This is a genomic window from Candidatus Methylomicrobium oryzae (assembly GCF_016745425.1).
In the GTDB taxonomy this organism is placed as follows: domain Bacteria; phylum Pseudomonadota; class Gammaproteobacteria; order Methylococcales; family Methylomonadaceae; genus Methylomicrobium; species Methylomicrobium oryzae.
The window spans coordinates 173,015-229,853 of sequence record NZ_JAERVK010000008.1 but is presented as its reverse complement, the minus strand read 5'-3'; the positions used below and the strand labels follow the sequence as shown (position 1 = coordinate 229,853).

At 55.5% G+C, this 56,839-nt stretch carries 53 protein-coding genes, 2 tRNA genes and 1 pseudogene (2 of these 56 cut by a window edge); 24 read left to right on the top strand and 32 right to left on the bottom strand.

Annotated features, from left to right (window positions below):
* Positions 1-522: the 5' end (the start) of a M48 family metallopeptidase gene (locus tag JJL52_RS11115; protein WP_202052477.1), read on the bottom strand. 729 nt of this gene lie to the left of the window's left edge; 522 of the gene's 1,251 nt are visible here — the first part of the coding sequence; the start codon lies at positions 520-522; its stop codon lies off the left edge, out of view.
* A gap of 99 nt (positions 523-621) precedes the next feature.
* Between JJL52_RS11115 and orn the strand changes: the two genes are divergently transcribed.
* Genes orn through serS form a run of 4 tightly spaced genes read left to right on the top strand, consistent with a single transcriptional unit; the run spans position 622 to position 3,519 of the window.
* Positions 622-1,188, top strand: a complete 567-nt coding sequence (gene orn, locus JJL52_RS11110; protein WP_202052476.1) for an oligoribonuclease — start codon at positions 622-624, stop codon at positions 1,186-1,188.
* 11 nt (positions 1,189-1,199) lie between these two features.
* Complete coding sequence (gene crcB / locus JJL52_RS11105) at positions 1,200-1,907, top strand: fluoride efflux transporter CrcB (protein ID WP_202052475.1); 708 nt, start codon at positions 1,200-1,202, stop codon at positions 1,905-1,907.
* Positions 1,904-2,212, top strand: a complete 309-nt coding sequence (locus JJL52_RS11100) for a DUF190 domain-containing protein (RefSeq protein ID WP_202052474.1) — start codon at positions 1,904-1,906, stop codon at positions 2,210-2,212. The genes crcB and JJL52_RS11100 overlap by 4 nt, the downstream gene beginning before the upstream one ends.
* Before the next feature lie 32 nt (positions 2,213-2,244).
* On the top strand, positions 2,245-3,519 hold the full coding sequence (gene serS / locus JJL52_RS11095; RefSeq protein ID WP_202052473.1) for a serine--tRNA ligase: 1,275 nt from the start codon (positions 2,245-2,247) through the stop codon (positions 3,517-3,519).
* 7 nt (positions 3,520-3,526) lie between these two features.
* On the opposite strand, the gene JJL52_RS11090 is transcribed toward serS, so the two are convergent.
* From JJL52_RS11090 to JJL52_RS11075, 4 genes are all read right to left on the bottom strand, one after another.
* Positions 3,527-4,807 (bottom strand): hypothetical protein, encoded by a 1,281-nt coding sequence (locus JJL52_RS11090; RefSeq protein WP_202052472.1) that lies wholly within the window; start codon positions 4,805-4,807, stop codon positions 3,527-3,529.
* A gap of 5 nt (positions 4,808-4,812) precedes the next feature.
* A complete protein-coding gene (locus JJL52_RS11085; protein WP_202052471.1) occupies positions 4,813-6,366 on the bottom strand; it encodes an MBOAT family O-acyltransferase in 1,554 nt (517 codons plus the stop codon).
* A 65-nt stretch (positions 6,367-6,431) separates the two neighbouring features.
* Positions 6,432-6,785, bottom strand: coding sequence for a hypothetical protein (locus JJL52_RS11080; protein ID WP_202052470.1), 354 nt, complete (start codon positions 6,783-6,785; stop codon positions 6,432-6,434).
* Positions 6,786-6,800: 15 nt separating this feature from the next.
* Complete coding sequence (locus tag JJL52_RS11075) at positions 6,801-9,560, bottom strand: Hsp70 family protein (protein WP_202052469.1); 2,760 nt, start codon at positions 9,558-9,560, stop codon at positions 6,801-6,803.
* 368 nt (positions 9,561-9,928) lie between these two features.
* On the opposite strand from JJL52_RS11075, the gene JJL52_RS11070 reads away from it, so the two are divergent.
* The 8 genes from JJL52_RS11070 to JJL52_RS11035 all read left to right on the top strand — a co-directional run bounded on the left by JJL52_RS11070 (position 9,929) and on the right by JJL52_RS11035 (position 14,154).
* Positions 9,929-10,004 (top strand) — tRNA-Phe (locus JJL52_RS11070).
* 52 nt (positions 10,005-10,056) lie between these two features.
* Positions 10,057-10,132, top strand: a tRNA-Phe gene (locus tag JJL52_RS11065).
* A gap of 230 nt (positions 10,133-10,362) precedes the next feature.
* Complete coding sequence (locus JJL52_RS11060; protein ID WP_236994200.1) at positions 10,363-10,539, top strand: DUF1674 domain-containing protein; 177 nt, start codon at positions 10,363-10,365, stop codon at positions 10,537-10,539.
* A gap of 27 nt (positions 10,540-10,566) precedes the next feature.
* Positions 10,567-10,959 carry a succinate dehydrogenase, cytochrome b556 subunit gene (gene sdhC, locus JJL52_RS11055; RefSeq protein WP_202052467.1) on the top strand — a complete coding sequence of 131 codons (393 nt, stop codon included), beginning with the start codon at positions 10,567-10,569 and terminating at the stop codon, positions 10,957-10,959.
* Positions 10,956-11,336 carry a succinate dehydrogenase, hydrophobic membrane anchor protein gene (gene sdhD / locus JJL52_RS11050; RefSeq protein ID WP_202052466.1) on the top strand — a complete coding sequence of 127 codons (381 nt, stop codon included), beginning with the start codon at positions 10,956-10,958 and terminating at the stop codon, positions 11,334-11,336. Before sdhC ends, sdhD begins: the two co-directional genes overlap by 4 nt.
* 3 nt (positions 11,337-11,339) lie before the next feature.
* A complete protein-coding gene (sdhA, locus tag JJL52_RS11045; RefSeq protein ID WP_202052465.1) occupies positions 11,340-13,124 on the top strand; it encodes a succinate dehydrogenase flavoprotein subunit in 1,785 nt (594 codons plus the stop codon).
* Positions 13,124-13,909 (top strand): succinate dehydrogenase iron-sulfur subunit, encoded by a 786-nt coding sequence (locus tag JJL52_RS11040; RefSeq protein ID WP_236994199.1) that lies wholly within the window; start codon positions 13,124-13,126, stop codon positions 13,907-13,909. Before sdhA ends, JJL52_RS11040 begins: the two co-directional genes overlap by 1 nt.
* Entirely contained in the window at positions 13,909-14,154 is a 246-nt protein-coding gene (locus JJL52_RS11035; protein ID WP_202052464.1) for an FAD assembly factor SdhE, read from the top strand. The genes JJL52_RS11040 and JJL52_RS11035 overlap by 1 nt, the downstream gene beginning before the upstream one ends.
* 143 nt (positions 14,155-14,297) lie before the next feature.
* On the opposite strand, the gene JJL52_RS11030 is transcribed toward JJL52_RS11035, so the two are convergent.
* Positions 14,298-15,098: a cyclase family protein gene (locus JJL52_RS11030; RefSeq protein WP_202052463.1), complete on the bottom strand. Its 801-nt coding sequence runs from the start codon at positions 15,096-15,098 to the stop codon at positions 14,298-14,300.
* Between the two features lie 769 nt (positions 15,099-15,867).
* Here JJL52_RS11030 and JJL52_RS11025 point away from each other — a divergent pair.
* Positions 15,868-16,254: a DUF4398 domain-containing protein gene (locus JJL52_RS11025; protein WP_236994198.1), complete on the top strand. Its 387-nt coding sequence runs from the start codon at positions 15,868-15,870 to the stop codon at positions 16,252-16,254.
* A gap of 118 nt (positions 16,255-16,372) precedes the next feature.
* Positions 16,373-17,059 (top strand): OmpA family protein, encoded by a 687-nt coding sequence (locus JJL52_RS11020; protein WP_236994197.1) that lies wholly within the window; start codon positions 16,373-16,375, stop codon positions 17,057-17,059.
* A gap of 68 nt (positions 17,060-17,127) precedes the next feature.
* Here the strand turns inward: JJL52_RS11020 and JJL52_RS11015 are convergent, their stop codons facing one another.
* Positions 17,128-17,703 (bottom strand): CDP-alcohol phosphatidyltransferase family protein, encoded by a 576-nt coding sequence (locus JJL52_RS11015; protein WP_202052461.1) that lies wholly within the window; start codon positions 17,701-17,703, stop codon positions 17,128-17,130.
* A gap of 482 nt (positions 17,704-18,185) precedes the next feature.
* On the opposite strand from JJL52_RS11015, the gene JJL52_RS11010 reads away from it, so the two are divergent.
* A complete protein-coding gene (locus tag JJL52_RS11010; RefSeq protein ID WP_236994196.1) occupies positions 18,186-18,719 on the top strand; it encodes a hypothetical protein in 534 nt (177 codons plus the stop codon).
* Positions 18,720-18,770: 51 nt separating this feature from the next.
* Here the strand turns inward: JJL52_RS11010 and moeA are convergent, their stop codons facing one another.
* From moeA to JJL52_RS10945, 13 genes are all read right to left on the bottom strand, one after another.
* The gene (gene moeA / locus JJL52_RS11005; protein ID WP_202052459.1) at positions 18,771-20,030 is read right to left on the bottom strand and encodes a molybdopterin molybdotransferase MoeA; all 1,260 of its coding nucleotides are present in this window, start codon (positions 20,028-20,030) and stop codon (positions 18,771-18,773) included.
* Positions 20,027-20,842: a sulfur oxidation c-type cytochrome SoxA gene (soxA, locus tag JJL52_RS11000; RefSeq protein ID WP_236994195.1), complete on the bottom strand. Its 816-nt coding sequence runs from the start codon at positions 20,840-20,842 to the stop codon at positions 20,027-20,029. The genes moeA and soxA overlap by 4 nt, the downstream gene beginning before the upstream one ends.
* 91 nt (positions 20,843-20,933) lie before the next feature.
* Positions 20,934-21,245 carry a thiosulfate oxidation carrier complex protein SoxZ gene (gene soxZ, locus JJL52_RS10995; protein WP_202052457.1) on the bottom strand — a complete coding sequence of 104 codons (312 nt, stop codon included), beginning with the start codon at positions 21,243-21,245 and terminating at the stop codon, positions 20,934-20,936.
* Position 21,246: 1 nt separating this feature from the next.
* Positions 21,247-21,714 carry a thiosulfate oxidation carrier protein SoxY gene (gene soxY, locus JJL52_RS10990; protein WP_202052456.1) on the bottom strand — a complete coding sequence of 156 codons (468 nt, stop codon included), beginning with the start codon at positions 21,712-21,714 and terminating at the stop codon, positions 21,247-21,249.
* Positions 21,711-22,055, bottom strand: a complete 345-nt coding sequence (gene soxX / locus JJL52_RS10985) for a sulfur oxidation c-type cytochrome SoxX (RefSeq protein ID WP_202052455.1) — start codon at positions 22,053-22,055, stop codon at positions 21,711-21,713. Before soxX ends, soxY begins: the two co-directional genes overlap by 4 nt.
* Positions 22,055-22,672 carry a thiamine phosphate synthase gene (gene thiE, locus JJL52_RS10980; protein ID WP_202052454.1) on the bottom strand — a complete coding sequence of 206 codons (618 nt, stop codon included), beginning with the start codon at positions 22,670-22,672 and terminating at the stop codon, positions 22,055-22,057. Before thiE ends, soxX begins: the two co-directional genes overlap by 1 nt.
* Complete coding sequence (gene thiD, locus JJL52_RS10975) at positions 22,669-23,460, bottom strand: bifunctional hydroxymethylpyrimidine kinase/phosphomethylpyrimidine kinase (RefSeq protein WP_202052453.1); 792 nt, start codon at positions 23,458-23,460, stop codon at positions 22,669-22,671. Before thiD ends, thiE begins: the two co-directional genes overlap by 4 nt.
* A 272-nt stretch (positions 23,461-23,732) precedes the next feature.
* Positions 23,733-24,140, bottom strand: coding sequence for an ankyrin repeat domain-containing protein (locus JJL52_RS10970; protein WP_236994194.1), 408 nt, complete (start codon positions 24,138-24,140; stop codon positions 23,733-23,735).
* A gap of 318 nt (positions 24,141-24,458) precedes the next feature.
* Complete coding sequence (locus JJL52_RS10965) at positions 24,459-26,891, bottom strand: acyl-CoA dehydrogenase (protein ID WP_202052452.1); 2,433 nt, start codon at positions 26,889-26,891, stop codon at positions 24,459-24,461.
* Between the two features lie 112 nt (positions 26,892-27,003).
* Positions 27,004-29,322: a 3-hydroxyacyl-CoA dehydrogenase/enoyl-CoA hydratase family protein gene (locus tag JJL52_RS10960; RefSeq protein WP_202052451.1), complete on the bottom strand. Its 2,319-nt coding sequence runs from the start codon at positions 29,320-29,322 to the stop codon at positions 27,004-27,006.
* A complete protein-coding gene (locus JJL52_RS10955; RefSeq protein ID WP_202052450.1) occupies positions 29,319-30,458 on the bottom strand; it encodes a thiolase family protein in 1,140 nt (379 codons plus the stop codon). Before JJL52_RS10955 ends, JJL52_RS10960 begins: the two co-directional genes overlap by 4 nt.
* Before the next feature lie 150 nt (positions 30,459-30,608).
* On the bottom strand, positions 30,609-32,924 hold the full coding sequence (locus JJL52_RS10950; protein ID WP_202052449.1) for an alpha/beta fold hydrolase: 2,316 nt from the start codon (positions 32,922-32,924) through the stop codon (positions 30,609-30,611).
* A gap of 19 nt (positions 32,925-32,943) precedes the next feature.
* Positions 32,944-33,876 (bottom strand): MlaA family lipoprotein, encoded by a 933-nt coding sequence (locus tag JJL52_RS10945; protein WP_202052448.1) that lies wholly within the window; start codon positions 33,874-33,876, stop codon positions 32,944-32,946.
* 136 nt (positions 33,877-34,012) lie between these two features.
* Between JJL52_RS10945 and JJL52_RS10940 the strand changes: the two genes are divergently transcribed.
* A complete protein-coding gene (locus JJL52_RS10940; RefSeq protein WP_202052447.1) occupies positions 34,013-36,694 on the top strand; it encodes a bifunctional acetate--CoA ligase family protein/GNAT family N-acetyltransferase in 2,682 nt (893 codons plus the stop codon).
* 129 nt (positions 36,695-36,823) lie between these two features.
* On the opposite strand, the gene JJL52_RS10935 is transcribed toward JJL52_RS10940, so the two are convergent.
* The 6 genes from JJL52_RS10935 to hrcA form a co-directional block, all read right to left on the bottom strand.
* Positions 36,824-37,219 carry a bacteriohemerythrin gene (locus tag JJL52_RS10935; RefSeq protein WP_202052446.1) on the bottom strand — a complete coding sequence of 132 codons (396 nt, stop codon included), beginning with the start codon at positions 37,217-37,219 and terminating at the stop codon, positions 36,824-36,826.
* A 345-nt stretch (positions 37,220-37,564) separates the two neighbouring features.
* Positions 37,565-38,377 carry a 4-hydroxy-tetrahydrodipicolinate reductase gene (gene dapB / locus JJL52_RS10930; RefSeq protein WP_202052445.1) on the bottom strand — a complete coding sequence of 271 codons (813 nt, stop codon included), beginning with the start codon at positions 38,375-38,377 and terminating at the stop codon, positions 37,565-37,567.
* A 5-nt stretch (positions 38,378-38,382) separates the two neighbouring features.
* Positions 38,383-39,519 carry a molecular chaperone DnaJ gene (dnaJ, locus tag JJL52_RS10925; protein ID WP_202052444.1) on the bottom strand — a complete coding sequence of 379 codons (1,137 nt, stop codon included), beginning with the start codon at positions 39,517-39,519 and terminating at the stop codon, positions 38,383-38,385.
* Between the two features lie 156 nt (positions 39,520-39,675).
* Positions 39,676-41,607, bottom strand: a complete 1,932-nt coding sequence (dnaK, locus tag JJL52_RS10920) for a molecular chaperone DnaK (RefSeq protein ID WP_202052443.1) — start codon at positions 41,605-41,607, stop codon at positions 39,676-39,678.
* A 72-nt stretch (positions 41,608-41,679) separates the two neighbouring features.
* Positions 41,680-42,315, bottom strand: coding sequence for a nucleotide exchange factor GrpE (grpE, locus tag JJL52_RS10915; protein WP_202052442.1), 636 nt, complete (start codon positions 42,313-42,315; stop codon positions 41,680-41,682).
* Between the two features lie 65 nt (positions 42,316-42,380).
* The gene (gene hrcA / locus JJL52_RS10910; RefSeq protein WP_202052441.1) at positions 42,381-43,433 is read right to left on the bottom strand and encodes a heat-inducible transcriptional repressor HrcA; all 1,053 of its coding nucleotides are present in this window, start codon (positions 43,431-43,433) and stop codon (positions 42,381-42,383) included.
* 531 nt (positions 43,434-43,964) lie between these two features.
* On the opposite strand from hrcA, the gene JJL52_RS10905 reads away from it, so the two are divergent.
* The 5 genes from JJL52_RS10905 to JJL52_RS10885 all read left to right on the top strand — a co-directional run bounded on the left by JJL52_RS10905 (position 43,965) and on the right by JJL52_RS10885 (position 48,742).
* On the top strand, positions 43,965-44,849 hold the full coding sequence (locus tag JJL52_RS10905; protein ID WP_202052440.1) for an NAD(+) kinase: 885 nt from the start codon (positions 43,965-43,967) through the stop codon (positions 44,847-44,849).
* Between the two features lie 7 nt (positions 44,850-44,856).
* Positions 44,857-46,536 carry a DNA repair protein RecN gene (recN, locus tag JJL52_RS10900; protein WP_202052439.1) on the top strand — a complete coding sequence of 560 codons (1,680 nt, stop codon included), beginning with the start codon at positions 44,857-44,859 and terminating at the stop codon, positions 46,534-46,536.
* Positions 46,533-47,549 (top strand): agmatine deiminase family protein, encoded by a 1,017-nt coding sequence (locus JJL52_RS10895; RefSeq protein WP_202052438.1) that lies wholly within the window; start codon positions 46,533-46,535, stop codon positions 47,547-47,549. Before recN ends, JJL52_RS10895 begins: the two co-directional genes overlap by 4 nt.
* Positions 47,550-47,762: 213 nt before the next feature.
* On the top strand, positions 47,763-48,098 hold the full coding sequence (locus JJL52_RS10890) for a DUF4359 domain-containing protein (protein ID WP_202052437.1): 336 nt from the start codon (positions 47,763-47,765) through the stop codon (positions 48,096-48,098).
* Between the two features lie 122 nt (positions 48,099-48,220).
* Entirely contained in the window at positions 48,221-48,742 is a 522-nt protein-coding gene (locus tag JJL52_RS10885) for a nucleoside triphosphate pyrophosphohydrolase family protein (protein WP_202052436.1), read from the top strand.
* A gap of 9 nt (positions 48,743-48,751) precedes the next feature.
* On the opposite strand, the gene JJL52_RS10880 is transcribed toward JJL52_RS10885, so the two are convergent.
* Positions 48,752-49,132 carry a rhodanese-like domain-containing protein gene (locus JJL52_RS10880; RefSeq protein ID WP_202052435.1) on the bottom strand — a complete coding sequence of 127 codons (381 nt, stop codon included), beginning with the start codon at positions 49,130-49,132 and terminating at the stop codon, positions 48,752-48,754.
* Between the two features lie 804 nt (positions 49,133-49,936).
* Between JJL52_RS10880 and JJL52_RS10875 the strand changes: the two genes are divergently transcribed.
* Positions 49,937-50,812, top strand: coding sequence for a M28 family peptidase (locus JJL52_RS10875; RefSeq protein ID WP_202052434.1), 876 nt, complete (start codon positions 49,937-49,939; stop codon positions 50,810-50,812).
* Positions 50,813-50,869: 57 nt separating this feature from the next.
* Here JJL52_RS10875 and JJL52_RS10870 read toward each other — a convergent pair whose 3' ends face one another.
* Positions 50,870-51,319, bottom strand: a complete 450-nt coding sequence (locus JJL52_RS10870; RefSeq protein WP_202052433.1) for a hypothetical protein — start codon at positions 51,317-51,319, stop codon at positions 50,870-50,872.
* A gap of 569 nt (positions 51,320-51,888) precedes the next feature.
* Between JJL52_RS10870 and JJL52_RS10865 the strand changes: the two genes are divergently transcribed.
* Together JJL52_RS10865 and JJL52_RS10860 are read left to right on the top strand one after the other, a co-directional pair.
* Positions 51,889-53,148, top strand: a complete 1,260-nt coding sequence (locus JJL52_RS10865) for a PhoPQ-activated pathogenicity-related family protein (RefSeq protein ID WP_236994193.1) — start codon at positions 51,889-51,891, stop codon at positions 53,146-53,148.
* Positions 53,149-53,223: 75 nt separating this feature from the next.
* On the top strand, positions 53,224-53,523 hold the full coding sequence (locus JJL52_RS10860) for a YkgJ family cysteine cluster protein (protein WP_202052431.1): 300 nt from the start codon (positions 53,224-53,226) through the stop codon (positions 53,521-53,523).
* Positions 53,524-53,574: 51 nt separating this feature from the next.
* On the opposite strand, the gene JJL52_RS10855 is transcribed toward JJL52_RS10860, so the two are convergent.
* From JJL52_RS10855 to JJL52_RS10835, 4 genes and pseudogenes are all read right to left on the bottom strand, one after another.
* Complete coding sequence (locus tag JJL52_RS10855) at positions 53,575-53,973, bottom strand: TraR/DksA family transcriptional regulator (protein WP_202052430.1); 399 nt, start codon at positions 53,971-53,973, stop codon at positions 53,575-53,577.
* Positions 53,974-54,449: 476 nt separating this feature from the next.
* Complete coding sequence (locus JJL52_RS10850) at positions 54,450-55,421, bottom strand: MlaA family lipoprotein (protein ID WP_202052429.1); 972 nt, start codon at positions 55,419-55,421, stop codon at positions 54,450-54,452.
* 394 nt (positions 55,422-55,815) lie between these two features.
* Positions 55,816-56,184, bottom strand: a pseudogene (locus tag JJL52_RS21400) (IS5 family transposase); the annotation flags it as partial.
* A 390-nt stretch (positions 56,185-56,574) separates the two neighbouring features.
* Positions 56,575-56,839 carry the 3' portion of a hypothetical protein gene (locus JJL52_RS10835; protein WP_202052426.1) on the bottom strand. It continues 635 nt past the right edge of the window, so only the last 265 of its 900 coding nucleotides appear in the window; the start codon falls outside the window, past its right edge; the stop codon is at positions 56,575-56,577.

Here is a 56,839-nt window from a genome sequence, read left to right as displayed (position 1 = left end):
GTAAGTGCCGACATTTTCCATGACCCACAAAATCAGCGCCAAAAGCGGCAGGCCGATGACAGCGCCCAGCGCCAGTTGCAGCGCATGATCCTTGAAGAACTGTTTGAGCGTGCTTTTGTTGAAACCGAATTGTTCTTCGATGACGAACGTCTGATAGAGGCTGGTAGGCAATTCCAGCAATGACATGGCCAGGAAAATCGTGGCACTGGCCACGACACCGGCAAGAATCGGCGATTCGATAACCGATGACCAAAACATAAACGCGAGATTGATGCCGCCGCCCAGGGTCAGCAGCAATAACACGACCAGGCCCAGAATACTGTCGATCTTGCCGAGCTTGCCTTTTGCAAGGGTATAGTCCGCCGCTTTTTGATGCGCAGCCAGGGGGACCGACCTGGCGAATGCGGCGGGGACTTCGGCGCGATGGGCCAACACATACGCGGATTGACGCCGGGACAGCCAAAATTGCACGCAATAAGAAATCGTCAGCGCAACAATAAAAATAACGGTAAAGGTATTCATGGTTATCTGGTTATAATCGAATTATTTTAAGAAATAGCCATACAGATTCGCCAATGCTACACTAATCGGAACTTTATGAACATAATGGAGAGGTATTAAATGGCACTGGACTCGGAGCGTCTTGTCTGGATAGACTTGGAGATGACGGGATTAAATCCCGATCAGGACGTGATCATCGAGATTGCGACGATCGTAACCGACAAGGATCTGGCGATCTTGGCACACGGCCCTGTCATCGCGGTGCACCAGCCCGACTCGATACTGGCCGAGATGGACGAATGGAATCAGCAGCACCACGGCCAGTCGGGCCTGATCGACCGGGTCAAGGCTTCCGAGATCGATACCGTCGAAGCCGAGCGGCAGACGCTTGAGTTTTTAAGACAATGGGTTCCGGACAGAACCTCTCCTATGTGCGGCAATACGATAGGGCAGGACCGGCGCTTTCTGTTCCGTTACATGCCGCAATTGGAAGCCTTTTTCCATTACCGTAGTATCGATGTATCGACCCTGAAGGAATTGGCGGCCCGCTGGGCGCCGGAAATCAAGGACGGCTTCACTAAGGTTTCGGCGCATCGTGCCCTGGACGATATCAAGGAATCCATCGATGAGCTTCAATATTACCGCGAGCATTTCATCGCTACCCAATTCGCAGGCAAGCGCGGCTAACAACGGATAAGATGAATCAATTGATCGTGATCGCGTTCGGCGGTGCGTTCGGTTCGGTGGCGCGATTTCTGGTGTCGAGCGGCGTGTACCAATGGCTCGGGCGGGGCTTTCCCTACGGGACCCTCGCGGTGAACGTGATCGGATCGTTTTTGATCGGGCTTCTAGCCGAAGCCTTGATTCTGCAGCGGGTGACATTTGCGCTCGAGTACCGGGCGGCGATTCTGGTCGGTTTCCTCGGTGGTTTTACCACGTTTTCGAGTTTTTCGCTCGAAACGCTCTATCTGATCGAGCAGGGGGCGATTTCCAAGGCTGCGGCCAATATTGCGCTGAGCGTCGCCGCCTGCCTGCTGGCGGTATGGATCGGCCTGTTGGCCGGCCGGTCGCTGTATTATTATTCGGCCGGCATGATTCATTGGCAAAACCATGCTTTTCCTTATGCCATCATGACTGTGAATGCGCTGATCGCGTTTTTGATCGGCATCGTTTCCGCGCTGCTGCTGCAGCATGTCGAAATTACCGCAGAATACCGCGCCGCGATCATGGTGGTGATGGCCGGCGCTTTTCTGACGCTGTCGGGTTTGTATGTGGTGCTCTATCTGCTCGAGCACGGCTACACGTTGGAAACCCAGTTCTATCCGATTTTGGGCGTATTTGCCGGCAACGGCTTGTTTTGTTTGTTTTTATTATGGCTCGGCCTGATGGCGGGTGAACGGATATGACCATTAAACCGATAACGGTCGCCAGAATTTTCTCGCTTGAGGGCGATACTCGTATCAGCAAGGCCCTGAACATCTTGCGCGATGAAATAGGCATTATGGGAGCGACCGTCTTGCGGGGCATCGAGGGGATGGGCGCTTCACGCGAAATCCATACCTCGTCTTTGGTCGATCTGTCGCTCGAATTGCCTTTGATCCTGGAGTTTTACGACGAGCCGGACAAGGTCGTCAAGGCGATCGAGACCCTGCAATCCCGGCTGCATTTCGATCATGTCGTCAGCTGGCCGGGCCATGCGCATTTGACCTAGATTTTTTATTGAGAGACCGATAACCATTCATCATGTTGGACCCAAAGTTATTTAGAACCGAACTCGATTACGTGACCGAGCAATTGGCAAGGCGCGGCTTCGCTTTCGATGCGGAAGCGTATGCGGAACTGGAAAGCCGCCGCAAGGACGTACAGGTCAGAACCCAGGACCTGCAAAACGAACGCAACAGCCGTTCGAAAGCGATAGGGCAGGCCAAAGCCAAAGGCGAGGATATTCAGCCGTTGATGGACCAGGTTCAGCATCTCGGCGATCAATTGCGGCAGGCCGAGAACGAGCTTGCCGAAATCCAGTCGTCGATCACCGCGATGCTGGAGTATATTCCGAACATTCTCGACGTCTCGGTGCCCGACGGCAAGAACGAGGACAGCAACGTCGAAATCAGCCGCTGGGGCGTACTGCCTAAGTTCGACTTCACTCCGAAGGATCATGTCGATCTGGGCGCCAGAAACAAGCGGATGGATTTCGAACTGGGCGCCAAGCTGAGCGGGGCGCGCTTCGTGGTGCTGAACGGCGCGCTGGCCCGGCTGCAGCGGGCAATCATCCAACTGATGCTCGATACGCACACCGGCGAGCACGGCTATAGCGAAACTTATGTACCGTACTTGGTCAATGCGGACAGTCTGCGCGGTACCGGCCAGTTGCCGAAGTTCGAGGCGGACTTGTTCAAGGCGGACGGCAATCCGCCGCTGTACCTGATTCCGACCGCGGAAGTGCCGGTCACCAATATCGTCCGCGACGTGATTCTCGACGCGAAAGAGCTGCCGCTGAAGCGGGTCTGCCACAGCCCGTGTTTCCGTAGCGAGGCCGGCGCCTACGGCCGCGACGTGCGTGGGATGATCCGCCAGCACCAGTTCGAAAAAGTCGAGATCGTGCAGGTAGTCAGGCCGGACGATTCCGAAAGGGCGCACGAAGAATTGACCCGGCATGCGGAAGTGGTTCTGGAAAAACTGAATCTGCCGTACCGCCGCATGCTGCTGTGCGCCGGCGACACCGGTTTCTCGTCGGCGAAGACCTACGACCTCGAAGTCTGGCTGCCCGGGCAGGGCGTTTACCGCGAAATTTCCTCGTGCAGCAATTTCAAGGACTTTCAGGCGCGGCGGCTGCAGGCACGCTGGCGCAATCCGGAAACGGGGAAGCCGGAACTCGTGCACACGTTGAACGGATCGGGCCTGGCCGCCGGCAGAACGCTGATCGCGGTGCTCGAAAATTACCAGGATGCCGAAGGGCGGATCCGCATTCCTGAAGCGCTGCTGCCTTACATGGGCGGCCTGGAGTACATCGAATAGCCCGAATTTATCGTACTGCGACCTTACCTGTGCCCGTACCGGCAGCCGTGACGGGTTCCGGGGCGGGATGGGTATAGTCGATACAGCGGTTCTGCAGCTTTACTTCTCTCTCGAAATTGGCGATTTCCGCGATGTCGCGGGAATGCGTTTGCCGGTAACGCATCCGGGCCGAGCGGATAGCTTCCAGGTGCCGCTCGATAGCGTCCTGCGTCAGCAGGACTCCGAAATCCTGAGGTAATGTTCCGCCCGGCACCTTCAAATCGAACAGCCGGTCCAGCACCAGATTACCGATAGCCGGCTTGTAATGGGAGGATTCGATGTAGCCGGCCATTTCTGCGCCGGGAACGTTCGAATCTGGCAGGTTTTCGGTCGAAATGCCGTGATAGCCGCTGAAATCCCATAACGGAAACGGCTTCTGATGCGCGCGGGCGGCTTCTTCCTCGTTGATTCGGACGAGTTGGCGTTTCCAGTCCTCCCAGGTATCCCAAAGCCCAAGCGCGGCCAGAACTTCCCACTGCCGGGCGTGCGAAGGCGAGATGAACAGGTACAGTTTCACGTGATGTTGATGCGCCAGTGCGATCAGCGCGCGTATATCCTCCAACGGCGGCGTATGCTGGATTTTGCCGGTCTCCGAAGGCTCGGTCTCGAACCGGAACCGGCACTTCGGCCCCGGCAGGTAGACGCCGCCCCACATATAGCCTTTTTCCGAATTGATCAGCGCCTGTTTGGAATATTTTTGCCGGGCCTCGGTAATCGCTTCATCCGGTGCCGGGGGGAAACGGCCTTGTTGGAACAAGGTTTTTCGGCTTGCCATCACAGTATCGAAGGAAAACAGCAGTTTCCATTTTCTGTCTTCCGCAAAGTTGTCCGGGGTGAAATCGGGAGTAAAGGTCAGGTAAGCATTGGAAGCAAAAAAGTCCAGGCCGATCACCGCCATTTGTAAAGAATTGTGTTCGGCAACGAATTTAAAAAGTAAAGCGGTCTCTGCATTGGGCTGGGAAGGCATCGCGAGATTGACGGTTCTGAGGCCGTTGAATGCCTGGTGTTTCGGATTGAGTCCTACATGAGCGCGGGATGTGCCGAGAATCAGGGCGTCCATGGGATGGTGCAGATACCCCACCATTTTGAATATCCTGATATTGTCGGTGACCAGGGGTTTTGCTTCATTGATATTCGGGAGACGAGGGCTTCCGAATATCGCATAAGGATCGGTAAACCAATTAAAAGCAGCCGTCGAAGCTAGCGCCAAGGTTGCCGAAGCCAGTAAATGAGTCAGATAACAGCGCATGAGCGTTAAAACCTGAAATAAAGGAATTCGCTGATTTGGGTAAAGTTGAGCAGCGTATAAGCGAATGTCAGCCCCAATAGCCAAGCCTTAAGTGTTGCGGGGCTCCACTGACAGAGCCGCTGCAGCCATCCTTGCTCATTGGCGGACACTTTAGACAAAGCCGGACGGTAGCGGGCGAAAATTTGCTGCAAATTCGGGAAATAGAAAGCGATTAGCAGTGAGACGAATAAAATTTTGAAGGCTTTACCGGAGTCCAATTCGGTCAGCGGCAGGGTGCCGATGAAGCGTACGCCCAGCGGTTTCAGCCATTCGGCGACTCCGGAGTTGGCTAATTTCCTCGAAAAGGCGCAGCCGTTCATTCCTGCCATGCCGCGCAGAACATCGAGCGCGTCGTTCAAAGTTTCCGCCCGGAAAAACACCCAGCCAGCGACTACCGCAAAAAAAGTCAGCAACCCGGCCAGAAATTGCGCCATTCTGCCGCCGTTTCCCCAACCCATGCGCTGTTTGAACCCGATCCACGCATGGTTGATGATCAGGTAACCGCCGTGCAGTCCTCCCCAGATCACGAACGGCCAGCCGGCGCCGTGCCAGAGTCCGCCGAGCAGCATCGTGGCCATCAGATTCGCATGCCGGCGCAGGTTGCCTTTGCGGTTGCCGCCCAGCGGGATGTACAGGTAGTCGCGCAAAAAACGGGACAAGGTCATGTGCCAGCGCCGCCAGAACTCGATGATGCTGGTCGCCTTGTAAGGTGAATCGAAATTGACCGGCAGGCGGATATTGAACATCAGCGATAGGCCGATCGCCATGTCCGAATACGCCGAAAAATCGAAGTAGAGCTGGAATGTGTACGAGAGCGCGGCAATCCAGGATTCGACCAGCATCGGTTCGCCTCCCCGGTGCACTGCATCGAAAATCGGCGTCGCATACCCGGCCAGGGTATCGGCGAGCAGGATTTTCTTGGTCAGGCCCAGGATGAAGATGCTGAGTCCGACTGCCACATTATCCGCATTGATCCGGCAGCTGGCGCGTTCGCCGAACTGCGGCATCATTTCCTTATGATGCAGGACGGGGCCGGCGATCAAATGCGGAAAATAGGTTACGAACAGCGAATAATGCACGAAATTGTATTCCCTGGCCTTGCCTTGATAGCTGTCGACCAGAAAAGCGATTTGGGTAAAGGTAAAAAACGAGATCCCTAACGGCAGCAGAATCGGCGCATTTTCCAAGCCGGCGCCGGTCAACCGGTTCAGGTTATCGATAAAAAAATTGAAATACTTGAAATAACCGAGCAGCGACAGATTGAGCGCAATCGCCAGAATCAACAGGCATTTCGGACGGAGAACGGTTTGCTTGGCAATCGCGTAGCCGGCGCCATAGTTGACCGCAATCGAACCCAGCAGCAGGGCGGTAAAGCGAAAATCCCACCAGCCGTAAAAAAAAATGGAGGCCAGGGCGAGCCAGGCTGCAGCGAGTCTGGGACTGCGGCGCCCCAATCCGAAATAGCCGAAAAATACGATCGGGAGATAGGCGAAAATGAAACTGTACGAATTAAACAGCATGTATCAGGGAGCGCCGAGTGAAACCTTTCGGGGGTGATTTGTACGGAAATGAAAAAATGCGGTAATTATTGACGACTCCACGATTTTTTAATGTACCGCATTGTGACATATCCCGTTAATGCGCCCCACAGCAGCATATAAATGCTTAGCAGGATGACCTCCGGCGTGAAGCTATTCACATTCCGATAGTAATCGAAAATGTCGTCGCCGAGCAGCAGCGCCAGAATGATGAAAACGGAGCTTTTAAAGCGGATCACATGCTCGTAAAACACGCCGATGCCGAGGATCAGGAAGCCGGTAAAAAAACGGAGCGCGATGTGCCCCAGCATTTCGAGCGTCAGCATCTCGAGCCGGAACGCGGCGTCCAGAAAATAAAGCGCAATGAGACCCAGGAATAGAATGAGGCCGATCAGTTTCATTTTGGTGGGTGGTTTCTAATTTTTGTTGATCAATTTCAAGCCGGGCGGCAACGCTTCGCCGAAAATCTGTTGTTCTTCTTTTTCATCGAGTTCCTTATAGCTTTCGACTAACTCGATCCAGGAAGACGGCGCCTTTGCGAGCCGGAGCTTCTCGGCGACTTGGCGGTGCGTTTCTTCATCGATATCGCGGGCGCGGTCGCCGCTCATCCGGGCGATCAGCGTTGCCGCAAAACCGGCCTGCGGAATTTTTTTCCAGTCGGCCTGTGCAATTTGCCGGAGCCAAAGTGCCGCGGTTTCGGGCGGGATTACATTGTGGCTGCTGCCGTGAAACGGCATCCGGGCGCCGATACGGCCTAGGGCCCACCAACTCTGGTTCGATTCGCCGGGCTTTTGCAGGCGATTGAGCAGCCATTCGCCCAGCTGGATTTTTTTCTCGACCGGAAGGCGTTCGAGCACGGCCGCGAGGCGCACGATGTCGTCGAAACTGCGCACCTTCAGCTGCTTGGCGACGCCGGGCTGGCGTGCGGAGGCAGGATTGATATATTTGGCAATGTCCGCAAAAAGCTGTTCCTGCGCGGATTCTGTCAGACCGCCTGCGATCCGCCGCCACAGCGTCCACCATTCGGCCCAGTTCTGAATTTCATTCACGAATTGCAAACCGTGCGGATACAGCTTCCAGAGCTGTTCGACGCGCCAGTCGTCCAGCGCGAAACCGAAGCCGGGGCGCAGGCAGAAACCGGTCAGGCTGAACCAGACCCGCTCATGGTGTTCCGAGCGCTTGCGGTATTTGGCGCCTTCGAGCAGTTCTGCGAACAGGGCTCGGAGCAGCGGCGTCCGCCAGACATCGCGCGCTTCGCCGAGGATCTTCTCCAGGTCGGTGCGCAGGCTTTTGACCGCTTTCGGATCGATCGCTTTCGATTTCGAGCCGAACACGGCGCGGATTTGTTCGGCCGCTTTATCGAACTGCGGCGGCAATGAAACGTCGGCGGTCAGTGCCGTTTGGCCGCGGGAGCGAATCTGGAATTCGACATTCCAGCGCCGGCTGCTGTCTTGCACCGAGACGCATTCGATTTTCAGTGTGCCGATTTCGGTCTGGGTGACCGACAACTGTACGATTTCTTCGCTGCCGGCCTGGCTGTCTTCGCTCTCGAAGGCGGCTGCCAGCGGCGGCAGGGAATGGAATTGTTCGGTCATGTCGGCGATATCGCCCGGCTTGTAAGGCGTATCGCCGGACATCGAGCACAGATGGAAGCGCACCGGCATGCCGAGGCGCAACGCGAAACGGCGGTCTTTCAAGATCACTTCGTCGCCTTCCTCGCTGCCTTTCGGGAGAACGCAGACGCCTTGCTGTTGTTCCGCAGAGCCGGTATCGATCAGCAAGAAATAGCTGCGCGCCGCGCCGCCGCCGATCTTGAGTTTTTTCTCGCGCCGGGCCAGCGCGTAACTGACCGCGCCGAAGGCGACCGCGAGTTCCGGATGGCGGTTTTCGAGGAGGGTCAGTTTGCCGTTATTCCAGGACCGGCAGAGCTCCTCGATCCTATGGCTTAAGGTCTGACTGCGGAACACGCCTCCGTTAACCAGCAATGCATCGGGCGCGCTGCCGTGCCCCAGCGTGGCTTCACGCGCGGCGCTTTCATGCAGTTTCAAAAACGCCGCGATATGTTTGCTGACCGCCGGTTCCGCCGCGTACGGGAGTCCGAATTCGACGACGCCGCTGCGTTTCCGATCCGGCAGGTCGTCGCGTCCCGATAACGGAAAAAAACCGTCCAGTGCGATGGCGCGAACTTCCTCGCGGCTTAAAGTCGCGGCCCGGGAGCCGCCGATCAACTTCGAGCCGCCGCCAAGCAGCGTCACGTTGACCTGTTCGGGTGCACCGTCGGCCAACAGGCGCTCCTTCGCGATCCGGCACTGCTCCAGCAATTGCGACAATTCGGCCGCGGATAGACGCTGTTCGCCGCGGAGCAGCCGGCTTTCGGCCAGATGCGCGAGTGCCAGATCGATATTGTCGCCGCCGAGCATCAGGTGGTCGCCGACCCCGATCCGAGTCAGTTTCGGCTCCGGGCCCTCGTGCTCGACCTTGATCAGGGTCAGGTCGGTGGTGCCGCCGCCGACATCGCAAATCAGCAGCAGATGCACATCGGCAAGGAGTTCGCCGATGTTGCCGGCATTCCGCCGAAGCCAGTCGTAGCAGACCGCCTGCGGTTCTTCGAGCAGCCGGACCTTGGGCAAGCCGGCCCGCCGCGCGGCTTCGAGCGTGAGCGAGCGCGCCGCTTCGTCGAACGAGGCGGGCACCGTGATCACGATGTCCTGATCCGCAAGCGGTGCATCCTTGAAACGGTGGCCCCAAACTTTGCGGACATGCGCAAGATAGCTCGCGCTCGCGTCGATCGGAGAGACTTTGCTGGTGTCATCGCTGCCGCCCCAGGGCAGAATCCCGGCGCCGTGATCGACCGAAGGATGCGACAGCCAGCTTTTCGCGCTGGCGACCAGGCGTCCTTTGGTTTTGGCACCGAGTACGCGCGCGGCTTCGCCGATTACTGCGTTGTCCGCTTCCGCGGCAAACACGATATCCGCTTGGGACAGTTCGCCTTCGGCGGGATGATAACGGACCGACGGCAATAGGGTTCTGGCCGCGACCTGGCCCGGTGCGGTTAATTGCTCGATCTCGAAGATCCGAAGGTTGATGGGGGCTTCGCCTATTTTCGCATAGGCGACCACGGTATGGGTCGTGCCGAGATCAATGCCGACGAGGTACTGGGGGGAAGACTTTTGCACGTTGATTTTATTATTTGTTATGCCAGAGTGGAGTTGGGTCCGACCATCGCCCGTTATTGCCCGACTTGTTCCATACAAGCAGGGCTAAAAAATGCAATAAACGAAAAGGCGCTCATAAGGCGGTTCCCGCATAAAATCGTCTATTCTAACCGATTATTTCCGCGCTGATCAGGCCTTATCCGCGATAGACCATTGAATCTGGAAATCGCTTCGGCAAAAACTTAGGCGAGGCGCAACGAGCGCGCCTGTCGGGAATTTCGGTAACGGGTTGAATCGCTTGGGAGTGATTTCTTTACCCTAACTTTAAAAAACTTTTTTGTTGACGTACTGCCGATTATCGGTTTAAATATGCGTCTTTTTGCAGGCAAGCCCAGGTAGCTCAGTCGGTAGAGCAAAGGACTGAAAATCCTTGTGTCGACAGTTCGATTCTGTCCCTGGGCACCATTGCCGCAGATCATTCAAATAGATTTATCCCCACAGGCTGACATCAGCCATTGCCCAGGTAGCTCAGTCGGTAGAGCAAAGGACTGAAAATCCTTGTGTCGACAGTTCGATTCTGTCCCTGGGCACCATTTTTTCCCGCCAATGTGCTTTTAGGCCTTGTTACCGGGGCTCTTTGCTTTATATAATAAAGTTAAACTTTGCGACAGGTTACCAAGTCGAATTCCTGATTTTTCAATTTCATGGGTTTTTGGTATTCGCCTTGTATTGGCTGCAGCGGAAATTTGCGGTCATGTCATAGCCTTCGTCTTTTGTGCCTTCGCGCACGAACTCCTTTCACTCAGATAGCTCTCCAGCGATGATGACGGAACAATCGACATCCAGCCCGGCACAAACTGAGCAACCGGAACGGGACGACTCCCTGCAGTCCATTCCTTCAATACCGTTATCCCCTGACCAAGAAATCGGCGGCTTTAAAGGGCCTGAGCCGACCCGCTATGGTGACTGGGAAAAAAACGGGCGCTGCATCGATTTTTAACCCTTTCTTCACTCCGGAATCGAAGCCATGAACGCGCCACATCCAAGACCTCTTTCGCCCCATCTGCAAGTCTACAGGCTGCCGTTGACCGCTGTGCTTTCAATTACTCACCGGATTACCGGGGTCTTGTTGTCGGCCGGGCTCTTGTCTGTCGTTTGCCTCTTGTCGGCGCTGGCTGCAGGGCCCGAGGCTTACGCTTCGGCGCAGGCGATCGCCGGTTCGGGGGGGATGCGTTTTCTAAGCTGGGCATTCATCTATGCTCTGTTTTTCCATTTGTGCCATGGCATCAGACATTTGATTTGGGATGCGGGCCAGGGTTTCGAGGCCGGCACTTTGAACCGCTATGCCTGGATCGAACTGACGGCTTCGGTGCTGCTGACGCTGGCGGTTTTTGTTCTTTCGAGTAGGGATAGCTTATGAAATACCGAACGCCTTTAGCGAAAGCGCGGGGATTGGGAGCGGCGAGATCCGGGACCACGCGCTGGTGGATGGAGCGGGTCACCGCCGCGGCGCTGATTCCGTTGTCCTACTGGTTGGTCAAATTGGTCGATTTGAGTGCGACTACCCCCTATGCGGAAACCCGGGATTGGCTCGCCGCACCGGTAAATACAGTTGGTGTGATCGCCTTTGTGGCAGCGGCGTTTTACCATGCGGCGCTTGGCTTGCGCGTGGTGATCGAAGACTACGTCGATCGCGAAGGCTCCAAGATCGTATTGATCTGGCTGGTCAATCTTGGAGCGGCCCTGCTTTCGTTGATTGCTTTGCTGGCCGTATTTCGCACGCTACAGACAGGATGATTCATGACGGCTTCATACAAGATTATCGAACATGCCTATGACGTACTGGTCGTCGGCGCGGGCGGTGCGGGCCTTCGGGCTACGCTCGGGATGGCCGAAAAAAACCTGAAAACCGCCTGCATCACCAAGGTTTTTCCTACCCGCAGCCATACCGTCGCGGCGCAAGGAGGCATCAGCGCGGCGCTCGGCAACATGGGCGAGGACGACTGGCGTTTTCACATGTACGACACGGTCAAGGGTTCCGACTGGCTCGGCGACCAGGACGCGATCGAATACATGTGCCGGGAAGCGATTCCGGCGATCATCGAGCTCGAACATTACGGAGTACCGTTTTCCCGGACGCCGGAAGGTAAGATCTACCAGCGCGCGTTTGGCGGCATGTCCACCCATTACGGCAAGGGACGCGCCCAGCGCACCTGCGCGGCGGCGGACAAGACCGGCCATGCGATCCTGCACACCTTGTACCAGCAGTCACTGAAGCACAACGCCGAATTTTTCGTCGAATTTATCGTGCTCGATCTGATCATGGAAGACGGCGTCTGCCGCGGCGTGCTGGCATGGTCTCTGGACGACGGTTCGCTGCATCTGTTCAAGGCGCATATGACCGTGCTCGCGACCGGCGGTTACGGGCGCAGCTATTTCTCCTGTACCTCGGCGCATACGGTGACCGGCGACGGCAACGCGATGGTGCTGCGCGCGGGCCTTGCGCTGCAGGACATGGAATTCGTACAGTTCCATCCGACCGGCATTTACGGTTCGGGCTGCCTGATTACCGAAGGGGTGCGCGGGGAGGGCGGTTATCTGACCAACGCCGAAGGCGAACGCTTCATGGAACGTTATGCGCCGTCTGCGCGCGATCTGGCTTCGCGCGACATCGTCAGCCGGGCGATGACGATCGAGATCAACGAGGGCCGCGGCGTCGGCAGGCTGAAAGATCACATCTATCTGCACATCGAACATCTGGATCCGGCGATCATCCATGAACGCCTGCCTGGCATCGCCGAAACCTCACGCATTTTCGCCGGCGTCGACGTGACCAAGGAGCCGATTCCGGTCCTGCCGACCGTGCATTACAACATGGGCGGCATTCCGACCAACTACAATACCGAAGTCGTGACGCTGAAGGACGGCAATCCCGACCATGTGGTGCCGGGCTTGATGGCGATCGGCGAGGCGGCCTGCGTCTCGGTGCATGGCGCAAATCGGCTCGGTTCGAACTCGCTGCTCGACATCATCGTGTTCGGACGTGCCGCCGCGATCCGTTGCGCCCAACTGATCAAACCGGGCGATGCGCATAAGCCGCTACGCAAGGATGCGGCCGACCGGGCGATTGCCCGTTTCGACAAAATTCGCCATGCGCAGGGAGGCCGTCCGACCGCCGAGATTCGGTTGGACATGCAGAAAACGATGCAGGCGAAGGCGGCCGTGTTCCGGACCCAGTCGACGCTGGATGAAGGGATCAAGGCGATGGCCGAGATTCGCGCCTCGTTTGCGGATGTTTCCCTGAAAGACCGTTCGCTGATCTGGAACACCGACCTGGTCGAAACGCTGGAGCTCGATAATCTGCTGAGCCAGGCGTTGGTCACGATCAGCGCGGCCGGCAACCGGAAGGAAAGCCGGGGAGGGCATGCGCGCGAAGATTATCCGAACCGCGACGATGCGAACTGGCTCAAACATACGCTGACCTGGCTGCCGGGCAATCAGGTCAAAATCGACTACCGGCCGGTGCATCTGTTTACGCTGACCGACGAAGTCGAGGCTTTCCCACCGAAAGAGAGGATTTATTGATGGCCGAATTTACTCTGCCGAAAAATTCGCGCGTGCAAAAGGGAAAAACGCATCATGCGCCCGCTGGCGTCAAAAATATCCGCCGCTTCGAGATCTACCGCTGGGACCCGGAAACCGGCGACAATCCTCGCATCGACGTCTATGAACTGGACGCGGAACACTGCGGAGCGATGGTGCTCGATGCGATCATCAAAATCAAAAACGAGGTCGACAGCACCTTGACGTTCCGCCGCTCCTGCCGGGAAGGGGTCTGCGGTTCCTGCGCGATGAACATCGACGGCAAAAATACCCTGGCCTGCACCAAGGCGATCGATTCGCTGCCCGACACGATACGAATATTCCCGTTGCCGCACGCCCAAGTGGTGAAAGACTTGGTGCCCGACCTGAACCATTTATTCGCCCAATACGCTTCGATCAAACCCTGGATCGAAACCCAAACGCCGCCGCCTGCCGACAGCGAACGCCTGCAAAGCCGTGAAGACCGGGCCAAGCTGGACGGGCTGTACGATTGCATCCTGTGCTTCTGCTGCTCGACGAGCTGCCCGAGCTACTGGTGGAACAGCGAGCGCTACCTGGGGCCGGCGGTACTCCTGCAGGCCTATCGCTGGATTAACGACAGCCGCGACGAAAACACCGGCCAGCGCCTCGACGAGCTCGAAGACCCGTTCAAGCTGTACCGCTGCCATACGATCATGAACTGCACCGATACCTGTCCGAAAAGTCTCAATCCGGCCAAAGCGATCGCGGAAATCAAAAAACTTCTGCTGCAACGGCAGGAAGGTTGATGCGTTCGTTCGAAAAGCTGAAATGGCGATGCCGCCGAGGCGTCGTAGAGCTGGATATTTTGCTGCTGCACTATCTGGAAACGCATTATCTTCTGGCGGATGAGGATGAACAAAACCGGTTCGCCGACTTGTTGGAATGGGAAGACGACGAGTTGCTGGCGGTGCTGGTCGGCGGGAAAAAGTCTGTGGTTTCGGGTTTTGCCGCATTGGTCGGCAAGATCCGGAACGTCACGGGTATCTCATAGTCCCTACGGCTCTGCACCGGCGAAGTCCGGAACCTCCCAAGCCGGACCGTACGCAGCATACTTGCCATATTGCGGAGCCGTAGCCCGGATCAGGTATGAACGCCGCCTGCCTCAGAGCGCGAGTAGGCGGCGCTCCAATATGACTACCGGGATGGCAGTCCGGCGATAATCCGCAGCGGCGCCCCGCTGCCTTTCGCTATTTTCATTGGCAGCGCTACCACATAAATGCCTTCGGCCGGGAGTTTCTCCAGATTGGCCAGGTTTTCGAAACCGGGTTTGCTATGGCCCAACAAAATCCGGTGCGTCTCGAAGTCTTTCGATTGGCCGTAATCGAGGCTCGGCGTATCAAGTCCTACCGCTTTAATGTTTCTGTTTTCGACCAGCCACGCAGCCGCAGCCGGACCGATGCCGGGAAAATGCAGTTCGGGGATTGCTTCGGGACCGGTTTTCGGTGTGCCGAAATAGCCGGCCCGGTCCGGGTAAAACGCTCCGTAGCCGGTCCTGAACAGGACGATCGTGTTGTCCGGAATCGCGCCGTGCTCCTTTTCCCAGTTTTGGATGTCCTCGACCCCGATCTGATAATCCCGGTCCGCCAGCGCCTTAACTGAAACATCGATCATCACCGCGTCGCCGATCAGGCTTTCCAGCGGAATCCTGTCCACTGCTTGCCCGTTTTCCGCGAAATGGACCGGCGCATCCAGATGCGTGCCGCCGTGTTCGGGCGTACAGAGACTGTAGGAAGAGTAGTAATAGCCGAGCGGCGTTTTACCGTCCGCATCGGTCATGTGTTCGAATCCTTTGGCATTGTTCGGCCAGTATAAGGTGTTTTTGTCGTAGCTATGGCTCAAATCGATCCATTCAAGAGATCCGGGCAATATGGCCGGGTCATGGTGCCGTGCGCAGGCGGTAAGGCCTGTCAGAAATAAAAAGATCAATTTTTTCATAAGAATAATTCTTCCAGAAAGAAAACAGAAATGACCGCGGCGTTATTGCCCGGCCCTGAAAACTAATCTCCTTTATCGGATTCCCTTCGCGCTTTCCGACTTTTTTCCGTCGATTGCACCAGTTTGATCCATTCTTTTATTCGTAGTGAATATCAGGAACCGGGCCGATACGTCTGGTTTTTTATCAATATTTCCTGATATAAGGCGTTAAATAAATTAGCTTAATTATCATATATTCTAACTTTATTTTAAATTTTCTCAATAATCTTCCTTTTATTTATCAGTAGATGGTTGCGGCAATTATTATTTTAGAGGGTTTGTCGATGTTTACTGAAATGCTGTCTGATATTTTTCTATAGGCAGTTCATCTTATTGTATAAAGCCGCTGTTTCAGAGAGGTAATAAAATAGATATTAAATGATTACATTGCGTATTCTGTCGACTTCATGATCATCAGTATCCGCTTGATATCCATGCCAGGCACTTATTGCTTGAATTTGACAGTCGCATATACCGTGACTAATGCGATAAATTAAATGCTCGGCTCATGGAATGCCTTAAACGGGGCAAGGTTTTCACAGCCAAAGAATGAGTATTGTATATATTTTAAATTCTATACCCTTATATCATATAAAAAACGGGTCGAACTCTGAACTGAAAATTATTAACGGAATCGTAATAATAAATTAGCGGGGGGTTGTGTATCTGACTCATTCTAATTCCTAACCGTTTCGCTAAAACAATACTGTTCAAATTTAAGGTGCGCAATATGTTTAAGATGAATATGTTTTTGAGATTAGGAGTTCTAGCAGCGCCGGCAAGTTTGACGATGGCGCTGATCGGCTGCAGTTCAACGCCGCCTCGAGATACGCTGGCGAAGGCCGAGTTCGCAATACAGGACGCCGGCCGAAGCGGCGCCGAACAATTCGAGCCCGAACTTTTGACCAGCGCTCGCGCAAAACTCGCTCGGGCCAACAAGGCCGTCGATGACGATGAAAATGACGACGCGCGCAGGCTGGCTCAGGAAGCCGTTGCCGAAGCCACGTTAGCCAACGCCAAAGCCGCCGCGGCTAAACAGGCCAAAGAGGTAGAGGATATGAAGAAGGCGATCGAGGCCCTGAAAGAGGAATCTTCCCGACAAATCCAAGGACAGTAATCGAATCATTCGGAGGTGTACCGTGGCAGCACAAATTTTGTTTCAACCAAATAAATGGTTGAGTATTGGGCTTGTCTTATCCAGCGGATTGATAACGGCTTGTACGTCGGATCCCCCTATGGCTCTGGAAAGAGCGCGAGCGGACTATCTGCAAACGATGCATGACCCGGCGGTCCGGTCCTACGCTTCCGCCGACTTATTCGCGGCGCAAGACCTGTTGCAGCAAGCGGAAAATACCTGGGAAGAGGACGAAGATTTTGATGAAACGTCGCACCTTTCCTACCTGACCAGCCTCAAGCTGGAGCTGGCCCGGGCAAATGCCGAGCGAAGTGCCTCGGACAAAGATTTCGAAAAATTTAGCGCTCAAAAAGACAGGATACGCCTGGAAGCCCGCGATGCCGAAATTCAGAAGCTGAAAGCCAGAAAAGTGCCGGAAGGCATTTTGGTGACGCTGGGGGATGTGTTGTTCGATACGGCCCGCGCAGATCTGAAACCCGGCAGCCTTCAGAAATTATATCCGCTCGTCGATTATTTAAGGCAGCATTCCGATACCATGGTGAAGATCGAAGGCTATACCGACAGCCGAGGTTCGGAAGCTTACAACGAAGAGCTTTCCTCCAGACGCGCGGAAGCGGTCAGGGACTTTCTGGCAAGTAACGGGATTTCGCCGCAACGCATGACGGTGCAAGGCATGGGGGAGAACTTTCCGATCGCTTCGAACTCGACTTCGGCAGGAAGGCAGCAAAATCGCCGCGTTGATGTCACCATCACCGATGCCTCGAAAGCTGGCGCGTCGAGGCAGTAGGCTGATAAGGCGCATTTGTTCCGTAATGTTCAGGAGGACGGTCGACAGGGACGTGAAACGCATTCTCTTTAGCGGGATTCCATGTCCAGCGGCCGCCGGGACCAAAGATCGGCATTCCTGATGAATATTGTCGTCATCGAGATATAGCCCGATGCCAAAGCCAGGATCAGGCTGGTCAATGCGACCGGAGCCGCAATGGTCGATAGACTCTCCCATCCCAATCCTGCGATTACCGCGCCGGCGGCGATCAGTTGAAATAAAGTCTTCAGTTTGCTCAGGCGTTCGGTCCTGATCATTACGCCCAGACAGGGCGCCATGCTGCGGAATCCCTGCACCGCGAATTCGCGCGCGAGCAGCAGCAGTACCATCCATAGCGGAATCCAGGCCGGATAGCGGCAGGCCAGGAACACCAGCAGGACATTGGACATAATCTTATCCGCCAAGGGATCGAGAAACGCACCGACGTTGCTGACGCAATTGAGGCGTCTTGCCGCCCAGCCATCCACCAGATCGGTCAGACCGGCCGCCAGAAACAGGGCAAAAGCCCATCGGTAGTCGGCGATATCTGCCGCTGCGAGGAGTCCCATCACGGGCAGCAGCAAAACAATGCGCGAAAGCGTCAGTAGATTGGGAAGCCAAGTCATGAGTCAATCTCCAAAGAATCTCCGAAGATGCGCTGAAGATCGCGGTCTGGATGTATCCCGCAAATCGCAGGGCGAAGTTATCGATCCGAAAACGGATCCATAAATTACCATCATTGCGCCTGCCCGAGCAAACAATGATATTTTTGAAGCGGAGCGGGCTTTCGTTGATGCCGAGGAAGAATTTTTTAAGCGGTCATCTTTCGAATAACGGAAGAAAGGGTATATTATCAGGCCGTTGCCTGCGTTTCCCGACCGATTCGGTAGGGATAAATGCGTATTTATTTTAGATGATGCAGTGCAGGCGGCATTTCAACGCGAAGGTCGAAGGTGTCGGCTAGCCATAGCCGAATTGTTCTTATGTGTGGAGGTTAATAATGAAAATAACAAAACGGCACGGACAAAAAACAGGAAGTTCCTGGAGTAGAGGACAAAATTTAGCGTTAGGCTCGGCAAAGCGGGTTGTGTGGCTGGCGCATCTGCTGATGTTTGCCATAATCTTGCAGCAGCCCGTTTATGCCCACCGGGGCGATGCGAACGATGTGGATCCGTGCAGAATCAAAGTCAGCAACGAGTGGATTCATTTCGCGGCCTATACGCCGACTTTCAGCGAAAACAAGAGCTACTGCAGATCGGTACCGAAGGTCGGCATGACCAATCTGGTTTTCGATTACGAAGACAAGCAACTGCGTCATGTCAGCATCGAATTCGAAGTCACCAAGGAGCCGGAAGGCACGCGGGTTTTCTATCGGCCTCCAAGCACCAGCAAAACCGGTACGGTGGAAGGTGCAGTCGATTTCAGCCAGTTCGGCGCCGGTAATTATCTGGTTCACGTGACCATCGACAACAATAACGAAAAAGTCGATACGCATATTCCGTTCTCGGTCGGCATCGAGGGCGACGAATCGTTTATCAAAGTTAAGAAGTTTCTGTTTACGATTGGGGTCTGCGTCGTGATCGGCTATTTGTGCTTCAGGTATGCGCGGAGCGGAAAAGGCGGCCAGCCTAACTCGGCCTGAAACACGGCGTTCCTGACCTTTGAAAAAGGCCGCAGAAGCGGCCTTTTTTATTTAGAACAAGCCGGCGAACGGATTCACCCAGACCGTCTCTCCGGCTTTTACGTTTCCCCTGTCGTGCTCAAGAATGATCAAAGCGTTCGCGAGGCTCATCGAACTCAAGATGCCCGAACCCTGATTGCCGGTGCTTCGGGCCGTCCATTCGCCGTTTTGATCCTGGCCGATTATCCCGCGCGGGACTTCGGTACGTCCCGGCTTCTTGCGCAGGTCGTCCAGCATCCGGGCACGGAAAAGCGGCACGATCGGCTTGTTGTTGATCCCGAGCATTTTTTCGAGCGAGGGCAGAACAAGGAGATAAAAAGTCACCATGACCGCGACCGGGTTGCCGGGCAGCCCGAAGAATACCGCATTGCCGATCCGGCCGAAGGCAAAGGGGCGGCCGGGTTTGAGCGCGACCTTCCAGAAGCCGATCCGTCCCGAAGTTTGCAGCGCGGTTTTGGTGTAATCGGCTTCTCCGGACGAAACGCCGCCGGTCGAAACGATCACATCGGCGAACTCTGCAGCCTGCTCGAAAGCGTTCAGCAGTGCGTCGGGCCTGTCTTCGACGATGCCGAGATTGATCACTTCAATATCGGGCCGATCAAGCGCCGCCCACAGGCTGTAGCGGTTGCTGTCGTAGAGGCCACCCGCCTTGGGCGTCGTTCCGATACTGAAGATCTCGTTCCCGGTCGAGGCGATTGCGATCCTGAGTTTGCGAACCACATTGATTTCGGGAATGCCGAGCGAAGCGATCAGTCCGATATCGGGCGGGATCAGCCGTTTGCCGGGATGCAGAATGGTCTGACCTAGCCTGATGTCTTCTCCGGCCCGGCGCACGTTCTGACCGGGTTTATGGCGTCCGTCGATCAGCACGGTATTGCCGCGCCGTTCCGCATGTTCCTGCATGATCACCGTATCGAGCCCTTCCGGCATCGGGGCGCCCGTCATGATCCGCAGGCATTGGCCGGGATTGAGCCTGCCCTGAAACGGTTCGCCGGCGTAGGCCTTGCCGGCAATCTCCAAAATGCGCGTGCCTTCCGCCGGCAAGTCGGCCCCGCTTAGCGCATAGCCGTCGACCGCCGAGTTGGTATACCCCGGCACATTGAAATCGGCCGTGATAGCCTCGGCCAGGGTACGGCCCCGCGCATTTTCGATATTCACGCGTTCGTAGCCGCCGATTGGCGGCGAGGCATCCAGAATGCGGGTCAGCGCATCGTTTAGCGGAATCAGTCCGGGTTCATGGATGTCGTTGCAGGCGGGTTGGATTTTGATCATTTGCGTGTACTGGGTCCGGTGATCGGAACGCCGTTGCTCATGTAGCTTAGAAAATATTCGAGATTGCGCAGGACGACGCTTTGCGCTGGCGGCGCATCGGCCCTGATTTGCGTCAGGCACTCGCGAAAACGCCGGTGCAGGGTGCCCATTTCGCCCCATTTCAACCGATACGTCGGCCAGTTGGCGGTATGGCCGAGCGAAGCACTGAGGATTTCCGAACGGATGCGCTTGCCGGCGTTTTGCACATGACAGGTTGCGCAGGCGAAATTCAGTTGGCCGTGGCGTTCGTAATAAAAGTTCTTGCCTTGTCGATAAGCTGCCAGGGCACGCGGGTCGTCTTCCGGAATCGTAATCTCGATCGCCTGGTCGCGCGAGGTGTAGGCCATGTAGGCGAGCAAGAAGGTGATCTCGCCTTTTTCGGCGTCCAGCGGTTTTTCACGGCTTCTTTCCCGGCAATCGTTCAGCGCTTGGGCGAGCGTGACGACTTCGCCTTTGTCTTTATCCCATTGCGGATAGCGATGCGCGATACCGATGCCTTTTTCCGGAAAACAGTCGGCATAGCGGCCGCCGGTTTGCGGAAAAGGCATATTGAACAACTTTTCGCCTTGTTCGATCGCCTCCTCATAAGGCGGAAATTCTTCGATCGCCTGCCAGGATTCACGCGCGACCGGGTCGATTGCATAGACGCCGTTGGCGTAATCGCTCAGGCGCAACTGCGGGAAGAGCCGGCGGTAATGCTCCTGGAATTGCTGCCGGTCTTGCGATGGTGCGGCATGCAGGGGAAAGGCGACAAACAGGAGGCCAGCGAGCAAAACGCTTTTCGTAGAGTACGCTGTGCGTACCTTTTTCAAATCTTTCGTAAGTGTCAAAACTTCATAAAGGTACGCACAGCGTACTCTACCTTCATTTGAGGACATGCTCTTCGCTGTCTTTGTTGCCGAGATTGTCGACCCATTCGATTTTGATTTGGTCGCCGGGCTCGCCGCCTTTCAGCATGAATGCGAAATACGGGTCTTTCGAAATGCTCATGCCCACCTGGCAGTTCATGACCGCCTTGCCGTTGTGGCTCAGCTTCAGTTCCCGGATGAAATGGGCCGGAATCGGCTGGTTCGTCTTCGGATCCTTGCTGCGGCCGGTTTCCATCGGGTGCGTGATCAGGGTCCGGATCTGGGTCTTGCCTTCGAAGCGTTTGGTACGAATCTTGATGCTCGACATGTCAACCCCCGCAGCCGCCGATCGTGACTTTGACCAGTTGTCTGGCGCTGTAAAACCCCCTATCGGTTTCCGCGACCGCGATTACTTCGGAGGTCTCGGCCATTTTCAGGCGTGCCGAAACGAATGGATCGAGATCGGGCGACAGCTCGAAGCGTACAGCCAGCGGCACCGGATTTTTCGCCACGAAGATCGAGACGGCCCTGACGCCGGGCAGGGAACTGCTGACCGTAATCGGTACGATCGCGCCGTTTTCGGCGATCAGCGGTATCTTGATTTCGATGTCTTTACTTTCAGTGATTTTTTGGTCCTTGAATAATCGTTTCAGCGACTCTTCGAGCGGGACTTGTTTGAAATTTTCGACCCGCCATTCGGCGAATACCTTGGGCGGCGCAAGTAAACCTAAAGTTGAGGCGAACGAACAGGCACTGAATGCCAGCGATTTTTTAAGGAAAGAGCGGCGGGTGGTCATGGCTGACTCCATAAATAATCGACGATCCGGTCGATTTCGTCGGCGGTAAGAATCCTGTTTCTGCCGAACGGCGGCATACTGGTTTCGGGGTTGAAGCGGGTCGCGTCGAAGATCTGATCGCGCAGCTGCGCTTTGTCTTTGAAACGCGTTTTCAAAGCCGCCAGCGGCGGGCCGATATTGCCGGGCGATTCGCCGTCGTCGATCGCGTGGCAGGCCAGGCAGTTGCCTTTGTTGCGGTCGAAGGCCAGCTGCTTGCCGTCGTTCACGCGTTCTTGCGGCAATTCGGCGATAGCAGCGCAAGCGGCCAGCAGGGCGAACGAAGCCAGCAGAAAAGATTTCATCAACGATCGAACAGGTATTGATAGGCGCGGGCCGAAAGTTCCGGCTCGCGGTCGAAAACGCCGCCGATCACGGCCAGCAAATCGGCTCCGGCCGCGAGCAGCGCCGCACCGTTTTCCGGCAGAATGCCGCCGATCGCGACGATCGGAATCGACAGCGCTTGCCTGGCCTGGCGAAGCGTATCCGGATGCGCGGGAGAAGCCAAAGGCTTCGTGCCGGAAGGGAAAAAACGTCCGAAAGCCGCATAAGTTGTGCCGTGCGCCTGGGCTTCCAGCGCCCGTTCGAGCGAGTTATAGCAGGAAACGCCGATGATCGCATCGATGCCGAGCCGCTCACGTGCCTCGCGGATATGCCCGTCGTCCTTGCCGAGATGCACGCCGTCCGCGCCGGCTTCCAGCGCCAGTTCGATACTGTCGTTGACCAGCAGCGGGACTTGATGCCGGCGGCAGACCTTGACCAGTTCGCGGGCCAGAGTCAGCGCATCGTGGGGATGCTTGTCGCGGTACTGCACGACGACCGCGCCGCCGCGGATCGCGGCCTCGACTTCGGCGATGACCGTGGCCGGCGATTTGCCGTCGGTTTGGGTGATTGCGTACAGGCCGCGTGCCGGAAATTTCATACGCCCGCTTCCATCCAGAACAGGCGGTCCGGGTTGTGCTGGCCCTTGCCGGGCAGATAGCCGTGCTGCAGCGCATTCCAGGTGTATTCCTGCGCTTCGTAAACCGCTTGTGCCGGCGTCAATCCCTGCGCCAGAAGCCCTGCGATACAGGCCGCCAGCGTGCAGCCGGAGCCGTGATAGCTTTCGGGCAGCCGGTCCCAATGAAAGGTTTCGATGCGGCGCCCGTCGTGGTAGAGCCTATTGCTGACCTTCGGCGTCGTTTCGTGCGCGCCGGTAGTCAGCACGTAACGGCAGCCTTTTTTTAGCAAGGCCAGTCCGCATTCGTTCAGATCCTCAAGACCGGCCAGCTTGCGTGCCTCTTGGCTGTTTGGGGTCAATACGGTCGTGAGGGGCAGCAAGAGATCGACGATCACCTCGAGCAATTTCCGATCCGACATTTCCGCGCCGCCGCCCGCCGCGAGCACCGGATCGAGCACGACCGGAATGTGCGGATGCCGTTGCAGGATCGCATGGATCGCTTCGGCGATTTTATGATGGCCGATCAGACCGATCTTGAAGACCTTGACATCCAGATCCGTCAACACGGTTTCGGCCTGGCTAATGATGTCTTCAGGGTTCTGCGGCAGCAGTTTCTTGACGTTGCGGCTGTCCTGCTCGGTCAGCGCGGTAATCACGCTGGCGGCATGGCAATGCTGGCTGACCAGTGTTTCGATATCGGCCTGTACGCCGGCCCCGCCACTCGGATCGTGGCCGGAAAAGCAGAGGACGACGGGGCGGGTGATCGACATGGTAATAGCTGGAATTTCAATTTAATTCCTTATTTTAACCCGAAAAGCTGATGGGGTAATGAAGGTTTTACGTCGAGATCTAGGATGGGTAGAGCGTAGCGAAGCCCATCAGTTGGGATAAAAAATATGGATCAAACTCCTTATTTTTGCATCGCGACACCAAATTAGGCTTGTGTTCTTGGGATTGGGCAGGTTCGATCGATGGGTTTCGGCTGGCGCCTCTACCCATCCTAAGGGCTAGTGCATCGTAATAATGGAGGAACGACAAAAAATTATTCCTTCGCACCGGCTTCAACCAGGATTTTTTCTATTTCCGCATGCCCTCTGGTGCGAGCGAATTGCAAGGAATTGGCGGTCGGTTTCGCGCCTTTGGACAACAGCAGCTTGACCATTTCCAGTTGTCCCCGTCCGGCCGCCAGACCAAGTGCGGCTCCGCCGCCGGCGTTCACGTCCATGCCGGCCTCGAGAAACAAGTTGACGGCAGTCATATCGCCTTCGCCTGCAGATTTGGCGAATTGCTGTTCGGTGTAATCGACCCCCATTTCTTTCAAGTCTTTGCGCGCAGTGACCGGATCGGCGGCGACGACAATAGTTGCAGGCATAGCAGCGCAGAGCCCGAGTACAGCGAAGAAGGATTTCAATAAGGCGCGGCCATAGCTTGCGGCAAGTTTTTTAATCATTGTTATTCTCCGGAAAATAAAGATGTTGGACTTCTTCCTTTAGCCGCTTTCTATGGCAAATAATTTGGCAACGGCAAAGGTTGACCACTTATCAGTTTAGCAAAGAGGCTGTAATACAGCGCAGGGATTTGGCATGAGCATGAAGGATGCGGTAAGGAACGAACTCCATCCTGCACATTCGCAAGGGGTGGAGTTCGTTATCGTGCCAGCTTAAAAATGCACCCATGGTTTATATGGCGCAAAATAGTCGACTGCTGCGCCACAAGTGGGTTTTGATCGTTAGGCGCATTGCCGGCGCCAAAACGCCCAACGAAAATGTCAGGACCGCTTGACGCCGGCCATCTCTTCCGGGCTGAAATCGTCAACCGTAATTGCCGCGAGCCGGGCTTTGTTGGCGGCGTCGATCAGGCCGGCTTCCAGTTCGGTGATGAGCCCTTTGGCCAGGGCTTCGGCGGCGGCGTGCGACGGGTCGCCTTTGCCCAGCAGCTTTTTCTTTTGCGCCTGGCGAAGCTTCGCCTCGACCGGCGAGGCGGCGAGCACGGCCTTGAACGCGACTTCGATTCGGCCGGTCGGATCGTCCGGCTGGTTGTTGATGTAAATGCCGCGGGTCAGGCGGTCGCGCGCGGGCGATTCGATTAGAAGAACCGATGCCGTCTGGTGAATCAGCCGTTCGCCGGGCGGCAGGCAGGGTTTGCCGAGCGGGAAGATGAATAGGCGCAGCAGCCAGACGGCTGGGCGCATCGGCAGCTTCCACAAGATTTCCGTTAATGCTTGCTGCGTTTGATACAGGGTTTGCCGGCAGGCCCAGTGCAGCAAGGGCAAATCGTCGTCCAGGCCGCCTTCGTTCTGGTAGTGCTTCAGCACGCAGGAACACAGATACAGGTTGCCGAGTGCGTCGGCGAAACGGCCGGATAGCCGTTCCCGGCGTTTCAGGGCGCCGCCCAGCGTCAATAAAGCAAAGTCGGCCAGTAAAGCAAAACCGGCGCTGAAGCGCGCGACTTGGCGATAATAGCGCCGGCTATACTTGTCGCCGGGCACCGAAGCAAGGCGGCCCCCGCTCAGGCCGAACCAGAAGCTTATAGCCAGATTGCGCATGAAAAAACCGATGTGTTCGAACAGTATCCTGTCGAACTGTTCGGCGGCAGCTTCGGCATTATCGCTCCGGTTCAAAACGGCCATTTCCTTTTGAATGTACGGATGGCAGCGGACTGCGCCCTGGCCGAAGATCATCATCGTGCGGGTCAGGATGTTTGCGCCTTCGACGGTAATGCTGACCGGAATCACCTCGTATAGGCGGCCGAGATAGTTCCGAGGCCCCATGCAGATGCCGGAGCCGCCCTGGATGTCCATCCCGTCGTTGATTACCTTGCGCATCCGTTCGGTCAGCTCGTATTTCAGGATCGCGGAGATCACCGACGGCTTTTCGCCTTGGTCGAGTGCCGCACAGGTGACCTTACGCGCGGCATCCATCAGGTAGGCCTGGCCGGCCATGTGCGCGAGCGGCTCTTCGATACCCTCGAATTCGCCGATCGGCACGTTGAACTGTTTGCGGATACGCGCATAGGCGCCGGTGTTCCGGCTGGTGAATTTGGCGCCGCCGACGCTGAGCGCGGGCAATGAGATCGCGCGTCCGGTCGCGAGGCATTGCATTAGCATTTTCCAGCCGTTGCCGACCTGATCGATCCCGCCGATCACCCAGTCCATCGGAATGAATACGTCCTTGCCCCAGTTCGGGCCGTTCTGGAAGGCGGAGTCGAGCGGAAAGTGCCGGCGACCGATCGACATGCCCGGCGTATTGGTCGGAATTAGTGCGAGGGTGATGCCGATATTTTGCTTGTCGCCGATTAGGCGATCAGGATCGTAGAGCTTGAACGCCAAACCTAAAACGGTCGCAACCGGGCCGAGCGTGATGTAGCGTTTTTCCCAGTTCAACCGGATGCCGAGCGTCTTTCGGCCTTTGAAATCCTGGTAGCAGACGATGCCGGTATCGGGCATCGCGCCCGCGTCGCTGCCCGCGTGCGGACCGGTCAGCGCGAAGGCCGGAATTTCTTCCCCGTTCGCAAGGCGCGGCAGATAGTGGTTTTTTTGCTCCTCGGTGCCGTAGACCAACAGCAGTTTCGCAGGCCCGAGCGAGTTCGGCACCATCACGGTCACCGCAGCGGTCGAGCTGCGGCTCGAAAGCTTCATCACCACTTCCGAATGCGCCGTTTCGGAAAATTCGAGGCCGCCGTAGCGCTTCGGAATGATCATGCCGCAAAATTTTTCGCGTTTGATGTAGTCCCAGACTTCCTTTGGCAAGTCCATCCGGTTGCGGGTGATGTCCCAGTCGTTCAGCATCGCGCACAGGGTTTCCACCGGACCATCGATGAAAGCCTGTTCCTCGGTAGACAGGCGGGCGGCGGGCAGATCCTGCAGCATTTTCCAGTTCGGCTTGCCGGAGAACAGTTCCGCATCCCACCAGACCGTGCCTGCTTCGAGCGCTTCCCGCTCGGTCTGCGACATCGGCGGCAAGGCCGCTTTCATCAGTTTGAACATCGGCCGGCTGATCCATTTCATGCGCAGCGTATTGATGTTCAGCGGCATGAAGATGAGCAGATACAAAGCCCATAAACCCTGGCTGAAAGGCGTCACGCCATAGGCCAATAGGTAGGCCATCAGCCACAGGCCTATCACCCAGGTAGCCATCAATAAGGAAGTACGCCGGTAGCACACCGCCAATACCAGGGCGATTAAAGCAATAAACCAAAGCATGACGATTTCTCCTGTTGCTGTCGGAAGCGCCGCGTTTACAGGCACTTCATATTTTTATAGTTCTTATACCAAAGCCCTGCATCAGAAAGTTATTTTTAGCCACATCCCAAAGTCAATTCCTCAGCGGTTTGCCCGTTTTCAGCATGTGGTCGAGCCTGGCCAGCGTGCCAGGTTGCTTGACCAGTTCGACGAACGCTTCGCATTCTAACGCGAGGATGTCGTCTTCGGTTAACGGCTGGGTGATATCGGTGTCGCCGCCGCTGAGCACCTTGGCCAGTTGGCCGAGCACCACGAGGTCGTAATCGGTGGCCTTGCCAAGTACATGAAAGGCTTTGACGCCCATGTTCAGCATCACGCGTGCCGTCTTGCCGGGCAGCCTGAATACGGCCGGCTCCGGCGGCGCATAATTTTCGGCCAGTGCCAGCGCCTTCGCTTTCGCATCGGCCAGGAGGCGAAATTTGTTCATCGTGATGCCGTCGTCCTTGCCCAGATAGAGCAATTCTTTCGCATCGGCCGCCGATTTCGAGACGGTTGCCAGGCTGACCGTCTGAAACGCCTTTACGATCGGTGGAATCGGCCCGCCCGGTTTTTTCGGAAACGCGAACCAGCGCCTGAGGTATTCCTTACAGCCGCCCCAGCCCGGAATCAGCCCGACGCCGACTTCGACGAGGCCCATGTAAAGTTCCGCATGGGCCTGGATCGCATCGCAGTGCAGCAGGATTTCGCAGCCGCCGCCCAGGGCCAGCCCGTTTGGCGCGCCGACGACCGGGAACGGCGCATATTTCAGCGCCTGGTAAGCCTGTTGGCCGGTCGTAATCAAACCGGCGACGGCGTTCCAGTCCTGGTTGTGGATCGCCTGCATCAACAGGCTGAGATTGGCGCCGGCCGAGAAATTTTCGCCTTCGTTGTGAATTACCAGCGCCTTGAAGCCGCTCCGTACCTGGTCGACGCTTTGCCGGATCAGTTCCATGATCTCCATGTCGAGCGTATTCATTTTGCTGTGAAATTCCAGGCAGGCGACTCCGTCGCCCGCGTCCCAGAGACTGGCCGAGCGGTTTTGCAAAACCGGGGCGCCGCGGAGCTTCACGTCGGACAGCAGTTCGATACCGGGAGCCCGCGTCACCGGCCGATAAGCGCCGTCAAAACCTTCCGCCTGCAATTTGCCGGCCTCGGCCTTGTAGAGCGGCTGCCTGTTCGCCAACAGCGGCGGTACGGGCCGGTTTTCGGATTGCAATTTATCGACAAACCAGGCGACACCAATTTGGTCGAGCAGTTCGAACGGGCCGGATTTCCAGTTATAGCCGTCGCGCATCGCTGCATCGACGGCAGTCATATCGTCGCTGATTTCCGGCGCAAGGCTCGCCGCGTAACCGAGCGTTTTCGACATCACCCGCCAGGCGAAAACCGCGGCCGGGTCCGAATGCGACAGAAGCGTCTGAAAACCGGATTTTTGCGCTGCCTGCAGCGCATTCAAATCGGCTTTGACGGAAAGGGCATAATGGCCGGTCTTAAGGTCGACCGACTCTTTGACCTTACCGCCGTCCTGCTTATTCAGGCGGTAAAAGCCGCCTTTGCCTTTGCGGCCGGTATAGCCGTCGGCGATCATCTTTTGCACGACTTGCGGCAGTTCACCGAGCTGATGAAACGGATCGCTCGGCGGCAGGGCCTGCTTCATGCTGGCCAGGATATGCGGAATCAGGTCGAGGCCGACCAGGTCGAGCAGGCCGAAAATGCCGGTTTTAGGAATCCCGAAAGGCAGCGAAATCGCCGCGTCGGCTTGCTCGACGGTCAAATCGAGCGCGATCGCTTCATGCAGGCCGCAAAGGGTCCAGTAGATGCCGATCCGGTTGCCGATGAAACCGGGGGTATCGTGGCAGGCCACGCAATTTTTGCCGAGCTTGATGTCGGCAAACTGTTTAACCGCTTCGAGCAGGTCCGGCCGTGTTTCCGGGCTCGACACCAGTTCCAGCAGGCGCATGTAGCGCGGCGGATTGAAAAAATGCGTGATCAGAAAGCGCTGCCGGAAGCTTTCGGGAAGATCCTTGACCAGCAGGCGCAAGGGCAGGGTGGACGTGTTCGAAGAAATGATGCAATCGTTTCGGCACACAGTGTCCAGCTTTTGATAGAGCGACTTCTTGATGCCCGGATGTTCGACCACCGCTTCGATCACCCAGTCGACCTCGGCCAGTTTCGGCAGATCGTCCTCGATATTGCCGGGTGTGATCAGCTTTGCGTTGTCCTTATGCATGAACGGCGCCGGGTCGGCCTTCAACAGTTTTTCGATCGCGGTTTTCGCGATGACCGAACGGTCGGAAGCATTCTCCGGCACGATATCGAGCAGCATCACTTTGCAGCCGGCGTTACTGATGTGGGCGGCGATGCTGGCGCCCATCACGCCCGCGCCGACCACGGCGACATGTTGAATGTTCATTGGATCGCCTCCAGTATCGTGGCAATGCCTTGACCGCCGCCGATGCATTGCGTGGCCAGCGCGTAGCGTTTGCCTTCGCGGACCAATAGGCTGGCCGCCTTGCCGGTGATCCGGGCGCCGCTCGCGCCGAGCGGATGGCCCAGCGCGATTGCGCCGCCGTCGAGATTGAGTTTATGTATCGGGATCGGCATCGCTTTTAAAACGGCGAGGAATTGCGCCGAAAAAGCTTCGTTCAGTTCGATGATATCGATGTCGTCGAGGTCGAGCCCCGCGCGTTTCAAAGCTTTCTCGGTCGCGGAAACCGGGCCCATGCCCATGATTTCCGGCGCGCAGCCCGATACCGCGATCGATTTGATCCGGGCGAGCTTCGGCAGGTTATGGGCATCGGCATACTCTTCGCTGCACACCAGCACCGAGGCCGCGCCGTCGGTCAACGGTGAGGAAGTACCGGCGGTAACGGTCCCCCCAGCCTGAAACGCGGGCGGCAATTGGGCCAATCCGGCCGCGCTCGAGTCGGGCCGCAGGCAGCCGTCCAGGTCCACCACTCCCAGCGGGGTTTTGATCGGAACGATTTCATCGACAAAATGGTTTTTCAGCTGCGCGTTGTAGGCTCTCTCCTGGCTCAGCAGTGCGAAAGACTCCTGTTCCTCGCGCGAGAGACTGTACTGCTTGGCCAGATTTTCGGCCGTATCGCCCATACTGATATACACTTCCGGATAATTCCGGTAGAGCACAGGATTCGGCATATAGTTGAAGCCGCCCATCGGAACGCGCGACATCGACTCGACCCCGGCACAGATGAACGCGTCGCCGGCATTCCATTGAATCGCGCCGGCCGCGATATGGATCGACTGCATCGACGAGCCGCAGAACCGGTTGACCGTGGTGCCGGCGACGGTCACCGGCAGCTCGGCAATCTGCCCGATGATGCGGGCGACGTTCATACCCTGTTCGCCTTCCGGAAATGCGCAGCCGAGAATCAGATCTTCAATGTCGGCGGGGTTGACCCCGGTTTTGTCTATCAATCCTTTTATGACCTGGGCAGCAAGGTCGTCGGGACGGACTTTGCTCAGCACGCCCTTGCTGGCCGGGGTAAACGGTGACCGGCAATAGCCGGAAATAACCACGTTTTTCATAAATTCGACTCCTGTTATTTATATGCAGTAGGATTGATTTTTTACCGGGCGACGATCACGGCAGCGGAACGGGTAGGGTGTAAAATGGGTTGATTACTCCTGGCCGGATAAGACGGCCCTGTTTCGGCGGGCGCTGCCCGGCTCGCATTTTTACTCAATCCGACTGAATTCGGCCGCTTTTGTTTCACTCGTGCAATGAATAATAAAGTCATCGTTGATCTTCCACATGCCGTCGATGTTTTCCATGATGATGCCGTGCCGCTTCGATTTCAGTATTTTCAGTTGTCTGTCCGGGACTCTGATTTTCTGCATGATTTCCGGCGCGCTTTTGACTGAAACCACAGGGTCCTGATCGCCATGAGTAATCAAGACCGGAATTTCGATCTTGGGTAAAAATTCGTCCAGATGCTGAATCAGAAGCCGTAATTCATAGAGGCAACGAACCGGCACGTTCCGGTAATTGACGTGCGGATGTTCCGAGACGTTTTCCAGGAATGGCTTGACTCCCTCGTAGGAAGATACCCAATCCACAAACTTGTTCGTACCGTGCAGGAAAGGGATCAGCATGAAGGTTGGGTTGATGAATTTCAACGGGACCGCCGCGGCGCTGACACCGAGGATCTCCGGGCGATTTTCGGAGGCCAGTTTCAACGCCAGCGCGCCGCCGGTGGAAAAACCGGTCACGACGATCTTCCGGCAGTGCAGTTTCAGGATTTCGAAGCCGTTGACGACCGAAGTGTACCAATCCTCCCAACTTTGGTCCCGCAGCGCGTAAGGCGAGGAACCGTGCCCTTTCAAACGGACGCCCATCACCGTATAGCCTTGGTGCATCAGGTGGACACCGTAGCCTTTCATTTCCGAGGGACTGGCGAGCAGGCCGTGAATCAGCAGTACGCCGATGCCGTTTTCTTCGACCGGCTGGAGCAGAAAAGGCGAGGGGTCTTCGGTGGCGGTTTCGTGATCGTTGATGTCTTCGTAAATGGGCTTGGTGTATTTGTGGAGCTCCCACTTCAGGTCCATCTGCTCGTCTTCGAACCGCCAGCCGGCGAGTTCTTCGGGATCGAGCCGGTCGCATTCGGCCAGCGCCGCGATCATCGTCTTGCCGATCGCGGCGATCGGTTCGGCCTCGTTGTTGTAAACCGCGATCAGGTTTTCCAGGCGGATCAGGTCAAAATCGTGCTCTTCGAGCAATTTGGGCAGGAAACGGTAATACTCGCCCTCTTCGACAATCAAATCGGATAATTTGGCGACATTGATGAAATGCTCGAAACTCTGATTGGTACCGATGTTCAGGTTTCGGTAATAGTTCGGATTCAGCAGGCTTCGATGCAGATGGATGGACGTGTTGGTCTGGAGTTTCTTCACGCCGATGTACAGCGCGTTATAAAAGCGCTGGCGCTCGATCAGCAGCTGGCCGTTTTCGATGCAATGCATGATCAGGGTCGAAGCCAGATGGCTCAGGTTGATCGTGACGTTGGCATAGATTTCTTCCATATAGCGGTTGCGCGTCATATTGGAAGAGGCCTTCAGCAGAGAGCCGAGCAGTTTGTGTTTCCAGTTTTTGGGAGCCAGCGGCATCGTGAAGATATCGTCCAGCGACGTCAACTCGGCCGCCACCAAGTCTTGCAGCGCTTTGGTGCTCCAGCTCCAGTCTTCCTGCGGATTGACCGGGGTTCCCATCCGGATGTCCATGTCGGTGTTCCTGAAAATGATATTGCCTTCGACCAGCAATTCTTCGGTCTGGCGCATGGATAAGCCGCCGGAAAACAGCTCGACGCTGGTCAGCAATAAATTTTCGGACGTCCTGATCGGGTAAAACGTGATATTGGAGGGAATGATTAGCGTGGGTTTGAGCGCGGAAGTCAGCAACTGGTCCAAACTGTCGAGTTCCAACTGCTCCTTCCAGCGCACCAGTTGCGCATGATTTTTTTCCTGATAGGCGGTCCGAATCATTTCCTTGAAGATCTCGAGGCCCTGCGCCAATACCGCGGCGCCGGTATGATGCTTGCGCCGTTCGCCCGTGAGCCGGGAATAGACGCTGTAATGGCCTTTCACGTCCATCACCCGGTGGTCCTTGACCATCCCCCCTTCCGGAAAGATGATCACCTTGCGGCCGCGCAGAATCTGCGCGGCGAGCAATTGAAACAGGCGCGGATGATTGTGCGGAAAGCATCCGACATTGCTCAAATAGCGGGACAGTACATTGTCTTCCCTGAAAAATTCGCCCGAAGCAATGGCGCAGCAGTAAGCGCCCGTTTTTTCGTAAATCAAAAACTGAGGAATAAAAGTTTCGAAGCGCGAAAAGTGGTTGAACAGAAAAATGTCGCCTTTTTCGACCTGCTCTTCAGCGTGCAGCTTCATTTTGACGCTGAGCAACTTACGTACTTGGTTGAAAATTTTGACCGATCGGGAATAAAGTCCGGTATCGATGTCGTTCCAGTTTTCGGGATAGGACGGTTTGCTCATGGCATGAATCCTTGTTCGTTTATTCCGGCGGCATCAATTCGAGTAGCCGCCGTGAATGATTGACGACCGGCGCGGGGCCCGATTGATCGTTCGTACGCCCGAGGTTATTGGCGCCTTGCGTCACTGGAGGCAAGCCCGAGCCGGCCGCCGAGGAGGGCGCGGCGTTGGTTTGATCCGGTTTGCCGCTGCCTGTTATCGCTTCCTCTAGATCGATATCGTCAGCATTTTGTTCCGGCGGATTGCCGTCGTAGACAAGATATTCGCGGTTTTGCTGATAGGCGTTTTTAATGAAATCGTAGCGGTCGACCGCCGCTTCATCGACGATCTTCTCGGAAGTGAGCAGATCGGCGCGCGCATCGGTCACTTCGACTGCCTTGGCGCCGGTGATTGCCGCGCCGACTGCCGCGCTGCTTCCGAAGGAGATATAAGTCAAAGGATTCAGCAGGGCGTCGCCGAGCAGGCCGACCGCATCCCGCGGCGAGCTCGGGCCCAGCAGCGGCAATACCAGATAATTGCCTGAAGGCATGCCCCAAAAGCCCAGGGTCTGTCCAAAATCCTCGTTGTGCTTGGGCAGATTGATTTTCGAGGCGACATCGAACAATCCGCCGACTCCGGCGGTCGTGTTGATCAGAAAACGGCTCAGGTCCATGCCGCCCTGCAGCATTTTGAGCTGGAAGAGGTCGTTCAGGGTGATGCCGATATCATTGATATTGCCGAAAAAGTTGGTCACGCTCTGATTGACGGGTTCCGGCACATATTCCTGGTATCCCTTTGCGACGGGCTTGATGACGGCTTTGTCCAGATCGTCGTTAAAACCGTGCACGCTGCGGTTCCAGCCTTCCCATTCGTCCTTTGCCGGCTGGGCCGGCTCGGATGCGCAGCCGCTCAGCCCGCTGACGACGATCAGATTGGCGAGCAGGGTGGAGTTCAGTATCAATTTGTTTTGCAACATAAATCTAAAGTTAATATGGATTGATCGATAAGGGCATTTTACTCCAGTCTAGACTTTAAGCGGCAATAAATACATGGATTGCGCTTTTTCGATGCTAAAATTTTTTCGATTTCCGGATTACCTTTGTCGGAGCATTATGGGCCCTCATTATCTCAGCCGTTTTTTTTCTCCCCGCGCGGTCGCGATCATCGGCGCCTCCGAACGTCCCGACAGTGTCGGGCATCGCCTGCTGCTGAATGTGCTGGAGGGAGGATTCAAAGGCGGGATTTATCCGGTCAACCCGAAGCATGAAACGTTGCTCGGCTGCAGGGTCTATCCCGACCTCAACTCGATTCCCGAAGAGGTAGACCTGGCCGTGATCGCAACCCCGGCGGCTACCGTGCCCGGCCTCGTCCATCAATGCGGCGACAAAGGTATCGGCAGCGTGATCATCATCAGCGCCGGTTTCGGCGAACTCGGCGCGGAAGGCAAACGACTGCAGGGCGAGATTCTGGACATTGCGCGCCGCTTCGGGATTCGCATTATCGGCCCGAACTGCCTCGGCGTGGTCCGGCCGGGCAGCTGCCTGAATGCGACCTTCGGCGACGGTCCCGTGAAGGACGGCAATCTGGCGCTTTTATCGCAATCGGGTGCGGTCTGCACGGCGATTCTGGATTGGGCGCAAGCCAACGACATCGGCTTTTCGACAGTGGTATCGATGGGCGGCGCGGCCGATATCGACTTCGGCGAGGTGCTGGACTATCTGGCGCTGGATACCCGGACGACCGGCATTTTGATGTATGTCGAAGGCATTCGCGACGCGCGCCGCTTTTTGAGCGGCCTGAAAGTCGCGGCACGGCTGAAGCCGGTCATCCTGATCAAGTCCGGCCGCCATGAAGCCGGTTCCAAGGCTGCGATGTCCCACACCGGAGCGATGGTGGGCGGCGACGACGTCTTCGACGCGGCGATCGAGCGGGCCGGAGTGGTCCGGGTGTACAGCATCGCGGAACTGTTTTCGGCGGCGCGGATCCTCGTCAACAATTATCTGGTCAGGCAGGCCCGCCTTGCGATCGTCACCAATGCCGGAGGACCCGGCGTGATGAGCACCGACCGGGCAGGCGACGTCGGGGTCAAAATGGCCGAGCTGGGTCCGGCCGCCGTCGAGGCGTTGAACGGGGTGCTGCCTGTGCACTGGTCGCACGGCAATCCGATCGACATTCTCGGCGATGCGACGCCCGAACGCTTCCGGAAAGTGCTGGAAGTTTGCCTGCAAGAGCCGAATGTCGACGGTGTGCTGGTGATCCTGACCCCGCAGGCGATGACCAATCCGACGCAGACCGCGCAGTGCGTAATCGAGGCGGCGAAGAACTCCGCTAAGCCGGTGCTTGCGTCCTGGACCGGCGGTTCGAAGGTCAAGGAAGGCAGGGCTTTATTCGAGAACTCCCGCGTGGCGCATTTCGACACCCCGGAAGTCGCAGTCGATGCTTTTTCGTTTCTGGCCAAATACCACGACAACCAGATCCTGCTCAAACAGATTCCTTCGCTTGCGGAAGAACTTCCCGTACCCGATGTCGAAGGCGCGCGGCTGATCATCGAGCGCGTTTTATCCGAAGGGCGCCAGACGATGACGACCCAGGAATCGAAAGCGATCCTGGCGGCGTTCCGGATTCCGGTGACGCAAACGATCAAGGTCGCTAATGTAAAAGATGCGATGATCGCGGCCGAAACGATGGGATTTCCGGTTGTTTTAAAAGTGAACATGGCCGAATTTAGCCATAAATCCGACATCGGTGGCGTCAGGCTGAATATCCGCAGCGTACAGGTGCTTTCCAGCGTTTTCGCCGAAATGGAAGCTGCGATTCGGAGGAAGCATCCGGAAATCAACGAAATCGGGATGACCGTCGAGCCGATGTACGGCTCTTCCAGCGGACGTGAATTGATGGTCGGGGCGATCCGCGATCCGGTGTTCGGTCCTGCGATCAGCTTCGGGCTCGGCGGTACGATGGTCGAAATTCTGCGGGACAAGTCGGTTGCGTTGCCGCCGCTGAATGCCTATATGGCAGGGCAAATGATCGCAAAGACGAAAGCGGCGAAGTATCTGGGCGCATTCCGTCAATTGCCGCCGATCCATAGCAAAGCCCTGATCGATGCGATGCTGAACATTTCGGCGATGGTCAGCGAGTTGCCGGAAATTCTCGAACTGGACATCAATCCGTTGATTGCGGACGAACACGGCGTGATGGCGGTCGATGCGCGGATCAAGGTGCAGTTATCGCATGAGCTGATACCCTATTCGCATATGGCGATCCATCCTTATCCGCACGAGTTGACCGAGCATTACCAGCTCGCCAGCGGCGTCAATATCATGATCCGGCCGATCAGGCCGGAAGACGGCGATCTGGAAAAGGATTTCGTGCACCGGCTTTCCGAACGCAGCAAATATTTCCGTTTCATGCAGGCGTTGCAGGAGCTGACGCCGGAGATGACCGTACGCTTTACTCAGATCGACTACGATCGCGAAATGGCTTTCATCGCGGTTTCCGAACACGAAAACCCGCCCAAGGAGTTCGGTGTCGGGCGCTATATCATAAATCCTGACGGGCACTCGGCCGAGTTCGCGCTGGTCGTTTCCGACGACAGCCAGTGTAAAGGCATCGGCACCCGCTTGATGAAAATGCTGATGCGTAGCGCCAAATTCAAAGGCATCGCCTACCTCGAAGGAGAAGTGTTGACCGTGAACAAGCCGATGCTGTCATTCGTCAGCAAACTCGGCTTCAGCATCGAAGAAATTCCCGGCGAACCTGAAGTCGTGCGTGTGAGCAAGGATTTGCGGCAGTAAGGGATTGAGGCGAAATGGAACAGCGCCGCTTTCCTTCGCCTCGAAGGCGGAGCGGGATAAAGTTAAAAACCGCGAGTTTGTGCTGGGCGTGAAGGCGGGCACCGAACCGCCTTCACGCCCGCCGGTGTTTTACTTCAAAGCGACCGCATATCCTTTGTCGAAAGCCGGAATGTGATGGTCCAGCCAGCCTTTGACCATCTGGCCGACATCTTCGGTTACTTCTGCTTGTCCCGCATGGAATTTTTTCTGCAGATCGGCGCAGATATTCACCAGCGCATCGTGTTCTGCCTTATGCGCGCCGAAACCGGCAAACCCGGCCGCGGCCATTTCTTTTTCTTCATGCGCGAAATGTTCGACCACATAGGCAATCAGATCGTCGAGCTGAGAACCCACCGCCGACCGTTCGGCGCCTCCCGTCGCCAGATCGTACAGTTTGTTCAGTTTGCCGAACAGGACTTGATGCTCTTCGTCCGCAAAGCCGACATTGGTTCCGAATTGTTCTGCTGTCCAGGTGATAAGTGCCATGATTTTTCTCCTCTGAGGATTGTTATTATAAACCGCATAAATATTATGGTTTTTTTGGAGGCAAAAAACAACAATTTTTTTAAGGAAAATAATTCATCAAAGGCTCATTGTTGCGCAACACCTGGAACGTAATACCGGAGATCGATCGGAGCTGCTCTTTGTTCGGAACGTCCGGGCTTTTTTCGGCTGACTCGGATAGCGAGACCGGAACGGCTTTAAGATAGCGAGCGAGGGTCGGACGAGGGCAATCGCCACTCGCTGCAAGACAATAGGGGAATATATTCCGGAGAAAAAGAAGCAAGGCCCGATTGCCGAGCCTTGCCAAAACAGAGGTCTTTTTTGAATTTAGCCCAGGTTTTTCAATCCCAGCACGTCCTGCATGTCGTACAAGCCGTTCGGATTGTCCTTCAGCCATAATGCCGCGCGCACCGCACCGTTTGCGAATGTCATCCGGCTGGTCGCCTTATGGGTGATTTCGACGCGTTCGCCGTCGTCCGCAAACATCACGGTATGGTCTCCCACGATATCGCCCGCGCGAATCGTCGAAAAACCGATCGTTTTGCGGTCGCGCGCGCCGGTATGGCCCTCGCGGCCGTAAATCGCGCATTCCTTCAAGTCGCGGTCCAGCGCCGCGGCAATCACTTCGCCCATTCGGAGCGCAGTGCCGGACGGTGCGTCGACCTTGTGGCGGTGATGCGCCTCGATGATTTCGATGTCGCTCTCATCGCCCATCACCCGGGCGGTCATTTCGAGCAGTTTTAGCGATAGGTTCACTCCGACGCTCATGTTCGGCGACAGCACGATCGCGATATCCTCGGCCGCACGCTCGATCGTGCGTTTCTGTTCCTGCGTATAGCCGGTCGTACCGATCACCAGCTTTTTGCTGGCTGCCCGGCATTGTTCGATTAGCATCATGGAGGTATCGGGGCGGGTAAAATCGATCAACAGGTCGAATTGATCAAGCACCGCCGACAAATCGTCCGCAACCTGCACGCCGATGGTGCCCATGCCGGCCAGTTCTCCCGCATCCTTGCCGACCGCCTGACTGCCGGGCCGGGATATGGCCGCGGTAAATTCGGCATAGGCCGATGCATCGGCCGCCTTGACCAAGCAAGCTCCCATCCGGCCGGAAACGCCCGCTACTGCAATTCGAAGCATTTTGCTTATCCTGTCAATTTATCGAAAAAATTTTTTACGCCGTCCATGAACGAATGCTCCTGCGGGCTATGATGCTTACCGCCCCCCATCAGCGATTCATTCAGTTTAGCGATCAGCTCTTTTTGCTCCTTGGTCAGATGCACCGGCGTTTCGACCTGCACTCGGCACAACAAGTCGCCGACCGGGCCGCCGCGGACCGGTTTCACGCCTTTGCCGCGCAGGCGGAACATTTTGCCGGTCTGCGTTTCGGGCGGAATCTTCAGATTGACCTTGCCGTCGAGCGTCGGCACTTCCAGTTCGCCGCCCAGGCAGGCGGTCGGGAAACTGATCGGCACTTCACAATACAGATTCGCCCCGTCGCGGGTAAAGATCGGGTGATCTTTAACTTGAATCTGCACGTACAGATCGCCCGGCGGTCCTCCGTGCTCGCCGGCTTCGCCTTCGCCGGACAGGCGGATCCGGTCGCCGGTATCGACACCGGCCGGAATCTTGGCCGACAGCGTTTTGGTATCCTGCACGCGGCCTTGCCCGTAGCACTTGCCGCAAGGATCTTTAATCTGCTTGCCGGTGCCGCGGCAGGTCGGACAGGTTTGCTGTACCGCAAAAAAGCCCTGCTGCATCCGGACCTGGCCATGGCCGTGGCAGGTCGAGCAGATCACCGGCGAGGTGCCTTTCCGGGCTCCGGTGCCCGAGCATTCGCTACAGGCGACCAGCACTTGCACGCGAATCTTCGCTTCGGTGCCGGCCACCGCTTCTTCGAGCGTCAGTTCCAGATTGTAGCGCAGGTCGGCGCCGCGCTGCGCGCCGCCGCGCGAGCGGCCGCCGCCGAAAATGTCGCCGAACATGTCGCCGAATACGTCGCTGAAGCTTTCCGCGCCAAAACCGCCGCCGTAGCGGCCGCCGCCCATTCCCGACTCGACTCCCGCATGGCCGAACTGGTCGTAAGCCGCACGTTTTTTCGCATCCGACAAAACTTCGTAAGCTTCTTTGATCTGTTTGAATTTGGCTTCCGCTTTTTGAGGATCGTCCTTGTTCCGGTCGGGATGATATTTCATCGCCAGCTTGCGGTAGCTCTTCTTGATTTCTTCATCGCTGGCGTTCCTGTCCACGCCGAGAAGTTTGTAATAATCTTCTTTTGCCATGTGTTGTTATTAGGTGGCTTTAAACAAAATTGCAGGAACAGCCGAGCGTCTGTTCCTGCAAGGAAAATGTAGGGTAGGCAAACAGTTTCACCGTTTGCCCACCGTTTTGCGGATGAAATCGGTGGACGGAAAAAGCGCCGCCCACCCTACAAAGTTTTAGCCTTTCTTGTCGTCCTTGACTTCTTCAAACTCCGCATCCACCACGCCGTCATCGGCCGCATGCTCCGAAGCGGAATGCGCGCCGGCCTGGGCGCCGCTTTCGGAAGCCGATTTTTGCGCATAAACGCGCTCGGCCAATTTACCCGACAGTTCGGTTAGTGCATTCGTTTTGCTTTCGATTTCGGACTTGCTGTCCCCTTTGCAGGCCTGTTTCAGTTCTTCGACCGCTTTCTCGATGGCTTCTTTTTCCTCGCTGCCGACCTGATCGCTCAGTTCCTTGACCGATTTTTCGGTCGCATGGATCAGGCTGTCCGCATGGTTGCGCGCGCCAACCAGTTCGGCCAGTTTGCGGTCTTCTTCCGCATGGGCTTCGGCATCCTTGATCATCCGTTCGACTTCGGTATCGGACAGGCCGCTGGATGCCTTGATCACGATCGACTGTTTCTTGCCGGTCGCCTTGTCTTTTGCCGACACGTTCAGAATGCCGTTCGCATCGATGTCGAACGAGACTTCGATTTGCGGAATGCCGCGCGGTGCAGGCGGAATATCAGTCAGATCGAAACGGCCCAGCGATTTGTTCGCGGAAGCCATTTCACGCTCGCCCTGCAGCACATGCACGGTCACGGCGGTCTGGTTGTCGTCCGCGGTCGAAAACACTTGCGATGCATTGGTCGGGATCGTGGTGTTCTTCTCGATCAGCTTGGTCATTACGCCGCCCAGGGTTTCGATGCCCAGCGACAGCGGAATCACGTCGAGCAGCAGCACGTCCTTGACCTCGCCGCCGAGTACCCCGGCCTGGATCGCCGCGCCGAGCGCGACCGCTTCGTCCGGGTTCACGTCTTTGCGCGGTTCCTTGCCGAAGATCGATTTGACCATTTCTTGCACTTTCGGCATCCGGGTCTGGCCGCCGACCAGAATTACGTCATGGATTTCGGATGCTTTCAGGCCGGCGTCTTTCAGCGCGATTTCGCAAGGGCCTTTGGTTTTCAGGATCAAATCTTCGACCAGCGATTCGAGCTTGGCGCGAGTCAGCTTCACGTTCAAGTGTTTCGGACCCGATGCATCGGCCGTAATGTACGGCAGGTTCACGTCGGTCTGCTGAGTCGAAGACAACTCGATCTTCGCCTTTTCGGCCGCTTCTTTCAGACGCTGTAACGCCAGCGGGTCGTTGTGCAGATCGACGCCGCTTTCCTTTTTGAATTCGGTCGCCAGATATTCGATGATCCGCGCGTCGAAGTCTTCCCCGCCCAGGAAGGTGTCGCCGTTGGTCGACAAGACTTCGAACTGGTGTTCGCCTTCGATTTCGGCGATCTCGATGATCGAAATGTCGAACGTGCCGCCGCCGAGGTCATACACCGCAATTTTGGTGTCGCCTTTCGGCTTGTCCATCCCGAACGCCAGCGCAGACGCGGTCGGCTCGTTGATGATCCGCTTGACTTCGAGGCCCGCGATACGGCCAGCGTCCTTGGTCGCCTGGCGCTGCGAGTCGTTGAAATAAGCCGGCACGGTAATGACCGCTTCCTTCACTTCCTCGCCCAGATACGCCTCGGCGTCTTTTTTCAGTTTCATCAGCACGCGTGCGGAAATTTCCGGCGCCGCCATTTTCTTGCCGTTCACTTCGACCCAGGCGTCGCCGTTTTCAGCTTCGACGATTTTGTAGGGCACCATTTTAATGTCTTTTTGTACGACATCGTCCTTGAACCGGCGGCCGATCAAACGCTTGATCGCGAACAGGGTATTTTTCGGATTGGTGACCGCCTGACGTTTGGCGGACTGGCCGACCAGCACTTCGTCGTCATTGGTGAAGGCGATGATCGACGGCGTGGTGCGCGCGCCTTCGCTGTTTTCGATCACTTTCGCGACGCCGTTTTCGAGCACTGCTACGCAAGAGTTGGTCGTGCCTAAATCTATTCCGATAATTTTAGCCATTGAATGCTCCAGACTTGAATTTTTTCACTAAGGTTAATGTTGTTTTGCAATATGGGGCCTGTTTATACGAGTTCAAGCCTGTTCATCAATAATGGGGGTATCGGACGACGGTTTTTGCGGCGCTTTTGCAACCACCACCATGGCCGGCCGGAGCAAGCGTCCGTTCAGCATGTAGCCTTTCTGGAAGACGTTAACGACCGTATTCGGCTCGGCGCCTTCGATTTCCTGCATCATCATCGCCTGATGCTGCTCGGCATTGAATGGCTGTCCGAGCGGATCGACGGTTTCGATACTGAATTTGTTGAATACCGCTTCGAGTTGCTTCAAAGTCAGTTCGGTGCCTTCGCGGAATTTCTGCACTTCCGGGCTGTCGCCGGTAGCCGCCTGTAGGCCGAGTACCAGGCTATCCATGACCGGCAGCAGGGCTTTCGCGAAATTCTCCAGTGCGAATTTGTGCGCACTTTCGATATCCCGCTGGGTTCTTCTGCGAAGATTTTCCATTTCGGCCACCGTTCTGACCGCCTTGTCCCAGTTCTCCTGCGCTTTCCGTTCGGCATCGTCCAGTTTGGCTTGCAATTGTTCTACCGTCGGCTCTTGCTCGGCCAGTCCGGTCGCCGGTGCTTCGGCTTCCGCCGCAGCCGAGTTTTGCACCTCAGGCTGGGCATCGTTTTTTACTTGGGTTTCGAGGTTTTCCTGTTCGTTGCTCATTCAAAAGTCCTGCAAAAAAAATGGTCACATGCCCCGGGTGGAGGCACCCGAAATTATCATAGGGGCTATGATGGGGATGCGGATTTCGGATTCAAGGCTGCACTCAATAATTTTGCAGTAATGTCCACATACGGAATGATTTTTTCGTAAGCCATCCGGGTCGGTCCGATCACGCCGAGCACGCCGACCACTTCGTCGCTGACCGAATAAGAGGAGGTTACCAAACTGCAATGGTCGAACGCCTCGTAGCCGGATTCTTCGCCGATGAAAATCTGTACGCCGTCGGCTTTCATGCACTGATCGAGCAAATGGATCACCCCTTGTTTTTGGCTGAAGGCTTCGAACAGACTGCGGAGCCGGTCGCGGTCCGACAATTCGGAAAATCCCATCAGATTGGTTTCGCCGCTCAGCACGAAATCCTCTTTCTTTTCCTCCGGTTCGAAAGCCAGTTGCGCCATCCTGATCGCATCGAGCATCAACTGGTTCATCTGCTCGCGGTCATCCTGCAGTTCTTTCAATACGGCGTCGCGTACCGCGGCCAGACTGCGTCCGGAATACACCGAATTCAGGTAATTGGCTGCCTGCTGCAATTCGGCCGGGCTGAACAGGCGGGACGTGAGAATGATCTTGTTGTGCACTTCCTGTTCATTGGTTACGAAGATGACCAGTACCCTCGAATGGGATAACGGCAGGAATTCGATATGACGCAAATACAGCATTTCCCGCTTCGGCAGAGTGACCACGCCGGCCATCTGCGACAGTTCGGAAAGCAGGCGCGAAGCCGCTTCGAGCGTCTGGCCCCTATCCTCGATCCGGGCCAGCCCCCCCTGGAGACGGGCGATTTCCTGGAGCTCCAACGGCTTGACCGTCAGCAGGCTGTCGACGAAAAGCCGATATCCGCTGACTGTCGGTATCCGGCCGGCGGAAGTATGCGGTGAATGGATCAATCCCATGTCCTCGAGGTCGGCCATGACGTTGCGAATGGTGGCCGGACTCAGCTTCAAGTCGGAATCTTTCGCCAGCACGCGCGATCCGACCGGCTGTCCATCGCTGATATAACGCTCGATCAACGCCTTCAGCAATTGCAGCGAACGTTCGTTTAGTTGCGGATGACTCACACTAACCTCTAACAGAAATCGTTATTAGCACTCTCGGAATGTGAGTGCCAACTGAGCAAATTAGCAATAACAAGGCCGGTTGTCAACCGGGCCGTTCTATTAAGCCAAGGCAATCGCGCTGTCTATTCAGTATAGGTGCAGTATTAGGTGCGAATTGATCCGCATACCACTCTTTGAGCGTGCGGATCAATTCGCACCTACGCAGGCTCGATCCCAGCTGTGCCTCTATTAAACCAAAGGGGGCAGAGCCCGATTGTCCTGTTGATTAAGGGATTTCCCCCAGCTTCTATCGATGACCAGCAAAAAAATTAAATATTATCTGATAATAGATTCTTATTACAAGCCAGCCGGTAACAAGAGAATCAACTAAATAAAGTTTTATTTTTCGAGATAATTTTCGGAAGCGTTCAAAAGGGTTGAACTTGTCGAGCGTGTCGCTCCAGGCAATTACGATAATGTCGGTCGGCAATAACACGAATGCAAAAGTGATTTTTTTGTATAATCGCCAGCTTTACCGGCTTCTATCGACCCATGCGGACTTTTTTTAATACCATCGGCATCATCGGCAAACCCAGCGATCCCAGCATTGCCGATACGTTGTCGCTGCTTTACGATCATTTGATCGGCTGCGGTTATCAAGTGATCGTGGCCACTGACAGCGCCGTTTGTATCGACAGCATCGACAGCAGGCCGGTCAAGGCGGAACCGCCGGAGACGCTGGGTCAGCATTGCGATCTGGTGATTGCGGTCGGGGGCGACGGCACGTTTCTGGCTGCTGCCCGCGCGATCGCGAATTTCGACATTCCATTGATCGGGATCAATCTTGGCCGTTTGGGCTTCCTGGTCGATATTTCGCCGGACGAATTGCCCGGCCGCCTGCATGCGATTCTGGAAGGCCGTTACAAGGCCGAAGAGCGTTATTTCCTGCGCGCGAAGATCGTCCGGGAAGGCGAGGTGATTCACGAACAGACTGCGCTGAACGAAGTTGCGGTACACCGCTGGGTCACGCCCAGCATGATCGAGATCGTCACCCGGATCGACGGCGTCTTCCTGAATTCGCAGCGCTCCGACGGTTTAATCGTGTCAACCCCGACCGGTTCGACCGCTTATGCGCTGTCCGCCGGGGGGCCGATTCTGTCGCCGTCGCTGAACGCTTTGGTCCTGGTGCCGCTGAATCCGCACACGATGTCGAACCGGCCGATCGTGATCGACGACAGCGCCGAGATCGAGCTGAGCTTTTGCCAGAACAAACAAATCAAGGCATTAGTTACCTGCGACCAGCTGCAGATTCCGGACGTATTGATCAGCGATAAGATTCTGATCAAGAAAGACCCGAAACCGATTAGAATTTTGCACCCGGAAGATCACGATTTTTTCCATATCCTTCGCGAAAAACTGAACTGGAGCAACGGGTGAGGGCGCGATGCTGTTGAATTTGAATATTCTCGATCTGGCAGTGGTCAAATCGCTCGACCTCGACCTCGAAAAAGGCATGTCGGTTTTGACCGGTGAAACCGGAGCCGGCAAATCGATTCTTTTGACCGCGCTCGGGCTCGCGCTCGGCGACCGCGCCGATTCGGGCTATGTGCGGCCGGATTCAAAACGGGCAGAGATCAATCTCGAATTCGATCTTGACGATGCGCCGTCCGCGCGCGACTGGCTGGCCGAGAACGAACTCGATGACGGTGACAGGTGCCTGATCCGGCGGGTTGTAAGCGAAGATGGCCGTTCGAAGGCGTATATCAACAACCGCCCGGTCACTCTGCAATCGCTGCAGGAGCTCAGCGAAAAACTGGTCGAAATCCACGGCCAGCACGCGCATCTGACGCTGCTCGGCGCGGACGAACAGCGCCGCCTGCTCGATGCGTTCGCAAAAAGTCAGCCGCTGCTCGACCGGCTGAACGCCTGTTACCGACAATGGCATCAGGCGCACCGGGAACTTGCCGCACTGAAGAAAGCCAGCCTAGACCATAGCGAACGCGAGGAACTGCTGCGCTATCAGCTCGATGAATTGGCCCAGCTCGATCTCGCGCATTTCGATTACCAGGCCCTGTCCGATGAGCATAACAAGCTGGCCAATCTCGGCCACATCCTGAGCAGCGGCCAGCAGCAGCTCGACGTGCTGTACGAAAACGACCAGGTGTCGGTACTGCGGATGCTTGGCCACTGCGTAAACGAATTGAATCATCTGGCCCGTTTCGCCCCGGAGCTGAACGGCGTGTGTTCTCTGCTTGCGGAGGCGCAGATCCAGATCGAGGAAGCCGCTCTGGACTTGCGCCGCTTTCTCGAGTTGCAGGAAGCCGACCCGAAGCGGCTGGAAGAACTCGAAAACCGGATCGGAATGATCCAAAACCTGAGCCGTAAGCACCATGTCGCTCCGGAGGATTTGCCGGAACTCGCTCAAAAGCTGGCGCACGAGCTCGACAACCTGACGCACAGCGAAGAGAGATTGGGCGAACTCGAAGCGGACGTCGCCAAATATCTCGAACAATACCGCCAACTGGCAGTCGAACTGACTGAAATGCGGTGTGAAGGAGCCGCCAGGCTCGGGCAGCAGATTTCGGCGATGATCAAGGAGCTCGGCATGCCGCAGGGCGAGTTTCGGGTCGAATTAACCGAGTCGGACAGCCGCGAACCGAAACCGAACGGGCTCGACAAGATCGAGTTTTTGGTCAGTGCGAACCCGGGCATGCCGCCGAAACCGCTGGCGAAGGTCGCCTCCGGCGGGGAGCTCGCGCGGATCAGTCTGGCGATCCAGGTTACGACCTCGAGCGATAAGACCACGCCGACGATGATCTTCGACGAGGTCGATTCGGGCATCGGCGGTGGCATTGCGGAAATCGTCGGCCAGAAGCTCAGGAGCCTGAGCCGCGACCGTCAGGTCATGTGCGTAACCCATCTGCCGCAGGTCGCTGCGCAGGCGCATCATCATCTGTTCGTCGCGAAGAACCAGCAGACCGACCTCACGTCGTCGACCGTGCGCATGCTCGACGGCGAAGAACGCATTCTGGAGGTCGCCCGTATGCTGGGCGGCGTCAATATCACCGAAAACACTCTGGCGCACGCCAGGGAAATGCTAACTTTAGGGAACTCACAACCATGATCCGATTTCCAGCCGAATGGGAACCTCAATCCGCCGTTTTGATTGCATGGCCGCATGAAACCGGCGATTTTATCCACCTCGACGAGGTGGAAGCTTCGTACCGATTCATTGCCGAGACGATCAGCCAGTATCAAAAGCTGTTTATTGTCTGTCGCGACGAGGCTCATGAAAACCGGATACGCGGGCTGATCGACACCAACCCCAATATCGTCTTCATCCATGCGCAGGTCAATGACATCTGGGTCCGCGACACGGTCTTCCTGACCGTCGAAGACGACGGCATACCGGTGTTGGTGAATCTGCGCTTCAACGGCTGGGGCGGAAAGTATGCGCACGAGCACGACGATGCCTTGAACCGCAATCTCCTGCCTGCCGCGTTGTTCCATGGGGTGAAAACCCGCGACGTCGACTTCATCCTCGAAGGCGGCAGCGTCGAAAGCGACGGCAAGGACACGATCATGACTACCCGCCAGTGCCTTTTGAATCCGAATCGCAACAAGGGGTTGACCAAACACGAGATCGAACGCGAGCTCGGCCTGATTTTCGGGGCTTCGCGCGTGATTTGGATCGACCAGCCGAATCTGCCCGGCGACGACACCGATGCGCATATCGATACCCTGGCACGCTTCTGCAATGCGCATACGATTGCCTACACTGCCGCCGACGACGAGTCCAATCCGCTCTACGAGAGCCTGAAGCGCATGGAGAGCCAGCTTCAATCCCTGCGCACATGGGGCAACAAGCCATATCATCTGGTTCCGCTGCCGTTGCCGAAAGCGATCTTCGACGAAGAAGGCCGCCAGTTGCCGGCCAATTATTCGAACTTTCTGATCATCAATGAGGCGGTCATGGTGCCGGTTTACGACGACCCAATGGATACGATTGCGCTGGAACGGCTGGCCGGCTGTTTTCCGGACCGCAAGATCATTCCGACTCCCTGCCGGCCGCTGGTGCATCAATACGGCAGCTTGCACTGCATGACGATGCAATTCCCGGCTGCGGTGTTCAAATAAGAGGCCTTTCGAGGCAGGGCGGCAGGCGGACCGATCTGCCGTCTGTTTTTTATAGGAAGATACTCGATGAATGAAGAAAGGTAGGATAGGTAGAGGCGCCAGCCGAAACCCATCGATCGAGGTGCGGTATGGCTATGCCCGATGGTTTTCGCTTCGCTTTACCCGTCCTACCCTCATAAACCCGGCCCAACTTTAATGTAGGGAGATATCTGGATGAAGTCGTTAACTTCTGCGTTGGCCCTGATTGCCGTCCTCGGCCTTCTGACCTATACCAATCCGAAAATGGACGAATATGATCAATTCATCAATCAACGGATTATCGAAAGGACCCGGAAGGCCCAAGATCCGCTCGAAGGTATGATCGGTTCGGTTTTGGGCGGTTTCGCGGCCAAATTGCTGGCCCGGCAGACACTGCGTAAAGATTATCTTTTCTTCAGCACTTACGATACCGCGCTCGGCGAGAAGCACATCCGTTCGATCGGCATCCTGAATCATTTTTTTCTGACCGAAGACCAGGTTTTTCATGGCGAGTCGCCACAAATCCCTTGAAATGAACCAACTTTCGCTGGGGTAAGTCGTAATTTGTGCATGATGCATACGAGTTTTCTCCTTGAACAGGCTTCGGTTGATCGGTGTGCGACAGCGGGAAGCTTTAACATCAGGAAGCGCTTATGAACAAACATTTGCAGTCGGTCCGGGAATTTCGGGAGCACTTCGGTTTTCCGGCAGGGGAGGGGCATCTCTCCGACATGGCCATCGTATTGCGCCAGGCCTGGCTGATGGAAGGCGGTAAGCAGGTTTTCCTGTCGATCAAACAGGGCGACATGACAGTCATTCTGGCCAAATTGACCGGCCTCGCTTATCTGGCCTTGAATGCGGTCGCGATGCAGGGCGCAGAGGTGCACCTGCAACCGGTAACCTGGCGGCATGAGGCCTCGATCCTGTCACTGGTACGGCTGATCGGCGACCGGATCAATGCCTGCTTGTCCGGCCGATCCGAAGATTATTCGGCGCTTTACGGGGCCTGCGCGCAATTGTCCGGAGGATTCCTGAATGCGGATTTCGACAAATCGTTCGGCCTATTCCATCAGCACCAAATGGAAACGGTCACCGTACGCGGGCAGGGCGTCGAGGATCGGAGCGAAGTCGAGTGGAACCGCCTTCCCGACTTGAGCGATTGCCTTTATGAATGAGGCGCGCGTTCATTCGAAATCCAGTCCCGCCTTTTTCCAGGCCTTCGCGCCGCCTTCCAGATTGAACAGGCTGCGGTAGCCCAATGCGTAAAGCGACTTTGCCGCGGCATTTCCCATCGGTCCGCTTCGGCAATAGAGATAAATGGCGGCATTTTTATCCTTCGGCAGTTTATCCTGATATTTCTCCACCTCATCGTAGGGAACGAAAAGATCGGTACCTTTGATATGCCGTTGTTCGGGCGTGTGCACGTCGACCAGAAAAATATCCTGATGCTGCATAACCTGCTGCAATTCCGCCGGCGATAGCGTTTGAACATAGTCCGGCTTCTGAAACTGGCAGCCTGCCATCAAGACGATAAGACTCAGGATTGCGGGGAGTTTATTAACCATGATGTTTACGTTGTAGAGATCGATCCAGAGATGGCAGTGTACGTTGGGATAGACGAGTAGGCAAGCAGGTGGACGAGCTTCTTGCGCCGTTCCTGAGCGCAGGGCAATCTGGACGGAGGCAATTGTGCATACTTCGGAGTAAGCATTTCTGCGTAATGCCGCGGCAAGGGGCTATTCCTGAAGGTTGCCAGGATGCCTTCCGAAAACCCTAGTGGATACCCCTAAAATCTTTAGTTCATCACAAAGTCGGACAGCTTTCCTGTTCCTTTTTTCCAGAAATTGGTAACTCACTTGCGCGTCGTTTAATACGCGGATGTTTCCTCCGGGGCAATCCAACACCATATTGGAGATGCTTAACTTCGTTTTTTTGTCGGCTAAATTGCTGTTCATATGCGTACCGTGGGAAAACTGGGTTTTATACCCTGGGTTTTCGAATATTTGACGATGCGTTTCGAAAATGAACTGATATCGACGGTTGGCCGCGTCACTGTTCCTTGTGCGTAGGTAACCTGCTTGCCTCTCGTTTGAGCACCTGCAAAAATCACTACGATAAAGTATTAATTGCGATTGACATTGGGCGTGACGGGCAGCGGGATATCTTTATTCTTTAATTTCTTCATTTAACCCAGCCATCACAATCGGATAGAACCTGTTCAACATTGCTATATCGGCCGGCTCTGTTTGTCTTGTTGCCTATTTCTAAGATCCAAGCAGTCTTTCCTCAAAAAGTGAACTCCTGCGACGCCTCCCTTGCCAATAGGAATAGGTTTAGCATTACGCACAGTGCAGAGGAGGGGGTCGGGGATGAACGTATCGAAGCAGCATATCGTGCAATTACGCGAAGACATTTACCGTCTTGCCAGCGATATCGGCGAGCGTAATGTTTACCGGTATTCGCAATTGATTGAGGCGGCTTCACTGATCGACCGATGGCTGCGCGATGCCGGTTATATCCCCGCTCGACAGGAGTATGAGGCGGATGGCAAGCGGTTTGCCAATATCGAAGCAGAGGTGCGAGGCGATGTTTCGCCGTCGGAGATCGTGATCGTAGGTGCGCATTACGATACGCATCAGGGGTCACCCGGCGCCAACGATAATGGGTCAGGCGTCGCGGCGCTGATCTCGCTGGCCCGTGCGTTCGCGGACGAACCGGTCGCCCGTACCGTGCGTTTTGTCGCGTTTACCAATGAGGAAAAACCATTCCTGCGCACCGAAAAGATGGGAAGCCATCTCTACGCGGAGCGCTGCCGCGAGCGCGGCGAGAATGTGGTCGCGATGATCTGCCTGGAAACCATAGCCTGCCGTTACCTAGAGCGCGGAAGTCAGCGTTTGTCGCTGTTCGGTCTCATGGCCCCGACCCGGGGTAATTTCATCGCCCTGGTCGGCAACCGCCGCTCGCATACTCTGCTTGCCGAAGCAGCCGAATCGTTCCTGCGGCATTCCGCGATTCCCTGTGAAACATTTACGCTGCCGACCGATTTTCCGGGGGCGTGGAGTTCGGACCATTGGTCATTCTGGAAACAGGGCTATCGGGCCCTGATGGTCACCGACACGGCGCCGCTACGCTATCCTTTTTACCACAAACCGGGTGATAGAATCGAGCAGCTCGATTACGAGTTTCTTGCCGACGTGGTTGAAGGGGTGCGAGGAGTCGTCGCCGATCTGGCGATGAAAGCGTGAGTAAAAGGTAAAAGGGCTATTTCTCGGTTGAATTCGATCGAAACGGGTAAACCGGCTTTAGGGTTTGCTGTACTCATATTGGCCTTCCGCGTTTTTTTCCCGTTTTAAAGTGCCTTCTTTAACCATCTTCGCCAATTTACCGGAAATATCGCTTTGCTTGATTTTCTTGGCGAAATTGACTTCACAATATTCGATAATCGAGCGGATCGACTGCGGTTGTTCGAAGAAAGCGCTTGTGGTCAATTTGGCAAGTATAGACACGGGGCCTTCCCCGTTCGCAGCCCTGTCTGTCGGCAGCGATCTAACTTTTGATTTAATTCTTTTTCTTTTGGAACGAGAAGGGGAGATGTATTCCGGTTCTTGTGCCGTGATGTCCGGTGCTTTCTTTTGCTGGGCATTGAAGACCAAATCGATAATGCGCAGCTGTACGGCTTCGGATGTAAAAGAATTGATGACTTCTGAAAGTTCCTTCAGCTGATTTTTGACTTCTTCAATATTTTCGATCATATTCTTTGCCTCGCCGAGAGCACGAAAATCCAGCACCATGGGGCTTGCTAGGTAATGTAGCACTATATTTTGATAGTATATCACCAGCTCATAGTCTAGCTCTACATCTACAGTAGATTGAGGAATCCATTCCTTCCATATCGTGGATTACAGCCCATTCGGTAAATACTTTAGAAAGTCAGGGATTCATGACCGGCCTGCTTCATTTGGCTATCCGTCTCGGATGCGGGATTGCGCTGACGGGGAGCGGATACAGGAATACGAATATCGGTCCTGATCCCTTAGAGCAGAGGACTCATTCCTGACATATTCGGTCCCTTGTTTATAGCGAGGCAATTAATAGATTTTAAAAAAATTGCACTATCCGGACTGAATAAAATCTTACTTTGGACGTACTCGAATCGGAGTATGAGTATTTAATCGGGATTTTATGGGCCTCTTCGTAAACCTCAATCAGCTGCCGACTGAACGATAAAAACTGCATTATGCCTATCCCTCTGCAAAACCTTATAAAGAGGCTCTGCCTCATCGGTTGTCTTTTTATAACCCAAACAGTTTGGGGAAATCCTTTGGAAAATTACCTTAACAAAACCGAACCGGAATACCGCTGGCAATCCGTCAAGATTGCAAACGAGCATTGGGGAACGGTGGAGCGCTATGTGCTGGTCAGCCAGAATTGGCGTGGCCATACCTGGACGCACCAGCTGGTCGTCGTCAGGCCTCATGCGATTCGCAATCCCGATATTGCTTTTTTAAGAATCGCAGGCGACGGTAATGCCGAAAACCAGGTAGAAGATCTGAAAATCCTGGCGGAGCGGGGCGGCGCCGTTGCGGCGGTGCTGACGAATGTGCCCAATCAGCCGTTTTATCAGGACCGACGTGAAGATGCGTTGATTGCCTATACGTTGAATCAATATCTCAAGACCGGCGACGAAACCTGGCCTTTGCTCTTTCCGATGGTCAAAAGTGCGGTGAAAGCGATGGATGCCGTGCAGGAGATCGTTAAATCCGAACATCGCCAGCAAATCCGGCGCTTTGTAATGAGCGGAGCTTCGAAAAGAGGCTGGGCGACTTGGCTGGCCGCGGCGGTCGACCGGCGCATTGCCGCGATTGCGCCGATGGTGATCGACACGCTCAACATGAAGGCGCAGCTGCAATGGTCCGAGCAGATCTACGGCAAACAGAGTACGAAATTGCAAGACTACACGGAATTGAACCTGCACCGAAAAATCGACAATGAACCGATGCGGAAACTGCGCAGCTGGATCGATCCCTATGCCTATGTGCAGCGCTTGACGATGCCGAAACTTTTACTGCTGGGCACCAACGATCCCTACTGGACGGTGGATTCGCTGCGCCATTATTGGGATGACTTGCCAGGACCGAAACTGATCTATCAGACACCCAACGCCGGCCACGATTTGAACGGTGGCGAGCAGGCGCTGCAGACGCTGGCGGCGTTTTTCGAATTGATCGCCGATAACAAGCCGCTGCCCAAACTGGCCTGGAAATTCAAGCAGGCGGATAACGGCCACGTTTACGTCCAGGTCGAAAGCAATGAAGAGGCCGGCGCGATCCGCTTATGGAGTTCTCATTCCGATGACCGCGATTTCAGGGACAATCGATGGACCGCAGAACCCTTGGCCATTACCCGCGGCAGCAGCCATGCCAAGGCTTTGATTCCGGTCCCGAAGTCGGGCTACCGCGCCTACCTGATGGAGGTCGAGCTGAAAACCGATACCGGCCATCCCTTCAAACTTTCGACCCAGGCGCAAGTGTCGCCGGACACCCAGCCTTGTCATTGCTGGGCTCTGGAAGAAAAAGAATGACGGTTTCAGCCGCAGGCCGCATAGAAGCGTTAATGACCGTATGAGTGTGTCTTTTTCAGTGCCTGAGGTTCTTTGATGCAATGTCGAGCCGGCTGCGGCGCGTGTTGTATCGCGCCGTCCATTTCTTCCTCGATGCCGTTACATCCTTTCGGCAAGCCTGCCGGTGTACGCTGCCTGCATTTGGACGAAGAAAACAAATGCGCGATATTTCTGCATCCCAGCCGTCCCCGTGTATGTGCCGGCTTTCAGCCAACCGAAGATGTCTGCGGCAGCAGCAGGGAAGAGGCTATGGCGATTTTATCGGAATGGGAAAGCCTGACAGGGGCGGTGCAGCCGTCGCCGGATTCAAGATTGACGCATCGCTGTCCGAAGTAGACGTCTAAGCCTCTCAGCCCCTACGCTGGCTCGGTAGTCAGCCGTCTGCTATCACAACGACGGCTGGGCACCGTGCGCAAAATTATGATCGTGGGCTTCCTGGCAGATAACGCAACGCCGGGCGGCAGGATTGACTTCCAGGCGTTTCGGCGAGATAGGCTGAAGGCAGTCGCAGCATTCGCCATAGGTGCCTTGGGCAATTCGCACCAGGGCCTCGTCGATGTCGCGAATTTCCTGGATGTGGCGGTCGATCGAGGCCAGCTCGAGGTCCACCAGCAGGTCGGCCAGCGACTCCTCCCCGCTGTCGTGCACGCGTCCTGCCAAATCCACGTATTGTTCTTTGTCGAAACTGAGCAATTCCGCGCTGATCTCCCGGCGCAACGCCATGTAGCGATCCTTCAGCTTGATCTTGAAACCATTGATTTGGTGGTCGGTTAACTCGATGCTCATCGTTTTTTCCTCCTGTTGAGACTTGGCTGACTACCGCTCGTAAATTGACCGAACCACTGGCATGGGGAACAGCCGGATTTGATAAAGCTGTCTTGAGTTGCGGATCAGGATTTTGACTAAGACTCGTCCGTCGTGTTCCGGCAGGAGGCGTTTTTCATCGCCAAAGTTTTATTGCTGAGCTTTTTGCCATGAAGCGCTTACGCTTAGAGACGTAGTGCAACCTATGCGCCGTTTGACGCGGGTCAGTTTATGCGCCGGAATATGAGATGGGCAAACCGACATAAAAAAATTCAAACTCGGCGTTGATCTGACCGCCGCACGATTCCAGATGCAAAGGTGCAAGCTTGACGACACGAATTACGATTTCACCGTCTGTGGTTAAAATCGAACCGGTTCTAAAAACGGATTCAATCGCAGGGCAAACTGCGTGTCTACCCCTGCGATTGAATCGATAACTTGCGAAGCTATTAGAAGAGTTAACGGTTGATGATTTCGCTTAACCGGTCGACTTTGGCCGAGTTTTGCTCGAAGGCTTCGATCATCGCCTCGTAAGCCGGACGTTTGGCCGATGCGGTCTTGTCGGTAGGCTTTACGGATACGGGGTCCTTACTTGACGCATCGGCAACGGATTTTTCAGCCCCAGGATTATCTCTCTTCGGATCGGCAGAATTGTCGAAGGAGGCATCCAGATCCAAGTGATCGTGGCCGATGTCGGTTTTGCCGTCATTAACCAAATGCCGACGATGCTGCAGGAAAGACTCGCGGGTAAACACGTACGGATCCAATGAGGCCTCGTCGATAAAGTTCAACGCGCCTTGGGCTTTGGCGCGATCGTTGATGCCCTCTATAATACCGGTGAACGGTACATAGGTACCCGGATTGGCTGCTTTGTCCACGATACCGCCACTACCGTCGCGGATAGTTGTAGGTCCCATGACCGGCAGCACCAGATAGGGACCTTCGCCGACGCCCCAGACCGCCAGGGTTTGCCCGAAGTCCTCGACGTTGGGATGTAAACCCAGTTCGCTGGCTACGTCAACCAGACCGACGACACCTATCGTCGTATTGGTCAGAAATCGACCGCTATCCGAAGCCCCTTGGGCGAACTTCCCCTGCAGGAAGTCATTCAAGACGACATTGATGCCTTTCAGGTTATTGAAAAAATTGCTGACGCCGGTTTCCACGAAATCGGGTGTAATAAATTTATAACCGTCGGAGACCGGTTTGAAAAAATATTTATCCAATTTCATATTGAAGTTATACATTGACCGGTTGAATCCTTCAAAAGGATCCGTCTGGCTTGCCTGGGGCGGGGGTGTTGTAATCTCTACCGACGATTCCTTATCTTTCCCGGTGCTCGCACAGCCTGTCAGTATCGAGGCGCTTGCAACTAAAAAAACGGGTACTGAAAGGGCTTGGCTTATACCAGGATGGAATCGGGTAAACATTTGTGCATTTCCTAATAAAGGTCGGTGGTTTGAGGCGTATTGAAAAACGGGGAATTAAAAGGCTGCCGCAATAGATTAATAGTTATGATTCGATATCAATAATATTGTAACACTTTAGTTGTTATCAAAATAAAAATCATTGGTACCAGAACGACCCCAAAAGTACGTTCTGAGTCATTGAATTACGTTGAGCCGGCCGAGCACGACCTCACTCTATGATCGTTGGCCCGGTCCTGACCGCGCTTCGGTTACGTTCCCCCGAACTGTTGTTCCGGATTTCACCAATCGCATTCTGTCTGGCGTTCGGAGTATCAAGAATATAAGGTACGTAAAAATAGAGGTATGCGAGGCTTGTTTTCGGCTGCGTTGGACTCATCTTGACGTAATAAAAAACTCGGATCGGCATACCTTGCACATTTACGGCCAGATGTATTCGAGTATTGAGCCCCCTTTTGTACGTCCCATCGCCTGATTGCCCCCCTCGCGCACCGACTGCCTGCGGATGAACTTTGATGTGGCTGGCATCGATCATCAGCCATTCAAAATCCGGTTCCGTGATCAGTTGTTCCAAAAGCGTTTCCCAAACACCCCGCAATCGCGCCAGCGGCAAAAACGCCGGTGCGTGTTCTTCCAATCGCCATAATCGGGCGGCAGATCGCGCCACGGCGCGCCGGCCCGCAAGATCCAGAACTGCATTGATGAACAAGCGGTTGTCGTGGGCCTTGCCATTCCAGATACCTTCACGGCCGGATAAAGGGGGTTTTTATGCCGCATCGGAAAGATTATGGCGTCGCTGGGCGAGCAGAATCTATCCCAGATTATGTAAGCACTATTCTCCGGTATGGGCTTATAAGGGGAAGGAAATACCGCTTTGTTGTAATGTTATTTTCCTTGAAAATTAGTTTTTCTCTTTAGCCTTTGTTAATCAAAAATCTTTTATATCTATTATCATATAATAGTGACTAAGTAAAAAGCGAAACTTCTTTGAATTGCTGTTGATTAATTGCTTGATAAGAAGAACGTGGGCTGCCAGCCTGCCAGAAAGTGTTAAATAGAAAATCAAAGGAAAATAGCGCGTTAAGCAAATATCTTTATAACTATCTCAAAATCGAAAACCGGTACATTCAAATCTTTAGCTTTCTTAAAAAATGGGTTATCCCCTATATTTAGGCAATAACCGATACAAATTCAGCAAAGGTAAATAAGGTTCGCATTCAATTGTAATATTACGCTTTGCCAAACGACATTCTTTCGCAGAAGGTTCATCCGGTAACAACGTTTTTGGGGGGAGAGGGGCATTCGACCTACACACATAGAAAATGGGTGTATGCGCGTAGCGCTGTATGCGTTTTTCTACGCCATTCTGATTGACGTACAAGTTAACTCGCCGATGAATGCTTTCCGGGAAAACTTGTACC

What these genes read in the sequence shown, in the direction of transcription:
- JJL52_RS11060 (WP_236994200.1), top strand. Translation starts at nt 10,363, where the DNA reads ATGACGGAACAATCGACATCCAGCCCGGCACAAACTGAGCAACCGGAA.
- JJL52_RS10970 (WP_236994194.1), bottom strand. Translation starts at nt 24,140, where the DNA reads ATGATTAAAAAACTTGCCGCAAGCTATGGCCGCGCCTTATTGAAATCC.
- dnaJ (WP_202052444.1), bottom strand. Translation starts at nt 39,519, where the DNA reads ATGGCAAAAGAAGATTATTACAAACTTCTCGGCGTGGACAGGAACGCC.
- JJL52_RS10890 (WP_202052437.1), top strand. Translation starts at nt 47,763, where the DNA reads ATGAAGTCGTTAACTTCTGCGTTGGCCCTGATTGCCGTCCTCGGCCTT.
- JJL52_RS10860 (WP_202052431.1), top strand. Translation starts at nt 53,224, where the DNA reads ATGCAATGTCGAGCCGGCTGCGGCGCGTGTTGTATCGCGCCGTCCATT.
- JJL52_RS10905 (WP_202052440.1), top strand. Translation starts at nt 43,965, where the DNA reads ATGCGGACTTTTTTTAATACCATCGGCATCATCGGCAAACCCAGCGAT.
- JJL52_RS10880 (WP_202052435.1), bottom strand. Translation starts at nt 49,132, where the DNA reads ATGGTTAATAAACTCCCCGCAATCCTGAGTCTTATCGTCTTGATGGCA.
- JJL52_RS10850 (WP_202052429.1), bottom strand. Translation starts at nt 55,421, where the DNA reads ATGTTTACCCGATTCCATCCTGGTATAAGCCAAGCCCTTTCAGTACCC.
- JJL52_RS10875 (WP_202052434.1), top strand. Translation starts at nt 49,937, where the DNA reads ATGAACGTATCGAAGCAGCATATCGTGCAATTACGCGAAGACATTTAC.
- JJL52_RS10945 (WP_202052448.1), bottom strand. Translation starts at nt 33,876, where the DNA reads ATGTTGCAAAACAAATTGATACTGAACTCCACCCTGCTCGCCAATCTG.
- sdhC (WP_202052467.1), top strand. Translation starts at nt 10,567, where the DNA reads ATGAACGCGCCACATCCAAGACCTCTTTCGCCCCATCTGCAAGTCTAC.
- JJL52_RS10870 (WP_202052433.1), bottom strand. Translation starts at nt 51,319, where the DNA reads ATGATCGAAAATATTGAAGAAGTCAAAAATCAGCTGAAGGAACTTTCA.
- JJL52_RS10955 (WP_202052450.1), bottom strand. Translation starts at nt 30,458, where the DNA reads ATGAAAAACGTGGTTATTTCCGGCTATTGCCGGTCACCGTTTACCCCG.
- JJL52_RS11010 (WP_236994196.1), top strand. Translation starts at nt 18,186, where the DNA reads ATGTTTGCCATAATCTTGCAGCAGCCCGTTTATGCCCACCGGGGCGAT.
- JJL52_RS11100 (WP_202052474.1), top strand. Translation starts at nt 1,904, where the DNA reads ATGACCATTAAACCGATAACGGTCGCCAGAATTTTCTCGCTTGAGGGC.
- grpE (WP_202052442.1), bottom strand. Translation starts at nt 42,315, where the DNA reads ATGAGCAACGAACAGGAAAACCTCGAAACCCAAGTAAAAAACGATGCC.
- recN (WP_202052439.1), top strand. Translation starts at nt 44,857, where the DNA reads ATGCTGTTGAATTTGAATATTCTCGATCTGGCAGTGGTCAAATCGCTC.
- JJL52_RS10965 (WP_202052452.1), bottom strand. Translation starts at nt 26,891, where the DNA reads ATGCTTTGGTTTATTGCTTTAATCGCCCTGGTATTGGCGGTGTGCTAC.
- crcB (WP_202052475.1), top strand. Translation starts at nt 1,200, where the DNA reads ATGAATCAATTGATCGTGATCGCGTTCGGCGGTGCGTTCGGTTCGGTG.
- JJL52_RS10950 (WP_202052449.1), bottom strand. Translation starts at nt 32,924, where the DNA reads ATGAGCAAACCGTCCTATCCCGAAAACTGGAACGACATCGATACCGGA.
- JJL52_RS10960 (WP_202052451.1), bottom strand. Translation starts at nt 29,322, where the DNA reads ATGAACATTCAACATGTCGCCGTGGTCGGCGCGGGCGTGATGGGCGCC.
- dnaK (WP_202052443.1), bottom strand. Translation starts at nt 41,607, where the DNA reads ATGGCTAAAATTATCGGAATAGATTTAGGCACGACCAACTCTTGCGTA.
- soxX (WP_202052455.1), bottom strand. Translation starts at nt 22,055, where the DNA reads ATGAAATCTTTTCTGCTGGCTTCGTTCGCCCTGCTGGCCGCTTGCGCT.
- dapB (WP_202052445.1), bottom strand. Translation starts at nt 38,377, where the DNA reads ATGCTTCGAATTGCAGTAGCGGGCGTTTCCGGCCGGATGGGAGCTTGC.
- JJL52_RS10940 (WP_202052447.1), top strand. Translation starts at nt 34,013, where the DNA reads ATGGGCCCTCATTATCTCAGCCGTTTTTTTTCTCCCCGCGCGGTCGCG.
- JJL52_RS11020 (WP_236994197.1), top strand. Translation starts at nt 16,373, where the DNA reads ATGGCTCTGGAAAGAGCGCGAGCGGACTATCTGCAAACGATGCATGAC.
- orn (WP_202052476.1), top strand. Translation starts at nt 622, where the DNA reads ATGGCACTGGACTCGGAGCGTCTTGTCTGGATAGACTTGGAGATGACG.
- JJL52_RS10895 (WP_202052438.1), top strand. Translation starts at nt 46,533, where the DNA reads ATGATCCGATTTCCAGCCGAATGGGAACCTCAATCCGCCGTTTTGATT.
- thiD (WP_202052453.1), bottom strand. Translation starts at nt 23,460, where the DNA reads ATGTCGATCACCCGCCCCGTCGTCCTCTGCTTTTCCGGCCACGATCCG.
- JJL52_RS11015 (WP_202052461.1), bottom strand. Translation starts at nt 17,703, where the DNA reads ATGACTTGGCTTCCCAATCTACTGACGCTTTCGCGCATTGTTTTGCTG.
- JJL52_RS10885 (WP_202052436.1), top strand. Translation starts at nt 48,221, where the DNA reads ATGAACAAACATTTGCAGTCGGTCCGGGAATTTCGGGAGCACTTCGGT.
- JJL52_RS11030 (WP_202052463.1), bottom strand. Translation starts at nt 15,098, where the DNA reads ATGAAAAAATTGATCTTTTTATTTCTGACAGGCCTTACCGCCTGCGCA.
- JJL52_RS10855 (WP_202052430.1), bottom strand. Translation starts at nt 53,973, where the DNA reads ATGAGCATCGAGTTAACCGACCACCAAATCAATGGTTTCAAGATCAAG.
- JJL52_RS11035 (WP_202052464.1), top strand. Translation starts at nt 13,909, where the DNA reads ATGCGTTCGTTCGAAAAGCTGAAATGGCGATGCCGCCGAGGCGTCGTA.
- sdhD (WP_202052466.1), top strand. Translation starts at nt 10,956, where the DNA reads ATGAAATACCGAACGCCTTTAGCGAAAGCGCGGGGATTGGGAGCGGCG.
- JJL52_RS11025 (WP_236994198.1), top strand. Translation starts at nt 15,868, where the DNA reads ATGTTTAAGATGAATATGTTTTTGAGATTAGGAGTTCTAGCAGCGCCG.
- soxZ (WP_202052457.1), bottom strand. Translation starts at nt 21,245, where the DNA reads ATGTCGAGCATCAAGATTCGTACCAAACGCTTCGAAGGCAAGACCCAG.
- thiE (WP_202052454.1), bottom strand. Translation starts at nt 22,672, where the DNA reads ATGAAATTTCCGGCACGCGGCCTGTACGCAATCACCCAAACCGACGGC.
- JJL52_RS11085 (WP_202052471.1), bottom strand. Translation starts at nt 6,366, where the DNA reads ATGCTGTTTAATTCGTACAGTTTCATTTTCGCCTATCTCCCGATCGTA.
- soxY (WP_202052456.1), bottom strand. Translation starts at nt 21,714, where the DNA reads ATGACCACCCGCCGCTCTTTCCTTAAAAAATCGCTGGCATTCAGTGCC.
- JJL52_RS11090 (WP_202052472.1), bottom strand. Translation starts at nt 4,807, where the DNA reads ATGCGCTGTTATCTGACTCATTTACTGGCTTCGGCAACCTTGGCGCTA.
- JJL52_RS10935 (WP_202052446.1), bottom strand. Translation starts at nt 37,219, where the DNA reads ATGGCACTTATCACCTGGACAGCAGAACAATTCGGAACCAATGTCGGC.
- JJL52_RS11040 (WP_236994199.1), top strand. Translation starts at nt 13,124, where the DNA reads ATGGCCGAATTTACTCTGCCGAAAAATTCGCGCGTGCAAAAGGGAAAA.
- sdhA (WP_202052465.1), top strand. Translation starts at nt 11,340, where the DNA reads ATGACGGCTTCATACAAGATTATCGAACATGCCTATGACGTACTGGTC.
- JJL52_RS11080 (WP_202052470.1), bottom strand. Translation starts at nt 6,785, where the DNA reads ATGAAACTGATCGGCCTCATTCTATTCCTGGGTCTCATTGCGCTTTAT.
- moeA (WP_202052459.1), bottom strand. Translation starts at nt 20,030, where the DNA reads ATGATCAAAATCCAACCCGCCTGCAACGACATCCATGAACCCGGACTG.
- serS (WP_202052473.1), top strand. Translation starts at nt 2,245, where the DNA reads ATGTTGGACCCAAAGTTATTTAGAACCGAACTCGATTACGTGACCGAG.